25 protein-coding genes (2 of these 25 cut by a window edge) are annotated in these 57,671 nt (G+C 74.5%); 8 read left to right on the top strand and 17 right to left on the bottom strand.

Annotation, left to right across the window (positions count from 1 at the left end):
* Both ACFPM7_RS23095 and ACFPM7_RS23090 read left to right on the top strand, forming a co-directional pair.
* On the top strand, positions 1 to 1,730 hold the 3' portion of the coding sequence (locus ACFPM7_RS23095; protein WP_378249818.1) for an SDR family NAD(P)-dependent oxidoreductase. The gene continues 24,679 nt to the left of window position 1, outside the view; only the last 1,730 of its 26,409 coding nucleotides appear in the window; its start codon lies off the left edge, out of view; it ends in the stop codon at positions 1,728 to 1,730.
* Positions 1,731 to 1,807: 77 nt separating this feature from the next.
* On the top strand, positions 1,808 to 23,434 hold the full coding sequence (locus tag ACFPM7_RS23090; protein WP_378249817.1) for an SDR family NAD(P)-dependent oxidoreductase: 21,627 nt from the start codon (positions 1,808 to 1,810) through the stop codon (positions 23,432 to 23,434).
* Here ACFPM7_RS23090 and ACFPM7_RS23085 read toward each other — a convergent pair.
* A complete protein-coding gene (locus ACFPM7_RS23085; protein ID WP_378249816.1) occupies positions 23,431 to 24,867 on the bottom strand; it encodes a glycosyltransferase family 39 protein in 1,437 nt (478 codons plus the stop codon). The genes ACFPM7_RS23090 and ACFPM7_RS23085 overlap by 4 nt on opposite strands.
* Positions 24,868 to 25,182: 315 nt before the next feature.
* Between ACFPM7_RS23085 and ACFPM7_RS23080 the strand changes: the two genes are divergently transcribed.
* The 3 genes from ACFPM7_RS23080 (at position 25,183) to ACFPM7_RS23070 (ending at position 39,477) form a co-directional block, all read left to right on the top strand.
* Positions 25,183 to 25,716: a hypothetical protein gene (locus ACFPM7_RS23080; protein ID WP_378249815.1), complete on the top strand. Its 534-nt coding sequence runs from the start codon at positions 25,183 to 25,185 to the stop codon at positions 25,714 to 25,716.
* Positions 25,717 to 25,990: 274 nt separating this feature from the next.
* Positions 25,991 to 32,392 carry an amino acid adenylation domain-containing protein gene (locus ACFPM7_RS23075; RefSeq protein WP_378249814.1) on the top strand — a complete coding sequence of 2,134 codons (6,402 nt, stop codon included), beginning with the start codon at positions 25,991 to 25,993 and terminating at the stop codon, positions 32,390 to 32,392.
* On the top strand, positions 32,392 to 39,477 hold the full coding sequence (locus tag ACFPM7_RS23070; protein ID WP_378249813.1) for an amino acid adenylation domain-containing protein: 7,086 nt from the start codon (positions 32,392 to 32,394) through the stop codon (positions 39,475 to 39,477). The genes ACFPM7_RS23075 and ACFPM7_RS23070 overlap by 1 nt, the downstream gene beginning before the upstream one ends.
* Before the next feature lie 60 nt (positions 39,478 to 39,537).
* Here the strand turns inward: ACFPM7_RS23070 and ACFPM7_RS23065 are convergent, their stop codons facing one another.
* The 5 genes from ACFPM7_RS23065 to ACFPM7_RS23045 form a co-directional block, all read right to left on the bottom strand.
* Positions 39,538 to 40,089, bottom strand: coding sequence for a DUF2510 domain-containing protein (locus ACFPM7_RS23065; RefSeq protein ID WP_378249812.1), 552 nt, complete (start codon positions 40,087 to 40,089; stop codon positions 39,538 to 39,540).
* Between the two features lie 5 nt (positions 40,090 to 40,094).
* Entirely contained in the window at positions 40,095 to 41,426 is a 1,332-nt protein-coding gene (locus ACFPM7_RS23060; RefSeq protein ID WP_378249811.1) for an SNIPE associated domain-containing protein, read from the bottom strand.
* A gap of 73 nt (positions 41,427 to 41,499) precedes the next feature.
* Positions 41,500 to 43,026 carry an acyl-CoA synthetase gene (locus ACFPM7_RS23055; protein ID WP_378249810.1) on the bottom strand — a complete coding sequence of 509 codons (1,527 nt, stop codon included), beginning with the start codon at positions 43,024 to 43,026 and terminating at the stop codon, positions 41,500 to 41,502.
* Between the two features lie 67 nt (positions 43,027 to 43,093).
* On the bottom strand, positions 43,094 to 44,221 hold the full coding sequence (locus ACFPM7_RS23050) for a DUF5938 domain-containing protein (protein ID WP_378249809.1): 1,128 nt from the start codon (positions 44,219 to 44,221) through the stop codon (positions 43,094 to 43,096).
* 32 nt (positions 44,222 to 44,253) lie between these two features.
* Complete coding sequence (locus tag ACFPM7_RS23045; RefSeq protein WP_378249808.1) at positions 44,254 to 45,057, bottom strand: SDR family NAD(P)-dependent oxidoreductase; 804 nt, start codon at positions 45,055 to 45,057, stop codon at positions 44,254 to 44,256.
* Positions 45,058 to 45,224: 167 nt separating this feature from the next.
* On the opposite strand from ACFPM7_RS23045, the gene ACFPM7_RS23040 reads away from it, so the two are divergent.
* Complete coding sequence (locus ACFPM7_RS23040) at positions 45,225 to 45,863, top strand: TetR/AcrR family transcriptional regulator (RefSeq protein ID WP_378249807.1); 639 nt, start codon at positions 45,225 to 45,227, stop codon at positions 45,861 to 45,863.
* 13 nt (positions 45,864 to 45,876) lie between these two features.
* Here the strand turns inward: ACFPM7_RS23040 and ACFPM7_RS23035 are convergent, their stop codons facing one another.
* The 8 genes from ACFPM7_RS23035 to ACFPM7_RS23000 all read right to left on the bottom strand — a co-directional run bounded on the left by ACFPM7_RS23035 (position 45,877) and on the right by ACFPM7_RS23000 (position 53,438).
* A complete protein-coding gene (locus tag ACFPM7_RS23035; protein WP_378249806.1) occupies positions 45,877 to 46,569 on the bottom strand; it encodes an alpha/beta fold hydrolase in 693 nt (230 codons plus the stop codon).
* A gap of 128 nt (positions 46,570 to 46,697) precedes the next feature.
* On the bottom strand, positions 46,698 to 48,263 hold the full coding sequence (locus ACFPM7_RS23030; RefSeq protein ID WP_378249805.1) for a SpoIIE family protein phosphatase: 1,566 nt from the start codon (positions 48,261 to 48,263) through the stop codon (positions 46,698 to 46,700).
* Complete coding sequence (locus ACFPM7_RS23025; protein WP_378249804.1) at positions 48,260 to 49,903, bottom strand: sensor histidine kinase; 1,644 nt, start codon at positions 49,901 to 49,903, stop codon at positions 48,260 to 48,262. Before ACFPM7_RS23025 ends, ACFPM7_RS23030 begins: the two co-directional genes overlap by 4 nt.
* Positions 49,900 to 50,931 carry an ATP-binding protein gene (locus ACFPM7_RS23020; protein ID WP_378249803.1) on the bottom strand — a complete coding sequence of 344 codons (1,032 nt, stop codon included), beginning with the start codon at positions 50,929 to 50,931 and terminating at the stop codon, positions 49,900 to 49,902. The genes ACFPM7_RS23025 and ACFPM7_RS23020 overlap by 4 nt, the downstream gene beginning before the upstream one ends.
* Positions 50,916 to 51,326: an ATP-binding protein gene (locus tag ACFPM7_RS23015; RefSeq protein ID WP_378249802.1), complete on the bottom strand. Its 411-nt coding sequence runs from the start codon at positions 51,324 to 51,326 to the stop codon at positions 50,916 to 50,918. Before ACFPM7_RS23015 ends, ACFPM7_RS23020 begins: the two co-directional genes overlap by 16 nt.
* Positions 51,323 to 51,736 carry an STAS domain-containing protein gene (locus tag ACFPM7_RS23010; protein ID WP_378249801.1) on the bottom strand — a complete coding sequence of 138 codons (414 nt, stop codon included), beginning with the start codon at positions 51,734 to 51,736 and terminating at the stop codon, positions 51,323 to 51,325. Before ACFPM7_RS23010 ends, ACFPM7_RS23015 begins: the two co-directional genes overlap by 4 nt.
* On the bottom strand, positions 51,736 to 52,593 hold the full coding sequence (locus tag ACFPM7_RS23005) for an STAS domain-containing protein (RefSeq protein ID WP_378249800.1): 858 nt from the start codon (positions 52,591 to 52,593) through the stop codon (positions 51,736 to 51,738). Before ACFPM7_RS23005 ends, ACFPM7_RS23010 begins: the two co-directional genes overlap by 1 nt.
* A gap of 230 nt (positions 52,594 to 52,823) precedes the next feature.
* Positions 52,824 to 53,438, bottom strand: a complete 615-nt coding sequence (locus ACFPM7_RS23000) for an SGNH/GDSL hydrolase family protein (RefSeq protein ID WP_378249799.1) — start codon at positions 53,436 to 53,438, stop codon at positions 52,824 to 52,826.
* An 88-nt stretch (positions 53,439 to 53,526) separates the two neighbouring features.
* On the opposite strand from ACFPM7_RS23000, the gene ACFPM7_RS22995 reads away from it, so the two are divergent.
* On the top strand, positions 53,527 to 53,889 hold the full coding sequence (locus ACFPM7_RS22995) for a hypothetical protein (protein ID WP_378249798.1): 363 nt from the start codon (positions 53,527 to 53,529) through the stop codon (positions 53,887 to 53,889).
* 10 nt (positions 53,890 to 53,899) lie between these two features.
* Here ACFPM7_RS22995 and ACFPM7_RS22990 read toward each other — a convergent pair whose 3' ends face one another.
* From ACFPM7_RS22990 to ACFPM7_RS22980, 3 genes are all read right to left on the bottom strand, one after another.
* Positions 53,900 to 55,480, bottom strand: coding sequence for a pectate lyase family protein (locus ACFPM7_RS22990; protein WP_378249797.1), 1,581 nt, complete (start codon positions 55,478 to 55,480; stop codon positions 53,900 to 53,902).
* A gap of 259 nt (positions 55,481 to 55,739) precedes the next feature.
* Positions 55,740 to 56,228 carry a DinB family protein gene (locus ACFPM7_RS22985; protein WP_378249848.1) on the bottom strand — a complete coding sequence of 163 codons (489 nt, stop codon included), beginning with the start codon at positions 56,226 to 56,228 and terminating at the stop codon, positions 55,740 to 55,742.
* 11 nt (positions 56,229 to 56,239) lie between these two features.
* Positions 56,240 to 56,722, bottom strand: a complete 483-nt coding sequence (locus ACFPM7_RS22980) for a YkvA family protein (RefSeq protein ID WP_378249796.1) — start codon at positions 56,720 to 56,722, stop codon at positions 56,240 to 56,242.
* Between the two features lie 426 nt (positions 56,723 to 57,148).
* Between ACFPM7_RS22980 and ACFPM7_RS22975 the strand changes: the two genes are divergently transcribed.
* Positions 57,149 to 57,671 carry the 5' portion of an EF-hand domain-containing protein gene (locus ACFPM7_RS22975; RefSeq protein WP_378249795.1) on the top strand. 11 nt of this gene lie beyond the right edge of the window, so only the first 523 of its 534 coding nucleotides appear in the window; it begins with the start codon at positions 57,149 to 57,151; its stop codon lies off the right edge, out of view.

The raw sequence follows: 57,671 nt of genomic DNA, 5'->3' as shown, positions 1-57,671 counted from the left end.
CGGTCCTGACCGCCGACTCCCTGGCCGTGCGCCCGGTCAGCGCGAGCGCGCTGCGCCCCGCCCGCGGGGACGGTCTGTTCCGCGTGGACTGGCTGCCGATCGCCCCGGCGTCAGCGGTGGGCACAGTGGTGGGCGACCCGGTGGACCTGGTGGCGTTCGAGCCGTCCCCGGAGCCGACAGCGGAGGCGACCAGGGCCGCGCTCGGCCGGGCGCTGCGGGCGATCCAGGACGCCGTCACCGGGTCCGGCGCCCCGGTCGTCCTGCTGACCAGGAGCGCCGTCGCGGTGCGGGCGGGCGAGTCGCCCGACCCGGCGCTGGCGGCGGTGTGGGGACTGGCGCGCTCGGCCCAGTCGGAGAACCCCGGCCGGGTCGTGCTGGTGGACGTCGACGCCGAACTGGACTTCCGGCGGCTCGCCGCGCTCGCCGCGTCGGGCGAGCCGCAGCTCGCGGTGCGGGCGGGCCAGGTGCTGGTCCCGAGGCTGGCGCGGGCCGGGGCGGGTCCGGGGCCGGAGTTCCACCCCGACGGCGCGGTGCTGGTCACCGGGGCGTTCGGGACGCTGGGGGCGTTGATCTCCCAGCACCTCGTCGCCGCCCACGGGGTGCGGGACCTGCTGCTGGTGGGCAGGCGCGGCGCGGAGTCCGCCGGCGCGGACGCGCTGCGCGCCGAACTGGCCGGGCTCGGGGCGCGCGTGCGGGTCGCGGCCTGCGACGTGGCCGACCGCACCGCCGTGGCCAAGCTGCTGGCCTCGCTGGACGTGCCGCTGACCGCCGTCGTCCACGCCGCGGGCGCGCTCGACGACGGCGTCGTCACCGCGCTGACGCCACAGCGGATCGACGCGGTGCTGGAGCCCAAGCTCGACGCCGCTCTGCACCTGCACGAGCTGACCGGCGACCTGGCCGCGTTCGTGCTGTTCTCCTCGGCCGCGGGCACTCTCGGCGCGGGCGGTCAGGGCAACTACGCCGCCGCCAACGCCGCGCTCGACGCCCTCGCCCAGCGCCGCCGCGCCGAAGGGCTGCCCGCGACCTCGATCGCCTGGGGCTTCTGGGAGCGGCGCGGCGCGCTCACCGGGCACCTCGGTGACACCGACCTGGCCAGGATGGCGCGCGGCGGGCTCCTCCCGCTCGGCGACCAGCACGGCCTCGCCCTGTTCGATGCCGCGCTCGGCGCGCCGGACGCCGCGGTCGTCGCCGCGTCGGTCGACCGGACCGGGACGGCGGTGGAGGTGCCGCTGCTGCTGCGGGAGGTCGTCCGCCCGGCCCGCCAGGCGGCCCGGCGGCCGGGACCACCCGCCCTGGTGGAGCGGCTGGCCGCCGCGCCCGCCGCCGCCCGGCGGGCGCTGCTGCTGGACGCGGTCGTGGAACAGGCCGCGACCGTCCTCGGCCACCGCGACCCGGAGGCGGTCGGCCCGGACCGGGGTTTCCTGGAACTGGGCCTGGACTCGCTCACCGCGGTCGAGCTGCGCAACCGGCTCGGCGCGGCGACCGGGCTCCGGCTGCCCGCGACCGCCGTCTTCGACCACCCGACGCCGACCGCGCTGGCGGCCTACCTCGACGCACGGCTGGCGCCCGCCGAACCCGAGGCCGGGCAGCCAGGCACGACCGGCACGAGCACCGACACCCGCGAGTCGGACGCGGTCGCCGATCCCGGTGCCGTGCCCGAGTACGCGGACCTGACCGAGGCGACGGCCGACGAGCTGTTCGACCTGATCGACAGCGAGTTCGGCCTGTGACGGCCGGGCGGCACACCGGGAGCGGAACACCAGTGGGCACTGACAGCGTGGGCACTGACAGCGTGGGCACTGACAGAGTGGGCACAGGCACCGAGCGCAAGCTGCTGGACTACCTGAAGAAGGTCACCGCCGAGCTGCGCCACACCAAGGGCCGCCTCGCCGACGCCGAGTCGGGCGCGGGCGAACCCGTCGCCATCGTCGCCATGGCCTGCCGCTACCCCGGCGGCGTCCGCACCCCCGAGGACCTGTGGGAGCTGGTGGACTCCGGCCGCGACGCCGTCGGCGGGTTCCCGGCCAACCGCGGCTGGGACCTCGACGCCCTGTTCGACCCCGACCCGGACAACCCCGGCACCTCCTACGCCCGCGAAGGCGGCTTCCTGCACGACGCCGACCTGTTCGACCCCGCCTTCTTCGGCATGAGCCCGCGCGAGGCGCTGGCCGTCGACCCGCAGCAGCGGCTGCTGCTGGAGGCGTCGTGGGAGGCCTTCGAGCGGGCCGGGATCGACCCGGCGGCGGTGCGCGGCAGCCGCACCGGGGTGTTCGCGGGCGTCATGTACAACGACTACGCCGCCCGGCTGCTCGGCCGCGCCCCCGCGGGCTTCGAGGGCTACCTCGGCAACGGCAGCTCGGGCGCGGTCGCCTCCGGCCGCGTCGCCTACACCCTCGGTCTTGAGGGGCCCGCGGTGACTGTCGACACGGCGTGTTCGTCGTCGCTGGTGGCCGTCCACCTCGCCGCGCAGTCGCTGCGGCGCGGCGAGTGCACCATGGCCCTGGCGGGCGGCGTGACCGTGATGGCGACCCCGAGCGTGTTCGTGGAGTTCAGCCGCCAGCGCGGGATGTCCCCGGACGGGCGCTGCAAGGCGTTCTCCGACAGCACCGACGGCACCGGCTTCGCCGAGGGGCTCGGCCTGCTGCTGCTCGAACGGCTCTCCGACGCCCGCCGCAACGGCCACCCCGTGCTGGCGCTCCTGCGCGGCAGCGCCATCAACCAGGACGGCGCGAGCAGCGCGCTCACCGCCCCCAACGGCCCCGCCCAGAGCCGGGTCCTCGCGCGGGCCCTCGCCGACGCCCGGCTGCGCCCCGACCAGGTGCACGCCGTCGAAGCCCACGGCACCGGCACCACCCTCGGCGACCCGATCGAGGCCCAGGCCCTGCTGGAGACCTACGGCCAGGACCGCGTCGAGCCGCTGCGGCTGGGCTCGGTCAAGTCCAACCTCGGGCACACGCAGGCCGCCGCGGGGGTCGCCGGGATCATCAAGATGGTGCAGGCGATCCGGCACGGCAGGCTGCCGCGCACGCTGCACGTCACCGAGCCCAGCACCAGGGTGGACTGGTCGGCGGGCGCGGTGCGGCTGCTCATCGAGGCCGAGCCGTGGCCCGCGACGGAGGAGCCGCGCCGGGCGGCGGTGTCGTCGTTCGGGGTCAGCGGGACCAACGCGCACGCCATCATCGAGCAGGCGCCCGACGAGGAGCCCCCGGCGCGGGCCGAGGCGGCGGGACCGCCGGTGTGGCTGCTGTCCGCGCGCACCCCGGACGCGCTGCGCGCGCAGGCGGCGCTGCTGCACGAGCACGCCGCCGGCCTCGACCCCGCTGACGTCGCGCGGTCGCTGGCCGTGTCGCGGCACCACTTCGAGCACCGGGCGGCGGCCGTCGGGCCGGACCTGCTCGGCGCGGTGGCCGCCCTCGCCGCGGGCGACCCCGCGCCCGGCCTGGTGACCGGTTGCGCGCGGGCGTCGGCCCAGCCGGTGTTCGTGTTCCCCGGTCAGGGGGCCCAGTGGGTTGGGATGGGTCTGGACCTGCTGGAGAACCCGGTGTTCGCGGCGCGGATGGCCGAGTGCGCCGCCGCTCTCGACCCGCACGCCGAGTGGTCGCTGTTCGAGGTTCTGGGGGACGAGTCCGCCCTGGCTCGGGTGGATGTGGTGCAGCCGGCGCTGTTCGCGGTGATGGTGTCGCTTGCCGCCTTGTGGCGGTCTCGCGGCGTGGAGCCCGCCGCGGTGGTGGGTCACTCGCAGGGGGAGATCGCGGCGGCGTGCGTGGCCGGGGCTCTGTCGCTTGAGGACGCGGCGCGGGTGGTGGCGCTGCGCAGCAGGGCGCTGCTTGAGCTGGCAGGTCAGGGCGGCATGGTTTCGGTGGCACTGAACGAGACCGAGGTCCGGGACCTGATCGCGGCAGAGGCGGCGCTGTCGGTCGCGGCCGTCAACGGGCCGTCGGCGGTGGTGGTGTCCGGGGCGGTCGACGCGCTGGAGACGCTGCTGCGCCGGTGCGAGGACCGAGGGGTGCGCGCGCGCCGCGTCCCGGTGGACTACGCGTCGCACTCGGCCCACGTCGAGCTGATCCGGGAGCGCCTGCTGCGCGACCTCGCCCCGATCACGCCGCGCGCGAGCGCCGTCCCCTTCCACTCGACGGTGACCGGGGACGTGCTGGACACGACCGGGCTGGACGCGCGCTACTGGTTCACCAACCTGCGCGAGACCGTGCGCCTGGACGAGGTGGTCGCGGGCATCGCCCGGCGGCGCGGGCGGGTGCTGGTCGAGGTGAGCCCGCACCCGGTGCTGGTCCCGGCCATGCAGGAGACCGCCGAAGCGGTGGGCGGGCGCGCGGCCGTGCTGGGCACCCTGCGCCGGGGCGAGGACGGGCCCGCCCGGTTCCTGGCGTCCCTCGCCGAGGCGCACACCACGGGACTGCCGGTCGACTGGACGTCCGTGGTGGCGGGCCGGGTCGTGCCGCTGCCGACGTACCCGTTCCAGCGGGAGCGGTTCTGGCTGGACCCGGCCGAGCAGACCGCCGCGTCAGCCGGGCTGGGGGCGGCCGGGCACCCGCTGCTCGGGGCCGCCGTCGGCCTGGCGTCCGGTGATGGGCACCTGTTCACCGGCCGGTTGTCGCTGCGCACGCACCCGTGGCTGGCCGACCACGCCGTGTCCGGTGCGGTGCTGCTGCCCGGCACCGCCTTCCTCGACCTCGCGCTGCACGCCGCCGAGCAGGTCGGAGCCGCGTCGGTCGGTGAGCTGACCCTGGAAGCGCCGCTCGTGCTCCCGGCCGATCGGGCCGTGCAGCTCCAGGTGTCGGTCGACGGGCCCGACGACGCCGGCGCGCGGGGCCTGAGTGTGCACGCCCGCGTCGAAGGCGATGAGGAGTGGACGCGGCACGCCGCGGGCGTCGTGCTCGCCGAGCCGCTGTCCGGGGGCGGGGCGCTGACCGAGTGGCCGCCGCCCGGCGCCCCCGCCGACATCGACGCGCTGCGGGCCGGACTGGTCGCCGCCGGGCTGGAGTACGGCCCGGCCTTCAGTGGGCTGCGGCGCGCGTGGACCAGCGAAGGAGCGGTCTACGCCGAGGTGGAGCTGCCCGGCGGGGGCGCGGAGCAGTTCGGGGTGCACCCGGCGCTGCTCGACGCGACGCTGCACGCGCTGGGGCTCGCCGGGTTCGACGACGGACGGGCGCGGCTGCCGTTCTCCTGGTCGGGGGTGACCGGGCACGCGCGCGGCGCGTCCGCTCTGCGGGTGTGCCTGACACCGGTCGGGGACGCCGCCTTCGCCATGACCGTCGCCGACGGAGCAGGCGCGCCCGTCCTCACCGTCGAGGCGCTGAGCCTGCGTCCGCACTCCGCGCGCCGATCCACACCGGACGGCCTGTTCCGCGTCGACTGGGTGCCCGTCACCGCCGCCGAGGTCCCGGAGTGGGCTCTGGTCGGCGACCTCGCCGCCCTCGACCCGGTTCCGCCCGTCGCCGTCCTCGACTGCCGGGCACCGGGCTCCGCACGGGAGGTGCTGGGCCGTGCGCTGCCGGTGCTCCAGGCCTGGGTCAGCGAGCCCCGGTTCGCGGAGTCGACGCTGGTGGTGGTGACCCGCCACGCCGTGGTCGCCGACGCGGGGGACGCCGCGCCGGACCCGGCGCAGGCCGCGCTGGGCGGCCTGGTGCGCTCCGCGCAGGCCGAGCACCCCGGCCGGATAGCGCTCGCCGACGTCACCGGGGAGATCGACCCCGCCGCGCTGCTGGCCGACGGGGAACCGCAGCTCGCCGTCCGGGCTGGCCCGCTGGCTCCCCGGCTCGTCCGCGACCGCGCCGCCATCGTGCCGCCGGAGGGGCCGTGGCGGCTGGACGTGCCCGCCGGGTCGGGCAGCCTCGACGCGCTGGTCGCGGTGCCCGCCCCCGAGGCCGAACGGGCCCTCGCGGCGACGGAGGTGCGGGTCGCCGTCCGCGCGGCGGGGGTGAACTTCCGGGACGTGGTCATCGCCCTCGGCATGGTGCCCGAGCAGACCGTCCTGGGCAGCGAAGGCGCCGGGGTGGTGCTGGAGGTCGGCCCCGGGGTGAGCGGCTTCGCGCCGGGTGATCGGGTGTTCGGCCCGTTCCCGGCCGCGTTCGGGCCGGTCGCGGTCGCCGACAGCCGCGCGCTCGTGCCCGTCCCGGCGGACTGGTCCTTCGCGGACGCGGCCTCGGTGCCGGTGGCGTTCCTGACCGCCCACTACGGCCTGGTGGACCTGGCGGGCCTGCGCGCCGGCGAGTCGGTGCTGATCCACGCCGCCGCCGGCGGGGTGGGGATGGCGGCGGTGCGGATCGCGCAGCGGCTCGGGGCGACGGTGTACGCGACGGCGAGCCCCGCCAAGTGGGACACCGTCCGGGCGCTGGGGGTGCCCGACGAGCGGATCGCGTCGTCGCGGACGACGGAGTTCGAGGCGACGTTCCTCGCCGAGAGCGGCGGGCGCGGCGTTGACGTGGTCCTGGACTCGCTGGCCGGGGAGTTCGTGGACGCGTCCCTGCGGCTGCTGCCGCGCGGCGGCCGGTTCCTGGAGATGGGCAAGACCGACATCCGGGACGCGGCGGCCGTCGCCGCCGACCATCCCGGTGTCGAGTACCGCGCTTACGACCTGGCCGAGGCCGGGCCCGAGCGGATGGGCGAGACGCTGCGCGAGGTCGTGGCCGCCATCGGCGCGCCGCGCCCGCTGCCGGTCATGCCGTGGGACCTGCGCGCCGCCCGCGCGGCGCTGCGCCACCTCAGCCAGGCCCGGCACGTCGGCAAGCTCGTGCTCACCACCCCGGCCCCGCTCGACCGCGACGGCACCGCGCTGGTGACCGGCGGCGGCGGGACGCTCGGCGGGCTCGTCGCCCGGCACCTGGTCACCGCGCACGGCGTGCGCCACCTCCTGCTGCTCGGCCGAGGTGGGGCGCCCGAGGCGCTGACCGCCGAGCTGAGCGCCCTGGGTGCCACGGTCACGGTCGCCGCGTGCGACGTCGCCGACCGGACCGCCCTGGCCGCAGTCCTCGACCGCGTCCCGGCCGAGCACCCGCTCACCGCGGTGGTCCACGCGGCGGGCGTGCTCGACGACGGGCTCCTCGACACGCTGACCCCCGAGCGGATCGACACCGCGCTGCGCCCGAAGCTCGACGGCGCGCTGGCCCTCGACGCGCTGACCCGGCACCTCGACCTCGCCGCGTTCATCCTGTTCTCCTCGGCCGCGGGCGTCCTCGGCGGCGCGGGCCAGGGCAACTACGCCGCGGCCAACAGCGCCCTGGACGCGCTCGCCGCCCGCCGCCGCGCCGAGGGCCTGCCCGCGACCTCCCTCGCCTGGGGCCTGTGGGCCGAGCGCAGCGGCCTGACCGGCGCCCTCGACGGCGACGACCTGCGCCGCATGCGGCGCTCCGGCGTCGGGGCGCTGCCCACCGCCGACGCGCTCGCGCTGCTCGACGCCGCCGTCGACCGGGGCGGCGCGGTCTATGTCCCGCTGCGCCTGGACGCCGCCGCGCGGGCCGACGCCACCGCCCCCGCACCGCTGCGCGACCTCGCTCCCGCGCGCCGTGCCCGACCCACCCCCGCCCGACCCGCCCCCGCCCGACCCGCCTCCGCCCGACCCGCCCCCGCCGGCACCGCGGAGTCGCTGCTGGAACTGGTGCGCACGCACGCCGCCGCCGTGCTCGGCCACGGCTCGGCCGCCGCCGTCGACCCCGAGCGCGCCTTCGCCGACCTGGGCTTCGACTCGCTGACCTCGGTCGAACTGCGCAACCGCCTCGGCACGGCCACCGGTCTGCGGCTGCCCGCCACCGTCGTCTTCGACCACCCGACTGCCGAGTCCCTGGCCGCCAGGCTGTCCGCCGACCTCGGCGGTGCGCCGAGGCGCGCGCCTGCCGCCGTGAAGCCCGCGCCGAAGGTGACCGACGACCCGGTGGTGATCGTCGCGATGGGCTGCCGGTTCGCGGGCGGCGTGCGGTCCCCGGAAGACCTGTGGGACCTCCTCGCCGAGGGGCGCGACGCCGTCGGCGGGTTCCCCGGCGGGCGCGGCTGGGACCTCGACGCCCTCTACGACGCCGACCCCGACCGCCACGGCACCTCCTACGTCCGCGAGGGCGCCTTCCTGGCCGACCTCGACCGCTTCGACGCCGAGTTCTTCGGAATCAGCCCGCGCGAGGCGCTGGCGATGGACCCGCAGCAGCGGCTGCTGCTGGAGGTCGCGTGGGAGACCCTGGAGCGCGCGGGCATCGACCCGACGTCGGTGCGCGGCAGCGACACCGGGGTCTTCGCGGGCACCAACGGCCAGGATTACGGCACTCTGCTGGTCAGCACCCCGCAGGCCGGTGAGGGCTACCTGTCGACCGGCAACGCCGCGAGCGTCGTCTCCGGCCGCCTCGCCTACACCTTCGGGCTGGAAGGCCCGGCGGTCACCGTGGACACGGCCTGTTCGTCGTCGCTGGTGGCGCTGCACCTGGCGGCGCAGTCGCTGCGGGCGGGGGAGTGCTCGCTGGCGCTGGTCGGCGGGGTGGCCGTGATGGCGACACCGACGGCGTTCGTGGACTTCAGCCGCCAGCGCGGCCTGGCCATCGACGGCCGCTGCAAGCCGTTCGCCGAGGCCGCCGACGGCACCGGCTGGGGCGAGGGCGTCGGCGTGCTGCTGGTCGAGCGGCTCTCCGACGCCCGGCGCAACGGCCACCCGGTGCTGGCGGTGGTGCGCGGCTCGGCGGTCAACTCCGACGGCGCGTCCAACGGGCTGACCGCGCCGAACGGGCCATCCCAGCAGCGGGTCATCCGCAGCGCGCTGGCCGCCGCCGGACTCGATCCGGCCGACGTCGACGCCGTGGAGGCGCACGGGACCGGCACCTCGCTCGGCGACCCCATCGAGGCCCAGGCCCTGCTGGCGGTCTACGGGCAGGACCGGGCGACGCCGCTGCTGCTGGGCTCGGTGAAGTCCAACCTCGGGCACACCCAGGCCGCGGCGGGCATCGCCGGGGTCATCAAGGCCGTGCACGCCATGCGCCACGGCGTGCTGCCCGCGACCCTGCACGTCGACACCCCGACCTCGCACGTCGACTGGTCGGCGGGCGCGGTCCAGTTGGTCACCGAGCCCACCGCGTGGCCGGGGGTGGACCGGCCCCGCCGGATCGGCGTGTCCTCCTTCGGGGTGAGCGGCACCAACGCCCACACCATCCTCGAACAGCCGCCTGCCGAACAGCCCGCCGCCGGTGACTCCGGCGCGGCGCGGGTGCCGCTGTTCCTGTCGGCCAAGACCCCGGCCGCGCTGCGGGAGCTGGCCGAGCGGCTGCGCGGGCACCTCGACGCCCGGCCGCTCGACCTCGGCTGGTCGCTGGCCACCGGCCGGGCCGTCCTGGAGCACCGGGCCGCCGTCCTGCCGGGGCCCGACGGGTACGACCGGGCGCTGGCCGCGCTGGCGCGGGACCTGCCCGACCCCGGCCTGGTGACCGGGACCCGGCTACCGGGGAAGGTCGCGTTCCTGTTCCCCGGGCAGGGCTCCCAGTGGGCGGGCATGGCTCTGGACCTGCTGGACAACCCTGTGTTCGCCGAGCGGATGGCCGAGTGCGCCGCCGCTCTCGACCCGCACGTGGACTGGTCGCTGTCCGACGTCCTGCGGGACGAGTCCGCCCTGGCCAGGGTCGATGTGGTGCAGCCTGCGCTGTTCGCGGTGATGGTGTCGTTGGCGGCTTTGTGGCGGTCCTACGGCGTCGAGCCCGCGGCGGTGGTGGGGCACTCGCAGGGCGAGATCGCGGCGGCGTGCGTGGCCGGCGCGCTGTCGCTGCGGGACGCCGCGCGCGTGGTCGCGCTGCGCAGCAGGGCGCTGCTCGTCCTGGCCGGGCGGGGCGGGATGGTCTCGGTCCCGCTGGCCGAGGCCGAGGTGGTCCCGATGCTGACCGACGGGCTGTCGATCGCCGCCGTCAACGGCCCGGCGTCGGTCGTGGTCGCGGGCGAGCCCGACGCCCTGGAAGCACTGCTCGCCGAGTGCGCGGCGCGCGGGGTCCGGGCGCGGCGCGTTCCGGTGGACTACGCGTCGCACTCCCCGCAGGTCGACGACGTCCGCGACGGGCTGATCGCCGCCATCGACGGCATCCGGCCGCGCCCGGCGGACGTCCCGTTCCACTCGACGGTCGCCGACGAGCCCGCCGCGCTGGACCCCGACTACTGGTTCCGCAACCTGCGCGAGCCCGTCCGGCTGGACCGGGCGGTGGCGCGGCTGGCCGCCGACGGCGTCGGGCTCGTCATCGAGGTCAGCCCGCATCCGGTGCTCGTGCAGGCCGTGGACGCGCCCGCCATCGGCACGCTGCGCCGCGACGAGCCGGGGCGCTTCGCCGCCGCGCTCGCCGAGGCGTTCACCCTGGGCGCCGTCCCGGACGCCGCGGCGGTGTACCCGGGCGGACGCCGGGTGCCGCTGCCGACCTACCCGTTCCAGGGCGAGCGGTTCTGGCTCACCCCGCCGGTGTCCGCCGACGTCTCCACCGCAGGCCTGGACACCGCCGGACACCCCCTGCTGGGCGCGGCCGTCACGGTCGCGGGCGCGGACGAGCTGCTGCTGACCGGTCGGTTGTCCCTGCGGACGCACCCGTGGCTGGCCGACCACGCCGTGCGGGGCGTGGCCCTGCTTCCGGGCACCGCGTTCCTCGACCTGGCCGGGCACGCTGCCGACCGGGTCGGGCTCGGCCGGGTGGCGGAGCTGACCCTGCACGCCCCGCTGCCGGTGCCCGAGCACGGCGGCGTTCAGCTCCAGGTCGCCGTAGGGGCCCCCGCCGAGGACGGCGCTCGCCCGGTGGTCGTCCACTCCCGGCCCGCCGAGGACGCGCCGTGGACCCGGCACGCCGAAGGCGCCCTCGCGCCCGGCACGGCCTCCGGGGAGGACCTGGGCGGGCCGTGGCCGCCGCCGGACGCCTCGGCCGTCGACGTCGCCGACCTGTACGACCGGCTCGACGCCGCGGGCTACGGGTACGGGCCGGTGTTCCGCGGGCTGCGCGCGGCGTGGCGGCGCGGGGGAGAGGTGTACGCCGAGGTCGTCCTGCCGCAGGACGTGGCGGCCGACGGCTTCGGGCTGCACCCCGCCGCGCTCGACGCCGCCCTGCACGCGCTGGCCGCCACATCAGACGACACAGCAGACGACCCAGCCGGGGGACGGCAGGCCGAACTCCCCTTCTCCTGGACCGGTGTCGAGCTGCACGCGACCGGCGCGACGAGGCTGCGGGTGCGGCTGAGCCCGGTGCCCGGCGGTGTCGGGATCGCGGTGGCGGACACGACCGGCGCGCCGGTCGCCTCCGTCGAGTCCTTGGTCACCAGGCCGATCTCCGGCGCGCTGACCAGCAACGATGTGGCCGCTGAGGCCCTGTTCGAGGTCGACTGGGCAGACCTCGATCTCGACTTGAGCCTCAACCTCAACCTGAGCTTTATGGTTCATTCCGCACTGGCCGAGGTGTCCGACCCGGTGCCTGCCGACGTGCTGGTGGGGGTCCGGCCGCGCGGGCTGCGCCAGACGCTGGCGGGCGCGGTGGACCTGGTCCGCGCCTGGTTGGCCGACGACCGCTTCGCCGACTCCCGGCTGGTCGTGGTGACCCACCGCGCCGCCGCCACGGCCCCCGGCGAACTGCCGGACCTCGTCGGCGACCCGGTGCGGGCGCTCGTCAGGGCCGCCGCCACCGAGAACCCCGGCCGCTTCGCCCTGCTCGACCTCGACGGCACCGACGAGTCGGTGCGGGCCGTGCCCGCCGCGCTCGGGTGCGGGGAGCCCGAGGTCGCGATCCGGCGCGGCCGGGTCCGCGCGCCGAGGCTGGTGCGCAGCGCCCCGCCGCTGCCCGTGCCCGACGGGCCGTGGCGGCTCGACGTGACCGGCGGCGGCAGCATCGACGCGCTGACGGCGGTGCCCGCGCCGGAGGCCGCCGCGCCACTGGCCGCGGGCCAGGTGCGGATCGGCCTGCGCGCCGCCGGGGTCAACTTCCGCGACGTCGTCGTCGCGCTGGGCATGGTGCCGGGGCAGACGGTGCTCGGCAGCGAGGGCGCGGGCGTGGTGCTGGAGGTCGCGCCGGACGTGACCGCCCCGCGGCCCGGCGACCGGGTGATGGGCCTCTTCGGCGGCGGGTTCGGCCCGCTGGTCGTGGCCGACGCCCGCATGCTCACCGCCGTCCCGGCGGGCTGGTCCTTCGCGGACGCCGCTTCGGTGCCGGTGGCGTTCCTGACCGCCTACTACGGCCTGGTCGACCTGGGCGGGCTGCGTGCCGGGGAGTCGGTGCTGATCCACGCCGCCGCTGGTGGCGTGGGGATGGCGGCGGTGCAGATCGCGCAGCGGCTCGGCGCGCGGGTGTACGCGACGGCCAGCCCGGCGAAGTGGGCCGCCGTGCGCGGCCTCGGCGTCCCGGCCGAGCGGATCGCGTCGTCGCGCACCACCGAGTTCGAGGCGCGCTTCCGCGCCGAGACCGGCGGGCGCGGCGTGGATGTGGTGCTGGACTCGCTGGCCGGGGAGTTCGTCGACGCCTCGCTGCGGCTGCTGTCGCCGGGCGGGCGGTTCCTGGAGATGGGCAAGACCGACATCCGCGACGCCGCCGACCACCCGGACATCGCCTACTGCGCCTACGACCTCGGCGAGGCCGGACCCGAGCGGATCGGGGAGCTGCTGCGCGAGGTCGTCGCCCTGCTCGACGCGGGGGAGCTGCGGCGGCTGCCGGTCACCACCTGGGACCTGCGGCGCGCGCCCGAGGCGCTGCGCCACCTCAGCCAGGCCCGGCACATCGGCAAGCTCGTCCTCACCCGCCCAGCCGACCCGGCCGGGACCACCCTCGTCACCGGGGCCACCGGCACCCTCGGCGCGCTGGTCGCCCGGCATCTCGTCACCGAGCACGGGGTGCGCGACCTCGTGCTCACCAGTCGCGGCGGACCTGAGGCCCCCGGCGCGGACGAGCTGGTCGCCGACCTCACCGCCCTCGGCGCCCGCGTGCGGCTGACCGCCTGCGACACCGCCGACCGCGCCGCCCTCGCCGCGCTCCTCGGCACCATCCCCGACCTGACCGCCGTCGTGCACACCGCGGGCGCGCTGGCCGACGGCCTCGTCGGCTCGGTCACCGCCGAGGACCTCGACACCGTCCTGCGCCCCAAGGCCGACGCCGCCACCCACCTGCACGAGCTGACCCGCGACCGCGACCTGTCGGCCTTCGTGCTGTTCTCCTCCGCCGCCGGGGTCTTCGGCGGGGCGGGCCAGGCCGGGTACGCCGCCGCCAACACCCACCTGGACGCCCTCGCCCGCCACCGCGCCGCCCTCGGCCTGCCCGCGACCAGCCTCGCCTGGGGCTTCTGGGCCGAGCGCAGCGCGCTGACCAGCGGTCTCGGCGCGGCCGACCTGGGCAGGATGGCCCGCGGCGGCGTCCGCCCGCTGTCCACCTCCGACGGGCTCGCGCTGTTCGACGCGGCGCTGCGCTCCGGCCGGTCCGTGCTCGTCCCCACCCGGCTCGACCTCGCCGGACCGCGCGCCGACCAGGCGCCCGCGCTGCTGCGCGACCTCGTCCGACCGGCCCGCCGCCGCGCCGCGGCCACCGCGCCGCCGGAGGACCTGGCGGGCCGGGTAGCCGCGCTGCCCGCCGCCGACGCCAAACACCTCCTGCTCGACCTGGTGCGCGGGCAGGCCGCCACCGTGCTCGGACACACCGACTCCGCCAGGGTCGGCTCCACCCGGGCCTTCGCCGACCTCGGCTTCGACTCGCTGACCGCCGTCGAACTGCGCAACCGCCTGGCCGCGGCCACCGGCCGCACGCTCTCGGCCACCCTCGTCTTCGACCACCCGACGCCCGCCGCTCTCGCCGGGCACCTGCTCACCGTCCTCGGCGGCGAGCGGACCACGGCACCCGTGGGCGGGGCACCGGTTGTCGTCCAGCCGGTCGCCGACGACGATCCGCCTGTCATCGTGGCGATGGGCTGCCGCTTCCCCGGCGGCGTGCGGTCGCCGGAAGACCTGTGGCGGCTGCTGCTCGACGGCGGCGACGCGGTCGGCCCGTTCCCCGCCGACCGCGGCTGGGACCTCGACACCCTCGTGCACCCCGACCCCGACCACCCCGGCACCACCTACGCCGACCAGGGCGGCTTCCTCGACGGCGCCGCCGAGTTCGACCCCGCCTTCTTCGGCATCGGCCCGCGCGAGGCGCTGGCGATGGACCCGCAGCAGCGGCTGCTGCTGGAGGTCGCCTGGGAGGCGCTGGAGCGCGCGGGCATCGCCCCGGACAGCCTGCGCGGCAGCGACACCGGCGTCTTCGCGGGCACCTACGGGCAGGACTACGGCGCTCGCGGCGACGTGCCCGCCGGGCTCGAAGGCCACCTGCTCACCGGCAACGCCACCAGCGTCGTCTCCGGCCGCGTCGCCTACACCCTCGGCCTGCGCGGACCGGCCGTCACCGTGGACACCGCGTGCTCGTCGTCGCTGGTCGCGCTGCACCTGGCCGGGCAGTCGCTGCGCTCGGGGGAGACCTCGCTCGCCCTCGTCGGCGGCGTCGCGGTCATCGCCACGCCGGGGTCGTTCGTGGCGTTCAGCCGCCAGCGCGGGCTGGCCGCGGACGGGCGCAGCAAGGCGTTCGCCGAGGGCGCGGACGGCATGGGCATCGCCGAAGGCGTCGGCGTCCTGGTGGTCGAGCGGCTCTCCGACGCCCGGCGCAACGGGCACCCGGTGCTCGCGGTGGTGCGCGGCTCGGCTGTCAACCAGGACGGCGCGTCCAACGGCCTGTCCGCGCCCAGCGGGCAGGCGCAGCAGCAGGTCATCCGCCGCGCGCTCAGCGCGGCCGGGCTCGTCGCCGCCGACGTGGACGTGGTCGAGGCGCACGGCACGGGCACCTCGCTCGGCGACCCGATCGAGGCGGGCGCGCTGCTGGCGACCTACGGCCAGGACCGCGCGGAGCCCGCGCTGCTGGGCTCGGTGAAGTCCAACATCGGCCACACCCAGGGCGCGGCGGGCGTCGCCGGGGTCATCAAGAGCGTGCTCGCGCTCGGGCACGCCGTGGTCCCGCCGACCCTGCACGCCGCCGAGCCCTCCAGCCGCGTCGACTGGACCGCGGGGGCCGTCCGGCTGGCCACCGAGGCGACCCCGTGGCCCGAGCACGGCAGGCCGCGCCGCGCCGCGGTGTCCTCCTTCGGGATCAGCGGGACCAACGCCCACGTCATCCTGGAGCAGCCCGAGCACACGCCGGGCGAGGCCGAGGCCGAGCCCGCGGTCCTGCCGTGGCCGCTGTCGGCGCACACCGGGGCCGCGCTGCGGGAGCAGGCCGCCCGCCTGCGCGACCACCTCGCCGAGCACCCGGAGCTGACGGTGGGCGCGGTCGCCCGCACCCTCGCCACCGGCCGCGCGAGGCTGGCGCACCGGGCCGTCGCGGTCGCAGGCGACCGCGCGGGCTTCGCCGCCGCCCTCGACCGGATCGCCGCGGGCACGGCCGATCCTGCCGTCGTGCTCGGCGAGGCCCCCGGCGATCCCGTCCGGCCGGTGTTCCTGTTCCCCGGCCAGGGCTCGCAGTGGGCCGGGATGGCCGTGGACCTGCTGGCCGACCCGGTGTTCGCCGAGCGGATGGCCGAGTGCGCCGCCGCCCTGGACCCGCTCGTGGACTGGTCCCTGTTCGACGTGCTCGCCGACGCGTCCGCGCTGGACCGGGTGGATGTCGTGCAGCCCGCCCTGTTCTCGGTGATGGTGTCGCTGGCCGCGCTGTGGCGCGCGCACGGGGTGGAGCCCGCCGCCGTCATCGGGCACTCGCAGGGCGAGATCGCCGCGGCCTGCGTCGCCGGGGCGCTGTCGCTGTCCGACGCCGCGCTGGTCGTGGTGACCAGGGGCCGGGCGCTGCTGGACATCGCCGGACTGGGCGGCATGGTGTCCCTCGCCCTCCCCGAGGCGGAGGCGCGGACGCGGCTCGGCGACGGGCTGTGGCTGGCGGCGGTGAACGGGCCGTCGGCGGTGGTCGTCTCCGGCGAGCCCGCCGCGCTCGACGCGCTGCTGGCTCGGTGCGACGCCGACGGAGTCCGGGCGCGGCGCGTCCCGGTCGACTACGCGGCCCACTCGCCGCAGGTGGACCAGGTGTGCGCGCGGCTGCTCGTGGACCTCGCCCCGGTCGAACCCCGCGACACGGCCGTGCCGCTGTACTCGACGGTGACCGGCGAGCGGATCGACCCGCTGCTCCTGGACGCCGGGTACTGGGCGGGCAACCTGCGGGAGACCGTCCGGCTGGACACCGCCGTCGACCTCGCCGCCGCCCACGGGCTGGACACCTTCATCGAGGTCGGCCCGCATCCGGTCCTGGCCAACGCGCTGCCCGACCGCACCGTCATCGGCACCCTGCGCCGCGACGACGGCGGCCCCCGCCGCTTGCTGCTGTCCCTCGCCGAGGCGCACACGCGCGGTGTCCAGGTGCGCTGGACGCTGCCCGCCGGGCCGCTCGCCGCGCTGCCCACCTACGCCTTCCAGCACGAGCGGTTCTGGCTGCCCAGCGGGCTGCCCGGCGGCGCGCCGGTCACCGCCGCCGGGCTCGACACCACCGCACACCCGCTGCTGGGCGCGGTCGTGCCGCAGCCCGACGGCGGTGTCGTGCTCGCCGGGCGCGTGTCGGTGCGCGAGCACCCGTGGCTGGCCGACCACGTCGTCGCGGGCGCGGTCCTGCTGCCCGGCGCCGCGTTCGTCGACCTCGCGGTGCACGCGGGCGACCAGGTCAGGTGCCCGCACCTGGCCGAGCTGACCGTGCAGACACCCCTGGCGCTGCCTGCGAACGGTGCCGTGCGGGTGCAGGTCCGGGTCTCCGCCGACCGCGACGGCATCCGCGAGGTCGAGCTGCACGCCGAGACCAGTCCCGGGGTCTGGGACCGGCACGCCCTCGGCGTCCTCAGCGCGCAGTCCCCGGCCGCCGACCCGATCACCGCGTGGCCGCCCGCCGCCGACTCGGTCGACCTGACCGGCTTCTACGCGGACCTCGCCGCGTCCGGCGTCGAGCACGGACCCGCTTTCCAGGGTCTGCGGGCGCTGTGGCGCGACGGCGACGACCTGTACGCCGAGATCGCCGTCGACACCCCGGTCGACGGGTACGTCGTGCACCCCGCCCTGCTCGACGCCGCGCTGCACCCGGCCGCCCAGCCCGGGGTCGTCGGCGCGGAGGTGGCGCTGCCGTTCGCCTGGTCCGGCGTCACCGTGCACGCCCACGGGGCCACCGCCGCCCGCGTCCACCTCCGGCGGACCGCGCCCGGCACCGTCTCCGTCTTGGTCGCCGACGCGAGCGGCGCGCCGGTCGCGGCCGTCGACGGCCTCACCTTCCGCCCCGCGGGCCCCGCGGTCCGCCGCGTGCCCGATTCCCTGTTCACCATCGATTGGGTCGTCCTCGACCCCGCACCCGAGCTGGAACCCGCGACCGACGTCGTGGTGCTCGGCTCCGGCGACGTGCGCACCGTGGTGGGCCAGGCGCTCGACGTCCTGCACACCTGGACCGCCTCCGCCACTGACTCCGACACCGACTCCGCCGCCGCAGACGCGCGCTTCGTCCTCGCCACCACCGGCGCGACCGGCCCCGACCCCGATCCCGCGCAGGCCGCCGCCTGGGCGTTCGCCTGCTCGGCGCAGGCCGAGCACGCGGGCCGGATCATCCTGCTCGACCTCGACCCGGCCGACCCGCGCCCCGACACCGCCCGCCTCGCGGACGCGGCCGTCGCCACCGGGGAACCGCAGGTCGCCGCGCGCGACGGAAAGCTGCGCGCGCCGCGTCTCGCCCGCCCGGCGGCCCCGCCGATCGATCTCCCGGCCACCCCGTGGCGGCTCGACGCGAGCGGCGCGGGCACGCTCGACGGCCTGCGGACGGTGCCCGTCGAGCGGTGGCCGCTCAGCGCCGGTGAGGTCCGGGTCGCCGTGCGCGCGGCCGGGGTCAACTTCCGCGACAGCATGATCGCCCTCGGCATCTACCCCGACCAGGCGGTGCTCGGCAGCGAGGTCGCGGGCGTCGTGCTGGAGACCGGGCCGGACGTGGACGGGTTCGCCGTCGGCGACCGGGTGCTCGGCCTGGTGAGCGGCGGGTTCGCCGCCGAGGTCGTGGCCGACGCGGCCACGCTCGCCCCGGTCCCCGCGGGGTGGACCTTCGCCCAGGCCGCCGCCATCCCGGTGGCCTACTGCACCGCGTACTACGCGCTGGTCGACCTGGCCGGGCTGCGCGCGGGCGAGTCCGTGCTCGTGCACGCCGCCGCGGGCGGGGTGGGCGGGGCGGCCGTGCGGCTGGCCCGGCGCATCGGGGCCGAGGTGTTCGCCACCGCCAGCCCCGGCAAGTGGTCGGCGGTGCCCGCGGATCATCTGGCGTCCTCCCGGACCACCGACTTCGAGAACCGGTTCGCGGGTGCGGCGGGCGCGGGGATCGATGTCGTGCTCAACTCGCTGGCGGGGGAGTTCACCGACGCCTCGCTGCGGCTGCTGCGCCCCGGTGGGCGGTTCGTGGAGATGGGCAAGACCGATCCGCGCGACCCGGCGGGAGTGGACTACCGCGCCTTCGACCTGGCCGAGGCCGGTCCGCCGCGGCTCGGCGAGATCCTGCGGACGGTCGTCGGCCTGGTCGCCGCCGGGGACCTGGAGCCGCCGAAGGTCGCGGTGTCCGACATCCGCCGCGCCCCGGACGCGCTGCGCGCCCTGAGCGGCGGGCACACCGTCGGCAAACTGGTGCTGACCGTGCCCGCCCGGCTGCACCCCGAGGGCACCGTGCTGGTGACCGGCGCGACCGGCGCCCTCGGCGCGCTGGTGGCCCGCCATCTCGTCGCCGAGCACGGTGTGCGCCACCTGCTGCTGGTCAGCCGCTCCGGCGCCGACTCCCCGGCCGCCGCCGACCTCGCCGCGCTCGACGCGGACGTCCGGCTGCTGGCCTGCGACGTCGCCGACCGCGCCGCGCTGACCGCGCTGCTCGACTCCGTCCCCGCCGAGCACCCGCTGACCGCCGTCGTGCACACGGCCGCCGCGCTGGACGACGGCGTGCTCGCCGCGCAGACCCGCGACCGCCTCGACACCGCGCTGCGTCCCAAGGCCGACGCGGCGGTGCTGCTGCACGAGCTGACCCGCGACCGCGACCTGGCGGCGTTCGTGCTGTTCTCCTCGGCCGCCGGGGTCTTCGGCGCCGCCGGGCAGGCGAACTACGCCGCCGCGAACGCCGTCCTCGACGCCCTCGCCCGCCGTCGCCGCGCCACCGGTCTGCCCGCCACCTCGGTGGCGTGGGGGCTGTGGGCCGAGCGCAGCGCCCTGACCGGCGCGCTGGCCGCCGCCGACCGCGCCAGGATGGCCAGGGCCGGAGTGCGGCCGCTGTCCACGGCCGACGGGCTCGCCCTGTTCGACGCGGCCGTGCGCGGCGAGGACCCCGCGCCCGTCGCGGTGCACCTCGACCTGGCCGGGCTGGGCGAGTCGCCGCCGCTGCTGCGCGGTCTGGCCCGGCCCGCCGCCCGGCGCGCGGTCACCGCCGGGACCGCGGAGGCCGATGCCGGGTTCGCCGCCCGGCTGCGCGGCGTGGACCGCCGCGACCAGGACCGGCTCCTGCTCGACCTCGTCCGCGGCCACGCCGCCGCCGCGCTCGGGCACGCCGACGCGGACGCCGTCGCCCCCGAGCGCGCCTTCCGCGAGGTCGGCGTGGACTCGCTGACCGCGGTGGAGCTGCGCAACCGGCTCGCCGCCGCCACCGGCCTGCGCCTGCCCGCCACGCTGGTCTTCGACCACCCGACCCCCGCCGCGCTGGCCGCCCACCTGCGCGCCGGGCTGGTCGGCGCCGAGCGCTCCGGCGGCCCTGTCGCCGTCGCGGCCGAGAGCGGGGAGGCCATCGCCGTCGTGGCGATGGCGTGCAGGCTGCCGGGCGGGGTGCGCAGCCCGGAACAGCTGTGGGAGCTGCTGGCCCGCGGTGGCGACGCCATCGGGCCGCTGCCGGAGGACCGCGGCTGGGACCTGCCCGCCCTCGCCGGCGCCGACCCCGACCGGCCGGGCACGGTCACCACCCGCGCGGGCGGGTTCCTCGACGGCGTGGCCGACTTCGACGCGGGCTTCTTCGGGATCAGCCCGCGCGAGGCGCTGGCGATGGACCCGCAGCAGCGCATCCTGCTGGAGATCGCCTGGGAGGCCTTCGAGCGTGCGGGCATCGACCCGGCCGCGCTGCGCGGCAGCGCCACCGGGGTGTTCGCCGGGTCGACCGGGCAGGACTACGCCGCCCTGGTGTCCCGGGCCGCCGACAGCGAGGGGTACCTCGCCACCGGCAGCTCGGCCAGCGTGCTCTCCGGCCGGGTCGCGTACTCCTTCGGCTTCGAGGGCCCGGCGGTCACCGTGGACACGGCGTGCTCGTCGTCGCTGGTGGCGCTGCACCTGGCCGTGCAGGCGCTGCGGTCGGGGGAGTGCGGGCTGGCGCTGGCGGGCGGCGTGTCGGTGATGGCGACGCCGGGCGCGCTCGCCGCGTTCAGCCGCCAGCGCGGGCTGGCGCCGGACGGGCGCAGCAAGGCGTTCGGCGACGGCGCGGACGGCATGGGCATGGCCGAGGGGGCGGGAATCGTGCTGCTGGAGCGGCTGTCGGACGCCCGCCGCAACGGACACCCCGTGCTCGCGGTGGTGCGGGGCAGCGCGGTCAACTCCGACGGCGCGTCGAACGGGCTGTCCGCGCCGAACGGGCAGGCGCAGCAGCGCGTCATCGCCAGGGCGCTCGGGGCCGCCGGGCTGCGTCCGTCCGATGTGGATGTCGTCGAGGCGCACGGCACCGGGACGCCGCTGGGCGACCCGATCGAGGCGCAGGCGCTGCTGGCGGCCTACGGACAGGACCGGGCGAGGCCGGTGCTGCTCGGGTCGGTGAAGTCGAACATCGGGCACACGCAGGCGGCGGCCGGGGTCGCCGGGGTGATCAAGAGCGTGCTGGCGCTGCGGCACGGGCTGGTGCCCAAGACCCTGCACGCCGAGCGGCCCTCCCCGCACGTGGACTGGTCGGCGGGCGCGGTGGCGCTCGTCGGCGAGCCCACGCCGTGGCCGGAGACCGGACGGCCGCGCCGGGCCGGTGTGTCGTCCTTCGGGATCAGCGGCACCAACGCCCACGTCGTGCTGGAGCAGGCGCCGCAGTCCGAGCCTGCCTCGGTCGAACCGCCGGTCCCGGGATCGGCTCCGGTCCTGGTGGCCCTGTCCGCGCGGACCGATGCCGCGCTGCGCGCGCAGGCGGCCGGGCTGGCGGACTTCGCCGGGGAGCCCGCCGATCTCGCCACCGCGCTGGCCCACGGCCGGGCCCGGCTGGACCGCCGGGCGGTGGTCGTCGCCCGGGACCGGACCGAGCTGGCCGCGGGCCTCTCGGCGGTCGCGTCGGGACAGCAGGCGTCCGGGGTCGCGCTCGGCGTGGCCGAACCCGACGCGCGGGTCGCGTTCCTGTTCGCGGGCCAGGGCACGCGGACCGCGGCGACGGGCGCGGGACTGGGCGGGTACCCGGCGTTCGCCGAGGCGCACGCGGAGGCCGTGGCGGCGCTCGGCGGGCTTCCGTCGGGAGACCCCGGCGACACCGCCGTCGCCCAGCCCGCGCTGTTCGCCTTCGAGGTGGCGCTGCACCGGCTGTTCGAGTCGTGGGGGGTGCGCCCGGACGTGCTGGTCGGGCACTCGGTGGGGGAGATCGCGGTTGCGCACGTGGCCGGCATCCTGTCGCTGGAGGACGCCGCGAGGCTGGTCACCGCCCGGGGACGGCTGATGGGCGCGCTGCCCGCGGGCGGCGCGATGATCTCGGTCCGGGCGGGCGAGGACGAGGTCCGGCCGGTGATCGGCGGGCGTGCGGACGTGGTCGTCGCGGCGGTCAACGGTCCGCGCTCGGTGGTGCTCTCCGGCGCGGAGGGCGCGGTGCTCGCCGTCGCGGCCGAACTCGCCGACCGCGGCCACCGGACGCGGCGGCTCCAGGTCTCGCACGCGTTCCACTCGCCCCTCATGGAGCCGATGCTGGCGGAGTTCGCCGCCGTCGCGGCCACGCTGACCCACCACCCGGCCCGCCTGCCCGCGGTGTCCACGCTGACCGGCGGCCCGCTGAAGCAGCCGGGCCCCGACCACTGGGTCGACCACGTCCGCCGGCCCGTGCGCTTCGCCGACGCGGTGGCGGCGCTGGGCCCGGTCCGCGCCCTGCTGGAGATCGGTCCGGACGCCACTCTCACGACGCTCGCCCGGGACCTGCTCCCGCACGCGGTCGCGATCCCGTCCGTGCGCCGCGACCTGCGGGAAGACACCTCGGTCGCCCTCGCCTTGGCCGCCCTGCACAGCACCGGCGTCCAGGTCGACGCCGACGCGGTGTGGCCAGGCCGGCCCGGCCGCGTCCACATCGATCTGCCGACCTACCCGTTCCAGCGCGACCGCTACTGGATCGGCTCACCCCCGCCGCCCGCGGCGCCCACGGCCGCCGAGCGGGTGTCCGAGACGCTGACGTCGACCGACCCGGGTTCGGTCGAAGCGCTGGTGCTCTCCTGCGCGGCGGCGGCGCTCGGCCACCCCGACAGCAGCGCCCTCGACCCCCGGCGCGGCCTGCTGGAACAGGGCTTCGACTCGCTGACCGGGGTCGACCTGCGCGACCGGCTGGCCAAGGCCACCGACCTCGACCTGCCCACCAGCCTGGTCTTCGACCTCGCCACGCCCGCCGACCTCGCCGGCCACCTGGTCGACCTGCTGGGTGGCGCGCCCGCGACCCGCACGACGCCCGAAGGCATGGCGGGCCTGTACGCCCAGGCCGTGCGCCAAGACCGCGTCGGGGAGTTCATGGCGGTGCTCGCCGCCGCGGCCGCCTTCCGCGAGTCCTTCACCGGCATCGGCGACCTGGCGGAGATCCCCGTCCCCACCCGGCTGGCCCGGGCCGCGACCAGCGGGAACCCCAGCCTGGTCTGCGTGCCCTCCTACGCCGGGATGTCCGGCCCCCACCAGTACGCCCGCTGGTCGGCGGCCCTCGGCGACCAGCACGACGTGCACGTCCTGCACCAGGTCGGCTTCCGCCCCGGCGAACCGCTGCCCGCCTCCGCCGCCGCCGTCGTGGACGTCCACGTCGAGGCGATCACCGCCCTGGGCCTCGACACCCCGCTGGTGCTCGTCGGCTACTCCGGCGGCGGTCTCGTGGCCCGCGCGGTCGCCGACGCCCTGGCTGTCGCGGGCACCCCGGCGGCGGGCCTGGTCCTCATCGACACCTACCCGCCGGACCAGGCCGAGGCCCTCGGCCAGTTCGACGCGGTGCTCCACCAGGGCCTGCTGATGCGCCTGGAGACCCACGCGGGCGCGTGGGGCGACAACTGGCCGACCGCCATGTCGCGCTACGCGTCCTTCGACTGGACGCCCGGCCCGCTCACGGCTCCCACCCTGCTGCTCACCGCGGGAACCCCGCTGGCCACCCCCGTCGGGCCCTGGCAGCCCACCTGCGAGGGCGCCGACGAGGTGGCCGTCGCGGGCACCCACTTCACCGTGATGGAGGACGACGCCCAGACCACCGCCGCCGCTGTGCGCGCCTGGCTGGCCTAGTCCAGGTGGCGCCAGTGCTCCCACACCGCGGAGAACGGCACCTGCGGCTGGCGGCAGACGAGGATCGGCCTGCCCTGCTCCTCGTTGTCGATGCCGAGGCCGTGGTCGAGCTGGCCCGCCAGGTCGCACTGGACGAACAGCGAGCGGATCTCGGGGGCGTCCATGCCGATGATGATCACGGTGGTGGCCGTGTCCGGCGGCGGGCCGTAGGAGTGCAGCTCGTTGTGGCCGCTGTGGACGGCGGGCAGGTCCGCGCCGTACTTGTCCAGGGCGCCCGCCTCGGCGTAGTTCGCGGTGAGCAGCACGGTGTTCGCGCGCTCCGCCTCCGGGAGCGAGCGGTGGACCTCCCGGATCTGCTCGACGTAGGCGGGCCAGCCGACCTGGTCGCGCAGGGACTGGCTGACCGCCGGGACCGGCGTGTCCCGCAGGACGTCGATGGGAAGAACCGGTAGCCCAACCACCACCCCGAACGCGGCGTGCGCCACCGCGAGCACGCCCACCAGCACCCGCCGCGCCCGGCTGCCCGCCCACGCCACCACCGGCGCGCACCCGGCCGCGAACAGCACGATCAGCAGCGGCGCGGTGTACACCGCGAACCCGCCGGTGGCCAGCACGATCGCCAGCACCACGAGGTAGCTCACCGCGAACGGCCGCAGCCGGGGCGCGCGCACCAGCGCGGCGAACCCGGCGACGACCACCGGCAGGGCGAGCGGACTCAGGAAGACCGCTTGCAGCGGCAGGAGCAGCAGCCGCTGCTGGGGTCCCTTCTCCTCGGCGATACCGCCGGCCATCTCCAGCTGCGGCCATCCGTTGGCCAGCTGGTACACCAGGTTCGGCGCGGCGATCACCACCGCCAGCCCCACTCCCGCCCACAGCCACCCCGACCGCAACGGCCCCCTCGGCCCGGTCACGAGCATCGCCACCGCGATCCCGACCAGCAGCAGGACGACCAAGTACTTGTTGTAGAACCCGATCCCCACCGCGACACCCACGGCCAACCACCACCGCGGCTGCTCCCGCACCACCGCCTTGACCGCGAACAGCACCACCACCAACCACACGACCACGTCGACCGACGCGGTCAGCAGCACATGCCCAGAGCTGAGCGGCGCCATCGCGAACCCGACACCCCAGGCCCCCATCGCCTGCGCGCCCGCCCGCCCCCCGAACTCGCGCACCAGCAGCGCCACCACGACCACCACCGCCGCCGCGGCCAGGATCGCGGGCACCCGAACGGCTGTCAGCGTGTCCCCGAACAGCGCAACGCTCACCCGTGCCAGCAGCGGCGTCAGCGGCGGCTGGTCGACGTAGCCCCACGCGGGCTCCAGGATGCGGAAGTACAGCTCGTCCCGGTGGTAGTCGTACCGCCCGACCACTGCGACCAGCAGCCCGACAACCGCGGCCACGGCCCCGAACACCGGTAGCCACGCCACCGCAGGCACCGCCCGAGACCCACCCGACCGCCGCAGGGAATCCCGCACCCACGTGTCCACGACCATCCTGACCCGACACCCTCTCCGCAACCGCGCCGGCTCGATGGCGCAGACCTCCTGCGGACACGGTCAGCCGGCTCACCCGCCATTCCACGCTCGATTCTTGGCACCCGCCCACACCCAGACCACCCCTGATCTGGCAAACAGGGGTGACAGCGCGGGCCCCGCAATGTCAGGGGTTGCCGTCGACCGACGGGCATGGCCACCGGTGAAGATCACCGTAACGGGGGATCGCGCTAGGCCGACTGTTCGGACATGAAGGTGGTTCGTGTGGTGGTAGGCGGCGTGGTGGCACTTCTTGTGGCCGCTTGTGGGCCGGGGGAGACGATCCCCGGCACCGCCGCCGGGGTGGGGGAGACCACGACGGTGGCGGAGACCTCGACGGCGGAGCGGACGACGGAGGCTGAGGCCACGACGACCCGGGTGAAGATCACGTTGCCGAACAAGACGGCGGAGACCACCAGGGACCAGCCGAGCGAGCCCGGTGGGCTGCCGCCCTCGACCGTGGACGAGAGCCTGCCCTCCCAGTACTGCGAGCGCACCTTCACAGGCGCGCTCGGCAAGCCCATGCACGCCGTGGTGGTGGAAACCCCGGGCGGCATCCTCAACTGCGAGGAAGCGGCGGCCATCCTCTTCGACTACTACGTGGAGCGTCCCGAGCCCGAGTTCGGGCTGGCGCCGTACTTCATCGGGCCGCTCGCCTGCAACCAGGCGGAGGAAGGCCAGTTCCCGCAGGTCATCTGCGCGGACGAGGACAACCTCATCTACTCGATGTGGCCCCAGACCTGACCTGACCGTCCACCACCGACGCCAGTCGCCGTTCATTCGGCGGCTGGCGTTTCTCGTGTGACCAGCCTGCCCGCCGCCGACCGCCGGGCGCAGAGAAGAAGACGCAGCAATGGCCGCCGGGGAGGTGTGCTGGTTGTTCTCTCGTGCAGGCCGCGACCGCTGAGCAGGCTGGGGCCATGCCGATGATCACCGCGCCACCGGGCTGAGACGCCCCGTCGCAGAACCTCTGACCACCGCAGGCCCCGCGCACCAGTGAGACACGGAGGCACACTCGATGGACACCAGCGACGGTCACTTCCCGCTGTCGTTCGAGCAGGAACAGATGTGGTTTCTCGACCAGCTCCGCTCCGGTGCCGACGAGTACCTGCTGCACTGGGCGTTCCGGCTGCGGGGACCGCTGGACCTGGCCGCGCTGGGCGGTGCGCTGTCGGATGTCGCCGAGCGGCACGAGGTGCTGCGCACCCGCTACGACGTCGCCGACGGCAGGCCCGTCCAGCTCATCGCCGAGCCCGCGCCTGTCGAGGTCGCCGTCGTGGACCTGACCGCGTTCCCGGACGCCGAGGCCCGTGCCGCCGAGATCTCCGCGAGCGAGGCCGCGACCGCCATCGACCTGACCGCGTCCCCGTGGCGGACCACGCTCGTGCGCCTCGCCGAGGACGACGCCCTGCTGGTGCTCGTCGTGCACCACATCGCCTTCGACAACCCCTCGATGGGCATCCTCGCCCGCGAGCTGCGCGCCTTCTACACCGCCCGGACCGAGGGCGTCGCCGCCGACCTCGACGCGCTGCCCCTGCAGTTCGCCGACTTCGCCGACTGGCAGCGCGAGTGCTGGGACACCCCCACCCCGGCGGGCGTCCGCAGCACGCAGCACTGGCGCGAGCTGCTGGCGGGCATGCCGGCGCTGGAGCTGCCCGCCGACCGGCCCCGGCCCGCGCGGTGGAACCCCGAGGGCGGCATCGCCCGGTTCGTCGTGCCCGCCGAGCTGGCGACCGATGTCCTCGCCGTCGGGCGGGCCGCGGGCGCCACCCCGTTCATGACCTTCCTCGCCGCGTTCAACCTGCTGCTGGGCCGCTACTCCGGCGGCGCGGACTTCGGCGTCGGCGTGTCCCTCGGCGGGCGCGACCAGGTCGAGCTGGAGCAGCTGATCGGCCCGCTGCTCACCACCGTCGTCCTGCGCGCCGACCTCGCGGGCGACCCCACCTTAGCCATCCTGCTCGACCGCACCAGGGAGACCACCCTGGACGCCTTCGAGCACCGCCAGGTGCCCTTCCAGCAGCTCGTCGCCGCGCTCGCGCCCGACCCCGACCTCTCCCGCAACCCGCTGTTCCAGGCGGCTTTCGTCGTGCACAACGCGCGCGGGGAAAGCCTGACGCTGCCCGGTGTGGACGTCGAGCAGGTGCCCGGGACCTCGATGGCCGCGCCGTTCGATCTGACCCTGCACATGGCCGAGAGCGCCGACGGCTCCTGGGCGGGCCGCCTGCTGTTCCCGACGGCCCTCTTCGACGCCGACCGCGTCGAGCGGATGGCCGCGAACTACCTGGCGCTGCTCGCCCGCCTGGCCGCCGACCCCGCCGCGCCGCTGAGCACCGTCACCCTGCTCGCCGACGCCGAACGCGACCAGCTGCTCGACTGGGCGCGAGGCGACGACGAGACAGTGGGCGCGCCGCTGCCCGACCTCGTCCGCGCGCGTGCCGCCGAAACCCCCGACGCCGTCGCCGTGGTCTCCGGCGACCAGCGGCTCACCTACGCCGACCTGCTCGACCGCTCCGACCGCCTCGCCGCCTACCTGCGGGCCCACGGCGTCACCGCGGACACGCCGGTCGGCGTCGCCATGCACCGCGGAACCGACCTGGTCGTCGCCTTGCTGGGCACTCTCGCCGCGGGCGGGGTGTACGTGCCGCTGCCGCCGGACCTGCCCGCCGAGCGGCTCGCCTTCGTGCTCGCGGACGCCCAGGTCCGCCTCGTCCTGACCCAGGCCGAACTGCTCGACGCGCTGCCCGTCCCCGCCATCGCCGTCCCCGCCATCGCCGTCGACACCCACCGCGACGAGATCGCCGCCCACGCCCCCGCCGCGCCTGTCGCGCTGGAGCCGGAGAACGCCGCGTACGTCATGTACACCTCGGGCTCGACCGGCAAGCCCAAGGGTGTGGTGGTCCCGCACCGCGGCATCCGCAACCGCGTCCTGTGGGCCGTCACCACCCACGGCCTGACCGCCGGGGACCGCGTCCTGCAGAAGACCACGGCAGGCTTCGACGCCTCCGTCTGGGAGTTCCTCGCCCCGCTGGTCTCCGGCGGCGCGGTCGTCATGGCCCCGCGCGGGGCCCACCGCGACCCGGCCGCGATGGTCCGCGCGGTCGCCGAGCACGGCGTCACCGTGCTCCAGCTCGTGCCGTCGGTGCTGCGGCTGGTGGTCGAGGAGCCGGGCCTGGCCGACTGCGCCGCGCTGCGCCTGGTGTGCTCGGCGGGCGAACCGCTGCCCGCCGAGCTGTGCCTGCGGCTGCGCGCGGTCGTGGACGTCGAGGTCTACAACACCTACGGCCCCACCGAGTGCTCCATCGACGCCACGGCGTGGCGCTACCGCGGTGACGAGGACGGGACAGTGCCGATCGGCGCACCGCTGACCGGCATCGGCGCCTATCTGGTCGACGCCGACGACCAGCTGGTCCCCATCGGCGTGCCCGGCGAGCTGTGCCTGGCGGGCGTCGGCCTCGCCCGCGGCTACGCGGGGCGCGGCGACCTGACCGCCGAGCGGTTCACCCCGCACGCCTACCCCCGGACCCCGGGCGAGCGCTGGTACCGCACCGGCGACGTGGCCCGCCTGCGCGCCGACGGCGCGCTGGAGTTCCTCGGCCGCGTCGACGCCCAGGTGAAGGTGCGCGGCGTGCGCGCCGAGCCCGGCGAGGTTGAGGCCGTGCTGGCCGCCCACCCCGCGGTGGCCGCCGCGGCGGTCACCAGCGCCCGCCGCGACTCCGGCGATGTCGAGCTGGTCGGCTACTTCGTGCCCGCCGCCGCCACCACCCAGGACGAGCTGACCGGGTTCCTGGCCGAGCGCCTGCCCGCCGCCCTCGTCCCGTCCGCGCTCATCCCGCTCGACGCGCTTCCCCAGCTGCCCAACGGCAAGGTCGACCGCGCCGCCCTCCCGGACCCCTGGCAGGAGCCGCGCGATACCGACCCGGGCGACCCCCATGCCTACGTCGCTCCGCGCACCGACACCGAGCGCGTCGTGGTCACGGCCATGGCCGAGCTGCTCGGCCGCGACCGGCTCGGCGTGGACGATGACTTCTTCGCCGCGGGCGGCCACTCGCTGCTCGCCATCCGGCTCGTGCACCGGCTGCGCCGCGACTTCGCCGTCGAGCTGAGCGTGGAGTCCGTGTTCGACGCCCGCACCGCGGCCAAGCTCGCCGTCGTCGTGGCGGTCGCGACCACCCCCGCCGAGGCGGGCATCGTGCCCGTGCCGCGCGGCGACGCGCTGCCGACCTCCTTCGGCCAGCAGCGGCTGTGGTTCCTCGACCAGCTCGAACCCGGCAGCACCGAGTACCTGATCCCGCTGGCCTTCCGCCTCGACGGGCCGCTGGACCCGGCCGTGCTGCGTCGCGCCGTCGACCGGGTCGCCGCCCGGCACGAGGTGCTGCGCACCCGCTACACCGAGCGGGGCGGGCTGCCGGTGCAGGTGGTCGACCCGCCCGGCCCGGTCGCCTTCCACCACGTCGACCTGGCGGGCGAGGCCGACACCGAGGACCGCGCCACCGCCATCGTCGAAGCGGCCAACACCCGCCCGTTCGACCTCGCCCGCGAGCACCCGCTGCGCGTCACCGTGGTGCGCACCGCGCCCGAGCGGCACCTGGTCGCGGTCACCCTGCACCACATCGCCTTCGACGCCTGGTCGATGGGCGTGTTCCTGCGCGAGGTGAACGAGGCCTGCGCGCACGACGCCGTGCCCGCCCCGCTGCCGGTCCAGTACGCCGACTACTCGGTCTGGCAGCGCGAGCAGCAGTCCGCCGAGCAGCTGGACTACTGGCGCGACAAGCTCGCGGGCCTCAGCCCGGTCGAGCTGATCACCGACCGGCCCCGGCCCGCCGACCGCGACCCGCGCGGCGACAACGTCGTGGTCGAGGTGCCCGGCCCGGCCGCCGCCGGGGTGCGGGAGCTGGCCAACCGCACCGGGTCGACGGTGTTCACCGTCCTGCTGGCCGCCTTCGACGTGCTGCTGGCCCGGCACACCGGCCGCACCGACATCGCCGTCGGCACGCTGGTCGCGGGCCGCACCAGGGAGGAGACCGAGGACCTGGTCGGGTTCTTCGTCAACACCCTGGTCCTGCGCACCGACCTCGGCGGCGACCCGTCCTTCACCGACCTGGTCGACCGGGTGCGCGGCACCGCGCTCGGCGCGTTCGCCAACCAGGACGTCCCCTTCGAGCACCTGGTCGACGCGCTGCGCCCCGGCCGCGACCCCTCGCGCAACCCGCTGGTGCAGGTCGTGTTCGAGGTCCAGCACCTCGGCGGGCTGCTGCCCCGGGAGCTGGCGGGCTGCGCGGCCACCGGCCTGGCCAGCGGCGACCCGGTCGCGAAGTTCGACCTGACCCTGACGGTCAAGGACCTGCCCGACGGCCGCCTGCGCTGCTGGTTCGAGTACGCCACCTCCCTGTTCGAGCGCTCCACCGTGGAGCGCCTGGCAGGCCACTACGTCCGCCTGCTGGAGAGCGCCACGCGCGACCCGGCCGCCCCCATCGGGCAGCTCGACGCCCTCACCCCCGGCGAGCACCGCGAGATCCTCACCGACTGGCCCGCGCCCGACGCGCACCTGGTGGACGTGCTGGACCCGGCCGCCGAGCGCCACCTGTCGGTCACCGAGCTGTTCGAGCGGCAGGCCGCCGCCACCCCGGCGGCGGTGGCGCTGGTCTTCGGCGACGAGGAAGTCACCTTCGCCGACCTCAACGCCCGCGCCAACCGCATGGCCCACCTGCTCCGCGCGGGCGGCGTCCGGCCCGAGACCACCGTCGTGACGTGCATGGAGCGCGGCATCGACGCGATCGTGGTGCTCTTCGGGATCATGAAGGCGGGCGGGGTGTACGTGCCGCTGGACCCCTCGCACCCGGCCGACCGGCTGAACTTCATGATCGCCGACGCGGGCGCGCGCACCGTCGTCACGGCGGCCAAGTTCGCCGACCGGCTGCGCGGCGAGGACCGCCGCGTGATCGTCGTGGACGAGGACGACTGGTCGGCCGGGCAGCCCGGCACCGACCTGGTTCCCGTGGCCGCGCCGGAGAACCTGGCCTACATCATCTACACCTCGGGCTCGACCGGCCGCCCCAAGGGCGTGATGATCTCCCGCCGCTCCTACGCCCACCACTGCCGGGTCAACGCCGACTACTACGACGTCGGCCCCGGCGAGCGGGTCATCCTGCTCTCCGCTCTGACCTTCGACCTGTCGATGGACCAGATCGCCACGACCCTCATCGCCGGGGCCACGCTCGTGGTCAGCGACCCGGTGTTCTGGACCCCGGGCGAGCTGCCCGGCAAGCTCGCCCGGCACCGCGTGACGATCGTGGAGATGACCTCGGCGTACTACCGCGAGATGCTTGAGTCCGATGTGGACAAGCTGGTCGACGTGAAGCTGATGAGCGTCGGCTCCGAGGTCGTCACCGTCGCCGACGCCCAGCGGTGGGCCGCGACCGGCCTGCCCGCCCGGTTCATGTGCAACTACGGGCCGACCGAGACCACGATCACCTGCATGGTCAACGCCGTCGTCGGCGACCTGGCCGACGAGCGCGGCACCGCTTCGCTGCACATCGGGTACCCGATCGCGGGCACCCGGGCCCACGTGCTCGACGCCGACCTGCGCCCGCTGCCCGTCGGCGCGCCGGGCGAGCTGTGCCTCGGCGGCGTGCGCCTGGCCCGCGGCTACCTCGACCGGCCCGCCCTGACCGCCGCCCAGTTCGTGCCCGACCCGTTCGGCGACGAGCCCGGCGCCCGGCTGTACCGCACCGGCGACCTCGTCCGCTACCGCCCCGACGGCGCCGTGGAGTTCCTCGGCCGCATCGACCAGCAGGTCAAGATCCGCGGCCTGCGCATCGAGTTGGGCGAGATCGAGGCCGCCCTGGCCGAGCACCCCGACATCAGCGCCGCCGCCGTGCTGGCCAAGGAGATCACCCCCGGCGACAAGCGCCTGGTCGCCTACCTGGAGTGGGACCGCGCCGACGAGCCGGACATCGGCGCGCTGCGCGAGCACCTGCGCGGGCTGGTGCCGGAGTACATGGTCCCGGCCGCCTGGATCACCCTGCCCGCGCTGCCGCTGACCTCCAGCAAGAAGGTCGACCGCGCCGCGCTGCCCGACCCGACGCCCGACCAGCTCGGCGGCCGCGAGCACGTGCCGCCGCGCGACCCGGCCGAGGAGGTCGTCGCCGAGGTGTGGGCCGAGGTGCTCGGCGTCGCCAGGGTCGGCGCGTTCGACGACTTCTTCGAGCTGGGCGGGCACTCGCTGATGGCCACCAGGGTGCTGGCCCGGCTGCGCGCGGCCCTGGCCGTCGACCTGCCGCTGCGCAGCCTGTTCGACGCCACCACGGTCGCCGAGCTGGCGGCCGTCGTCACCGACCTCATCACCGCAGAGGTGGACGACGAGATCGACGCGATGACAGACCACGAGATGAGCGAACTCCTGTCCGGAAAAGGTGTGTGATGACCGAAATCCTCGACCGCTCCGCCCTGCGCGCCGAGCTGGTGCGGCGCAGGCTGCGCGGCACCGCCGCGGCACCGACGGACAACCGCATCCAGCCGGTCCGCCGGGACGTCCCGCTCGTGCTCTCCTCGGCCCAGCGCAGGCTCTGGATTCTGGAGCAGCTGCGCTCCGGCGGCGCCGAGTACCTGATCTCCACCGTCCTGCGGCTGCGCGGCGGCCTCGACACCGCCGCGCTGCGCACCGCGCTGGACGCGCTCGTCGCCCGGCACGAGGTGCTGCGCACCCGCTACGTCGTGCACGACGGCGAGCCCGTCCAGGTGGTCGACGCGCCCGCCGCCGTCGCGCTCATCGAGACCGACCTGTCCGGTGTGGACGAAGCAGCGGCCCGCGAGCGGCTGGACGCGTGGATGACCCACGACCGCGCCCCGGTCGACCTCGCCACCGACCCCGTCCTCTCCGCCCGCCTGGTGAAGCTCGCCGACGACGACCACGCGCTGCTGCTCACTGTGCACCACATCGCCTTCGACGAGTGGTCCGAGCAGCTGCTGTGGCGTGAACTCGACCAGCACTACACCGCCGCGCTCGACGGCCGCGCCGCCGACCTCGCGCCGCTGCCAGTGCAGTACGCCGACTACGCCGCCTGGCAGCGCGAAGCGACCTCCGGCGCCGCGCTGGAGCGCCAGCTCGCCTTCTGGCGCGGGCAGCTCGCCGGGGCCGCCCCGCTGCAACTGCCGACCGACCGGCCCCGGCCCCCGGTGCGCGACGGCCGCGGCGACCAGGTGTCCTTCGCGGTGCCCGCCGAGCACGCCCGCGCCATCGTCGCGCTGGGCCGCGAGATCGGCGCGACGCCGTTCATGTCGCTGCTGGCCGTCTACGCGGTCATGCTGGCCCGCACCAGCGGCAAGCGCGACATCACCGTCGGCACGCCGGTGGCCAACCGGGACCGCGCCGAGGCCCAGGACCTGATCGGCCTGTTCCTCAACACGCTGGTCCTGCGGCTGGACCTCGACGGCGAGCCGACCTTCCGCGAGGTGCTGGCCCGGGTCAAGGAGACCGCGCTGGAGGCCTACGGCCACCAGGACGTCCCGTTCGAGAAGCTGGTGGAGGAGCTGGGCGTCGAGCGCGACCCGGCCAAGACCCCGCTGTTCTCCACCATGTTCCTGCTGGAGTCGACCGGCGCGGGCCGCCGCCGCTTCGCCGACCTGGCCACCGCGCCGCTGTCGGTGGGGGAGAGCGCGGCCAAGTTCGACCTGACCGTCGCCGTCGCCGAGCACCCCGACGGCAGCCTGGCAGGCGCGGTCAACTACGCCACCGCCCTGTTCGACCGCGACACCGCCGAACGTGTGGCCGCCCGGTTCACCACTCTGGCCGCGGGCATCGCCGCCGCGCCGGACACCCCGATCGGCGACCTGCCCGTCCTGCCCGCCGCCGAGCGCGCGCAGGTCCTCGGTGCGTGGATGGACACCGCGAAGGAGTACCCGACCGGCACGCTGGTCTCTTTCTTCGAGCAGCAGGTCGCGCGGACCCCGGACGCGCTCGCGGTCGCCTCGGAGCACGAGCGGCTGACCTACGCGGAGCTGAACGCGCGCGTCAACCGGCTCGCGCACCGGCTCATCGGCGAGGGCGTCGGGCCGGAGTCCATCGTGGGCGTGTGCCGCCGGCGCGGCGCCGGCCTGGTCGAGGCGCTGCTGGCGGTGCAGAAGGCGGGTGCGGCGTACCTGCCGCTCGACCCGGACTACCCGGCCGAGCGAGTCGAGTTCATGCGCGCCGACGCGGGCGCGGCCACCGTCCTCACCGATGAGGACCCGCCCGCCGACGGCCCCGACCACGATCCGGGCGTCGCCATCCACCCCGACCACCCCGCCTATGTCATCTACACCTCCGGCTCGACCGGCAGGCCCAAGGGCGTCGTGGTCTCCCACCGCGCCATCGTCAACCGCCTGCACTGGATGCAGGACGCCTACGGCATCGGCGGCGACGACCGGGTCCTGCAGAAGACCCCGTACAGCTTCGACGTCTCGGTGTGGGAGTTCTTCTGGCCGCTGATCACCGGCGCCACCCTCGTCATGGCCCGCCCCGGCGGCCACCGCGACCCGCACTACCTGGCCGAGCTGATCACCGCGGAGCGGATCACCACGCTGCACTTCGTGCCATCGATGCTGCGCGCGTTCCTCACCGACGGGTTCGCCGCGCTGCCGTCGCTGCGCCGGATGATCTGCAGCGGCGAGGCCCTGCCCGCCGACCTGGTCGACGCCGTGCACGAGCGCATCGGCTGCGAGCTGCACAACCTCTACGGGCCGACCGAGGCCGCCGTCGACGTCACCGCCGACCGCTGCGCCCCCGGCTCGCCGGTCACCATCGGCAGGCCGATCGCCAACACCCGCACCTACATCGTGGACGACGCGCTGCGCCCGGTCCCGGTCGGCGTGCCCGGCGAACTGCTGCTCGGCGGTGTCCAGCTGGCCCGCGGCTACCTCGGCAGGCCCGGCCTGACCGCCGACCGCTTCGTCCCCGACCCGTTCACCGGCGGCGGCACGCGGCTCTACCGCACCGGCGACCTGGCCCGGTACCTGCCCGACGGCCGCATCGAGTACCTGGGCAGGCTCGACCACCAGGTCAAGATCCGCGGCCACCGCGTCGAACTCGGCGAGGTCGAGGCTGTGCTCCTGCAGGCCCCGGGTGTCGCCGACGCCGCCGCGGCCGTGCGCTCGGACGCGCTCGTCGGCTACCTCGTCGCGGATCGGGGGACCGAGCCGGACATCCCGGCGGTGACCGCGTTCCTCGGCGGGCGGCTGCCCTCGGCGATGGTCCCGTCCGCGTGGGTGGTGCTCGACGCGCTGCCGCTCACCGCCAGCGGCAAGACCGACCGCGGCGCGCTCCCCGAGCCCGACCGCAGCCGCGCCGCGGGCGAGTACACCGCGCCCCGCACCGCCACCGAGCGCGCCGTGGTCGACGCGCTGGCCGCCGCGCTGGGGGTCGAGCGGGTCGGCGTGCACGACCGGTTCTTCGACCTCGGCGGCGACTCCATCCGCGCCATCCGGGCCATCGGCGCGCTGCGCGCCGACGGGTTCGCCCTGTCCGTGCAGGACGTCTTCACCCACCAGTCCGCCGCCGAGCTGGCCGCGCTCGCCGGCAACGCCGCCGCGGCGGCGCAGGACGTGCTGGTGGAGCCGTTCACGCAGATCAGCGAGGCCGACCGGGCGAAGCTGCCTGCGGGCCTGGCCGACGCCTACCCGCTCGGGCAGATCCAGGCGGGCATGCTCTACGAGATGCAGGCGGGCGGCGAGCACACCGTCTACCAGAACGTCACCAGTTTCCAGATCGCCGACGACGGCCCGTTCTCCCTCGACGCCCTGCGCGAGGCCGCCGCGATGGTGATCGACCGCCACGACGTGCTGCGCACCGCCTTCGACGTCACCACCTTCTCCACTCCCATGCAGCTGGTGCTGGAGCACGCCCCGCTGGAGGTCGGCTATGACGACCTGCGCGGTATGCCGGAGTCCGAGCAGCAGGCGGTGATCTCGGCCTACCGCGACGCGATGCACGCCTCCCCGGTCGAGGTGAGCAAGGCGCCCCAGCTGCGCTGGCACGCCCACCAGACCGGCGAGCGCGACTGGGTGCTCACCCACACCGAGTGCCACGCCATCCTCGACGGCTGGAGCCACCACTCGCTCATCGCCCAGCTGCGCGAGACCTACCGCGCCGTCCGCGACGGCGACACCGACTCCCTGCCCACCCCGCCGCCCGCCCGCTACGCCGACTTCGTCGCCCTGGAACAGCGCTCGCTGGCCTCCCCTGTCGACCGCGAGTACTGGCGCGCCCGCGTCCACGACCACGACCGCCTCGCGCTGCCCGCCGACACCGCCCCGCCCGGCTACGGCAGGGTGGAGGAGCTGCGGGTGCGCTGGCGCCACCTCGAACCCGCCCTGCGCGCCCTGGCCGCGAGCACTCGCACCTCGCTCAAGACCGTCATGCACACCGCGCACCTGGCGATGCTCGGCGCGATCAGCGGCCAGCGCCGCTTCTACACCGGGCTGGTGTGCAACGGCCGCGCCGAGCTGGAGCGCGGCGACGAGGTGATCGGCATGCACCTCAACACGCTGCCGTTCGCCGTCGACCTCGCCGCCCCCAGCTGGCGGGACCTGCTGCGCGCGGTCTTCGCCGAGGAGCTGGCGCTGTGGCCGCACCGGCGCTACCCGCTCTCGGACATCCAGCGCGAGTGGGGGCGGGAGACCCCGCTGATCTCCTCGATCTTCTCCTACCTCGACTTCCACGTGCTCGACGAGCAGCAGAGTGTCTTCGGCGAGATCACCGACGACAGCCCCAACGAGTTCACCCTGACCGTGGTGACCTTCCCCGGCGAGCTGCGCATCGAGGCGCGCACGGGGTGGGCGACGAAGGAGCGCGTGGACGCCCTCGGCGCGACCTTCCTGCACGCGCTGGAGTCGATGATCGCCAACGACGGCGCGAACCCCGTCGACCTGCGCTCCACCCCGGCCGCGCTGCCCACCACCCCGCCGCGCACCTGGCCCGCGCTGCCGGAGCTGTGCGTGACCGATCTGGTGGCCGCCCAGGTCGCGGCCCGACCGGACGCTGTCGCCGTCGAGTGCGGCGAGACCGGCGTGACCTACCGGGAGCTGGACGAGCGGGCCAACCAGCTCGCCCACCTGCTCATCGAGCGCGGCGTCGGGCCGGACACCCCGGTCGGGGTGTGCATGGAGCACGGCGTCGACGTCGTCACCGCGCTGCTCGGCGTCCTGAAGGCGGGCGGCTGCTACCTGCCGCTGGAGCCCAAGCACCCGGACGCCCGACTCGCCGACATCGTCGCCGACGCGGGCGCCACCCTGGTCCTGACCCGGCCGGAGTCCGCCGACCGCTTCCCCGGCGCGCTCCTGGTCGATCCTGAGTGGACCCTGGTGGACGGCAGGCCCGCCACCGCGCCGGAGGTGGCGCTCGCACCGGACAACCTGGCCTACATCGTCTACACCTCCGGCTCGACCGGTCGCCCCAAGGGCGTGCTGACCACCCACCGCAACGTGGTGAGGCTGGTGCTCGACGCCGACTACACCCAGCTCGACGCCGACCAGGTGCTGCTGCTGTTCAGCACGCTGGCCTTCGACGCGGCCACCTTCGAGATCTGGGGCGCGCTCGGCAACGGCGCCCGGATCGCGGTCGCGCCGTCGGACGCCCGCACCGCCGCGCAGCTGGAGGAGGTGCTGGACAGGCACGCGGTCACCACGCTGTTCCTCACCACCGGCCTGTTCAACGCGCTGGTGGACGTGCGCCCCGACGCGCTCGCCCGCGTCCGGCACGTGGTGACCGGCGGAGAAGCCCTGTCGCCCGAGCACATCCGCAAGGCCATCGAGCACGGCATCCCCGTCGGCAACATCTACGGCCCCACCGAGACCACCACGTTCGCCGTCTGCCGCCCGCGCGTCGACCTCGCCGACACGGCGGGCCCGGTCCCGATCGGCCTGCCCATCACCCACACCTGGGTGGAGGTCGTGGACGAAGACCTCAACCCGGTCCCGTTCGGCGTGCCCGGCGAACTGCTCATCGGCGGCCCCGGCCTCGCCCGCGGCTACCACGGCAGGCCCGACCTGACCGCCGAGCGGTTCGTGCCCGACCCGACCCGGCCGGGCCAGCGCCTCTACCGCACCGGCGACATCGTCCGGCGCGACCCGGACCTCACCCTGCACTACGTCGGCAGGCGCGACCACCAGGTCAAGGTCCGCGGCCACCGCGTCGAACTCGGCGAGGTCGAAGCCGCGATCGGGTCGCTGGCCCCGGTCCGGGCCGCCGCGGCGGCCACCGTCCGCGGGGCGGACGGCGTCACCCAGCTCGTGGGCTACGCCGTCGTGGAGGAGACCTGGCAGGGCTCGCTGGCCGACCTGATGCGCGCCTCGTTCCCCGACTTCCTCGTCCCGACCCTGTGGGTGGACCTGCCCGCACTCCCGCTCACCCACGCGGGCAAGGTCGACCGCGCCGCCCTGCCCACCCCCGGGGCCGCCGCGGCGCGGGAGTACAAGCCGCCGCGCACCCAGGCCGAACGCGCCGTGGCCGACATCTGGGCCGAGGTGTTCGACCTGCCCAGGGTCGCCCGCGACGACGACTTCTTCGCCCTCGGCGGCCACTCCCTGCTCACCCTGCGCGTCATCGCCCTGCTCCGCGAACGCCGCGGCGTGGAGATGACGGTCCGCTCGTTCCTGGAGCACCGGACCGTGGAAGCCCTCGCGGCGGCCATCGACACCGGAATGCCCAGCCGCGCGGTGTTCTGGCTCAACCGCAAGGGCGAGCAGACCCCGCTGGTCTGCGTGCACCCCGGCGGCGGCAGCGCCCACTGGTACGAACTGCTCGCCGCGCACCTGGACCCGGACCTGCCGGTGCTGGCCATCGAGTGGCCGAACCTGCACCGCCACAACGGGAAGGTGCCCACCACCGAGGAGATGGCCGCCCGCTACGTCGCCGAACTGCGGGAGGAGCAGCCCCACGGGCCCTACCGCGTCTTCAGCTGGTGCGGCGGCAGCGGCGTGGGCACCGAGATGGCCCGCCTGCTCCAGGACGCGGGCGAGGAGGTCACCCTCATCCTCATGGACCCGGCGGTGGACGCCTCGGAGAAGAAGCACCTGCGCAACGAGTTCAGCCTGATCCAGCGCTGCGTGTCCAACCTGGAGGCCCTGGACGCCGCCCCCGCCGACCTCGACACCACCGCCCTGCGGCAGGACACCCTGGCCCTGCTGGAGCACCTGGTAGACGACATCGACGACGGCATCACCCTGCCCGAGCGCGGCTCCGGCATCTGGCTGCCCGCCGTGCGCATGTGGGACGAGTGCATGGAGATGATGCTGACCTACGACCACCGCCCCTACCCGGGCCGCCTGCACCTGATCATCGGCGACGAACTCGCCCAGGGAGAGCACGAGGTAACCGACAACACCCAGACCTACACCGACTACCTCACCCGCTGGCGCGACCTCAGCGACACCCTCGTCGTGCACCGCACCCCCGGCGACCACTTCTCCATCATCAAGGACCACGTCACCGACCTGGCCGCGACCATCACCGCGGTCCTGGCCGAGGACTGAGCCGGCGAACACCCGCCGGTCGCCAGATCCACCTGGCGACCGGCGGGTGTTCGCCTGGCGTCAAACGACGTCCAGCCGGGGCGCGCTGGAGGCGGATTGCGCTGCCTGGACGACGGTCTCGGCGTCGGTCAGGCTGTGGACCCGGACCAGGAGCGCGGGCACTGCCCGTTTCGTGGGTCGGGTGGTGTAGACGGCGAACATGCGGGTCGCTTGGTTGTAGACGACCGCCTTGGCCTCGTTCCAGCCGACGTGCAGGAACTGGCGGCGCACCAAGCCCACGAAGAGGAAGAGCAGCCTGCGATCGGTGCACGCCAGCACCCCGTGGCCCTCGCCGAACCCGGCGGTCAGGGCGAGAACGCGCTCCTCCGGCTCCAGGTAGTCGACGAGGAGGCTGATCTCCTTCCGGGCGCCGAGGAGTCCACCGTGGACGCGGGCGAGCGCGTCGGCGATGTCCTTCCGCAGTCCCGGCCCGACCGGGTCAGGCGTCCGCTCGGCTTGGGGTTGGGGCTGAGCGGGCGGGTAGCGGGTGTGGAACGTCCAACGGCCTCCGTCCCAGTACCGGAGCAGGGCGTCGTCCATGGGGTCGCGCAGCCAGGCGGCGGGTCGGGTCATGGCGTTCACTCGCCGTCGTCGGAGAGAGCGCCGTCGCCACCCGCGTCCGCGTGGGCACCAACCATCGCGAGGTGGTGGCCGGGGGCCGAGGCGCGCCACTCCAGGGCCTCGGCGGTCTCGGTGTACTCCAGAACGTGGTCGTCACCGAGTTCGACCAACATCTCCCGCACTTGCGCGGGTGTGGCGTAGAAGAACTCGCGCCGGTGGTTGACCGCGTTGACCCGCTTGCCCGCCAGCCGCTGGTGCAGGGCGCTCTCCAACTCGACGGCGTCCTCGGAGAAGAACAGCGCGTGCGTGTCGAACCGGAACGGCACCGATGCGTCGCCCAACTCGCGGACCCGGTCCATCGGCTCCAACCGCCGAGTCATGCCGATCTTGACGACCTCCGGCCCGAACGCGCCGATGTTGGAGATCACGTAGACGTAGCCCGCCCGGACGTTCGCCGCGCGGTTCTCCACCCCGGCGATGGCGGACTCGACTCCGGCGAGCTGCTCGCGCGCCCGCGCCAGCGCGTCGACATCACCATTGGCCTCCAGCCGGGTGACCACGGTGAGGAAGTGCGCGTGCTCCTTCGCCAGCTTCGCGCGTTCCCGCTCGATCTCCTTGAGGAGCTTGGCTTCTTCACGAAGACGCTCGCGGTCCGCGCGCGCCTGCTCACGTTCAGCCTCGACCTTGGTGAGGTAGTCGGCGGTGAGGTCGATCTCCATCAGCCGAAGCCGGTGGTAGGAAGCCGAAACGGCGATGTGCATGAGCGCGCCCAGCTTCCCGATGGTCTCCCTGGTCTTGGTGAGCCTGGCCCGGACGGCTTCCCGCGTGTGCGGCTTGACCACCCGGACCGCGTTGTCGGCCTCTGCGTTGTACGCGCGCAGCATCAGCTTCGCCATGTCGCGACCCAGCCGCTGTCCCTCCTTGAGGGAACCATTCACCGCCCAGTCGACCTGGCAGCTCACCGCGTCCTGCTTGGCGGCCTCCTTGATTCGGGTGCGGAGCGCGGCCAGCGCGTCCTTGTAGGCCATCGCGTCCTGGAGGGGGTGCGCGTACTCGTACACCCCGACCTCCTGCAGGAGCGCGAGGTCCCGCGTCTCGACCAGGGTGCTTTCCAGGGCGGTCAGTTCGGCGGCGACCTGCTGCCTGCGCTCGTGCACCCGGGCGTACTCGTGCTTGGCGTTGTCCACGGTCGCACGCAGGTCCCGCAGCTCCGCTTCGCGCGCGCCCGCCTCAGCGCCGCGCAGGTGCCCGACCCAGCCGCGCAGCTCCGCGATCGTCGCGTTCGCCGCATCCAGCTGCTGCCGCAGCGCGGTCACCTCGGAGTTCTCCCGACTGCCGAACAGTGCCATCCGCACCCTCCCTGATCACGCTGACCATCGTGGACGGCTGGACACCGTTACACAGCCCCGGTCAGCGCGTTCCTCAGGCGAGCAGGCGGGCCTTGATCTCCGGCTTCACGATCTTCCCCACCTTCGACCGGGGCAGCTCCGGCCAGATCTCCACCTGCTTCGGTGCCTTCACACCGCCCACCCGCTCCCGGATGAACGCCATCAGCTCCTCGGGAGTGCTCTCGGCGCCCGCCCGCAGCTGGACGACGGCGGTGACGCGTTCACCCCACTTGGGGTCCGGGAGGCCGAGCACGGCGCTGTCCTGGACGGCGGGGTGGGCGGACAGGGCGCGCTCCACTTCGGCGGAGTAGACGTTGAAGCCGCCGGTGATGATCATGTCCTTGGCGCGGTCCACGATGTACAGGTAGTTCTCGTCGTCCAGGTAGCCGATGTCGCCGGTGTGGTGCCAGCCGTGCGTACTCGCGGCGGCGGTGGCTTCCGGGTTGTCGTGGTAGCCGTCCATGACCAGTGGTCCCCGGACGACGATCTCGCCGCGTTCCCCGCGCGCCACCAGGGCTCCTGCCGGGTCCATGATGGCGACCTGGGTGAGCGGCGTCGGACGGCCCGCGGAGGTGAAGCGCTCCACCGCGGGGGTGCCGTCGGGGCGGAAGTGGTCGGCGGGGGAGAGGGTGCAGATCATGTTCGGGGCCTCGGTCTGGCCGAACAGCTGGCCGAGGACCGGGCCGATGCGGGTCAGGGCCTCGTGCAGGCGGGTGGGGGACATCGGGGCGGCGCCGTACCAGAGGCAGCGCAGCGAACCCAGGTCGCGGGCGTCGAGGTCGGGGTGGTCGAGCAGGCCGTAGATGACCGTGGGCGGGAGGAACGCGTGGGTGATGCCGCGCTCGTCGACCAGGCGCAGGAACTCGCCGAGGTCGGGGCGGGGCATGATGACGACCTCGCCGCCCAGGGTGAGGATCGGGAACGTCAGCACCCCCGCCGAGTGGGTCAGCGGCGCGAGCGCCAGGTACCGGGGCCTGTCACCGAAGGGGTAGCTCATCAGGGTCAGGGCGGTTGCCGTGGCCATGTTGCCCGCGGTCAGGCGCACGCCCTTCGGCAGGCCGGTCGTGCCGCCGGTTCCGGCGAGCATGCACAGATCCCCACCGGTAGCCGGGACCTCGACCAGGTCGTCCTCGACCAGCCAGTCCGCGAAGGGGACCGCGCCCTCGCTCTCATCGTCCAGGCACACCAGCGTCGTCAGGGCGGGCAGGCGATCGCGGATGCGCTCCACCAGCGGCGCGAACCCGGACTGGAAGATCAGCGCCCGGCACCCGTAGAGGTCGAGCAGCTGCCGGTTCTCCTCGGCCTCGTTGCGCGGGTTGATCGGGCACCACACGGCCCCGGCGCGCGAGATGCCGAAGACGCAGACCAGCGCGTCGGGGTCGTTGGCCGAGAGCACCGCCACCGGATCGCCCGGCTGGATGCCGCTCGCCCGCAGCGCCGCGGCGACCCGCCGGGACCGGTGCACGACCTCGGCGTAGCTCAGGGTCGCCCCCTCCATGGTCAGGCAGGGGGCGTCGCCGCCCAGGGACGCGCCCTTGTCCAGGTAGTCGGCCAGCCGCATTGCTCACCTCGGGTGTGTTCGACGGGGACGGGCCCGCCGCCCGGACCGCGGGCGGCGGGCCCGTCGGTCAGCGGTGGACGTGCAGGATCGGGTCGAGCACCAGGCCGAAGGCGCGCAGCGTGCCCAGCAGCTCGCGGTGCCCGAACGCCTGGCAGCTGGAGGCGAACCCGAGGCGGTTCGGCGCGGCCCGCAGCAGGTGTGCGGCGGCGTGCGCGTTGAGCAGCGCCGTCTGCTTGTAGTTGCAGTTGCCGTGGATGACGCAGTGCGCGCGCCCCAGCGGGCCGGAGGCGTGCACCGAGTCCAGCGACGTGTTGATCCGCGGGTTCTCGCGAGGGGGCATCTCGCTGCGGATGAGCGCGGACTGCTCGTCGATGATGCGGTACTTCTCCTCGGTGGACTTGCCTTCCATCTGCTCCAGCGCCGCCGCCACGATCAGCGGCACGCCCTGCATCAGCGGTCGGTTGAACACCCCGCCGAGCGCGCGGACGTTGGCCACCCGCGGGTCGTTCTTGAACCACAGCGGGTGCGAGGTGCCGCCCCACGGCAGCGCCAGGCCCAGCTCGTGCTGCCCCGGCACGACGACGTCGTAGAGGCCCGCGTCCGGCGGCCACTCGACGTACTCGTTCTGCTCCAGGTAGTACGCCTTGGCGAAGGCGGCGTTGGTGAGGATCGTGTTGGTGGAGGCGACCGTCGGGTGGCCCTTCCAGAACACCTGGATGTCCAGGGTGTCCAGGCCCGGTGTCTCCAGGCAGATGTTCGCCGCGATCTCGCCGATCGAGTACATCTGCGCCAGGCCCGGCGTGATCACCAGGCCGCGCGCGGCGAACTCGGCGCCGTAGCGGGAGTCCGCGTCGATCATCCAGTCCTGCTCGCCGTTGGTGTCGGTGTAGTGCGCCCCGATCTCCAGGCACGCCTGCGCGACCTCGTGGCCGTAGCGGGAGAACGGGCCCACGGTGTTCAGCACGACCTTCGCGCCGCGGAAGGCCCCGGTGAGCGCGGCGACGTCGTGCTCGACCTCGACCACCTCGTGCGCCACGGTGTCGATGCCCGGCACGGCGGCGACGGCCTCCTGCACGCGCTTGAGGTCGCGGCCCGCCGCCAGGAACGGGATGTTGTACTCGCGCAGGTACTCGCAGATGAGCCTGCCGGTGTAGCCGGATGCGCCGTAGACGACGACGGGCTTGTCGGTAGCCACAGTTCTCGGTCCTCTCCTCGGGGTTCGGCCGGTCACATGCCCATGCCGCCATCGACCGGGAGGCCCGCCCCGGTGATGAACTTCGCGGCGTCGGAGGCGAGGAAGACCACGGCGTCGGCCATGTCGTCCACCTGCCCGAGGCGTCCGCCGGGCGTCAGCCCGACCACGGCTTCGACGGCTTCCTCCGGAGACCCGAACAGCCCCAGCTCGGCGGTGTCGACGGCCAGCTTCATGCCCATCGCGGTCGGGGTGAGCCCGGGGTAGACGCAGTTGACCCGCACGCCGTAGCCGAGCTTCCCCGACTCCGCCGCCGCGACCCTGGTCAGCCGGTCGATGGCGGACTTGGTCGCGGAGTAGCCGGCGATGCCGGGAAAGGCGATCGTCGCCGCGACCGAGGCGATGTTGACCACCGCGCCGCCCGCGCCCGCCGCGCCGCCGGGGCGCATGGCCCGGAACGCGTGCTTGATGCCCAGCGCGGTGCCGACCACGTTGACGTCGAGCATGGCGCGCAGGGGCGTCGGGTCCAGGTCGACGAGCAGGTTGGTGACCTCGATGCCCGCGTTGTTCACCAGGATGTCCAGGCCGCCGAGGGTGTTGACCGCGTTCGGGACGGCCTCGGCCCAGTTGTCGTCGTCGGCGACGTCGAGGGGGACGAAGTCGGCGGTGGCCCCCGCGTCGCGCAGCGCCTGCGCGGTCTGCTTGCCCTCGTCCTCCAGCACGTCGGCGATGACCACTGACGCGCCCGCCTTGGCCAGCGCCTCCGCCATCCCCGCGCCCAGGCCGCGAGCGCCTCCGGTCACCAGGGCCTTGCGCCCGCTCAGGTCGTAGCTCGTCATCGCATCTCCTCGTTGAGATCAACAAACCCGCAGGTCAGCGCCGTGGTTGGGGGAGTCATGGCTCACAGTAGGCAAGGGTTTGGACAGTCGTCAAGAATTTCTTGGACAGCTGTCAAGATTTCCTTGGACGGGCGTCAAGATCGCGTCCCGGCCGCTACGATGGGCGGGTGACCGAGGTAGTCGAGAGCAAGCAGGGCCGGATAGCCCGCCGCCAGGTCGACAAGTTCGAGACCCGGCGCTCGGAGCTGGCCGTCGCCACGCTGCACACGCTCGCCGAACTCGGCTACGCGCGGACCAGCCTGCGCGAGATCGCCCAGAAGACCGAGTTCTCCCACGGTGTCCTGCACTACTACTTCGAGGACAAGCGCGACCTGGTCACCGAGGCCGTCCGCCAGTACGAGGCCGTCTGCGTGACCCGCTACGACGAGGTCGTCGCCCGCGCGGAAACCGCCGAGCAACTGCGCGAGGACTTCGCCGCCAAGGTCTTCACCACCCTGTGCGAGGACGCGCCCCTGCACCGCCTCTGGTACGACCTGCGCAACCAGAGCCTGTTCGACGCGACCTTCCGCAAGGACGTCCTCGACATCGACGCCCGCCGCGAAGCCATGATCTGGCGCGTGATCACCCGCTACGCGCACCTGTGCGACAGCCGCCCCACCACCTCGCCGGCCACCGCCTACGCGATGCTCGACGGCATCTTCCAGCGCGCCCTGCTCAACGCCCTCTCCGGAGCCGACACCACCGCCTTGCGCGGAGAACTCGCGGTCGCCTTGGACCTGATGGTGGTTGGCGCGCGGGAGAGCTGAGGCCCCCGCGGTGTCATGGTGAGCTGGGGGCGTTGTCGCGCAACCACCGCAGCACCTGTGGCCAGTGGTCGCCGATGTCGTGCCCCGCGCCCTCGATCTCGGTGAGTTCGGCGCCGGGCAAGCGGTCGAGCATCCAGCGGACGGACTCGACGCGGATGTTGTCGTCGTCCGCGCCGTGCCAGGCGCGGACGGGAGCGGCCACCCGGGAGAGCAGGGGCGACCAGTCCGTGGCGTTCAGCAGGTGGTCCTCGACGTAGCCGTTCGGGCCTTGGCGGAAGGCCTCGACCAGCATCGCCGTCCACCAGGGGTTCGGCGTGATGCCGGTGGCGGCGCGGAACGCCTCGGGGTCCTCGCGCACCAGGGCGGCCACCTGCTCCCCGCGCGCCGTCAGCCGCCCGCGCTCGATGCGGGCCAGCTCGTCGGCGTTCAGGGCCGGACCGGGCACCCCCGAGGCCACCAGGGCGAGCGCGCTGACCCGGTGCGGCAGCAGCGCGGCCACCGCCACCGCGAACGGGCCTCCGCCCGAGCCGCCGACGACGGCCACCCCGGGAACCCCCAGATGGTCCAGGAGCTGCTCGGCGTCGTCGGCCCAACCCGCGACCGTGTGGCCGGGGAAGGGGTCGGAGAGGCCGAACCCGGGCCGTTCGGGGGCGATCACGCGCAGGCCCACCGCCGAGGCGGCGGCGTCGTCATCGACGTGCGGCACCCGGGAGTGCGGTGTCCCAGGCAGGAGAGCACGACCGGGCCGGCGGGCTCGCCCACCTCCGACCACGCCAGCACCCGACCGTCCCGCAGCGTCATCCGCTCGGTTTCGATCATCATCGGTTGTGCAGCCTAGTCCTCGGTCTCCTCGCCGAGGACGGTGAAGGCCAAGAGGGCGATGTCGTCGTCCTTGTCCTGGCCGTAGTCGCGCAGGAGGCGGTCGCAGAGGGCGTCCAGGGATTCGGTGGGGGAGACCGACGCGCGCAGGTGTTCCAGGTCGTCGGCGATGTCGCGGTCCCGGCGCTCGATGAGGCCGTCGGTCATCAGCAGGACCGTGGTGCCGGGGGTGAGCGCGACGGTGGTGGCCGGTGGGCGGGGGAAGGTGACGCCGAGGATGTGGCCCTTGATCCACAGGTAGTCCGCGCGGCCGTCCGGTTCGATCAGCAGCGGCGGGATGTGGCCCGCGTTGGCGATCGACATCGTGCGTGCCGCCGGGTCGACCCGCATCAGCGTCATGGTGGTGAGGCTGTCGCGGTGGAAGCGCTGCAGGAGGGTGTCCAGGCGGTCGATGATGGCGGCCGGGTCCAAGCCCTCCAGGGCGTAGGCGCGCAGGGCGTGGCGGACCTCGCCCATGACGGTGGCCGCGCCGATGGAGTGGCCGGTCACGTCGCCGATCGCCACGAAGAAGCTGCCGCCGACCTCGGTGACCTCGTAGAAGTCGCCGCCGATGTCGATGTCGGCGGTGGCCGGGACGTAGCGGGCGGTCATCGGCAGCAGCGGGTGCCGGGGCAGCTTGCTGGGCAGCATGCTGCGCTGCAGGGTCAGCGCCACCGACCGCTCGGCGAGGTAGGCGTGCAGCGCGTCCACGCCGACCGCGACCGCTTGGCCGAGCTGCATGAGCAGGTCGTGGTGCTCGGCCGCCGTGGTCAGCGCGGTCGGCACGGCCACCGCGACGGGCGGGCGGTGCGGCTTGGTCCTGGCGACCACGACCGTCGTGTCCTGCCCGGCCAACAGACGCGCGCCCACCTGGGCGGACGGGGCCAGCGCGGCCAACTCGCCGTCGGGGTCGTCGTCGACGGCCGACTGCTCGCCCGAGGCATCGGCCCTGGCCCGGCACGGCGCGCCGTCCGGCAAGGTGATCAGGGCGGTCGCCGGGCCGCCGACGAGGGCGGCGGCGCCGGATGCGGCGGCGTCGGCGAGGTCGGCCACGGTGTGCGCGGCCATGATGCGCAGGCTGGTCGCGGTCAGCGAGTTCAGCCTGCGCGCCAGGTCTTCGGCGGTGCGGCGGGCCCGGTAGTAGCGCAGCGCCGCGGTGACCGTGGCGACCAGGACGCCCGGGTCGACCGGCTCGACCAGGTAGGCGTCGGCGCCGCGGCTGAGCCCCTGGGCGCGGTCGTCGGGCTCGATCAGGTTGGCCGAGACGTGCACCACCGGGATCGCCGAGGTGGCCGGATCGGCCTTGATCTGCTCGCAGACCTCGAACCCGCTCATGTCCGGCAGCCGCACGTCCAGCACGACCAAGTCCACCGGCAGGGTCCGCGCCATCTCCAGGCCCGCCGCCCCGGTCTCGGCCTCGACCACCTCGTGCCCGCGCCTGCGCAGCCAGCTCGACGTCACGAGCCTGCTGCTCTCGGAGTCGTCCACCACCAGGATCAGGCCGGGCGGACCCGACTGCGCGGCCACGGACCGGTTGCTCATCGCGGTTCCCCGAGCGCGCGCACCGCGGCCACGACCGCGGCGGGGGACAGGTCCGACCTGGACAGTTCGGGCCGCGCGGGGTCGGCGGGTCCCGAGGTGAGGACCACGCGCCGCGCCGCGGCGAACTCGGCGGGGACGGCGGTGCCCTCGGCGACGACCAGCAGCACCTCAGCCGAGCCCGGCCCCGCGGCGGCGAAGTCGGTGGCCTGCACGACCTCGGCGGCGAACGGGGCCAGCGCGTTGGCCAGCCGGGCGCGGGAGTCCGCGTCGGGGTCGACCACCAGGGCCCGCCGCGCCACCGGGGCGGGCAGCCGCACGGTCACCGTCGTGCCCGCGCCGACCTCGCTGGCCAGGGTCAGCTCCCCGCCCAGCAGCGACGTCAGCGTCTTGGCGTAGGGCAGGCCGAGGCCGATGCCGCCACGCTGGAGCTGGTGCGGCACCTGGTGGAACTCCTCGAAGACGCGGTCGAGGTGCTCGGCGGGGATGCCGATGCCGGTGTCGGCCACGGTGAACTCCCACTCCGCGCCGATCCGCCGCGCGGACAGGCGCACCGAGCCGCGCTCGGTGAACTTCAGCGCGTTCGTCACCGCGTTGCGCAGAACTCGGTCCAGCAGCATCTCGTCGGTGTGCAGGTCCGCGGCGGCCTGCTCCGCGCCGGGCAGCTCCCCGCTGGGCGGGTCCTCGACGACCAGGACCACGTCCGCGTTGTCGTGCGCGGCCTGCAACGCCCCGCGCAGCTGGGTGAACAGCACCCGCAGGTCCACCGGCGCCAGGTGCGCCTCCACCCGCCCGGCCTCGGCCTTGGCGACGTCGAGCAGGTCGTTGGTCATGACCAGCACCGCGGCGCCCGAGGAGTTGATCAGCTCGACCTGCCTGCGCTGGACGTCGGTGAGCGGGTCGGCCTCGGGGTCGAGCAGCACGCCCGCCAGGCCGATGATCGAGTTCAGCGGCGAGCGCAGCTCGTGGCTGACATTGGCCCAGTAGCGGGTCTTCGCCTCGCTGGCGGCCGCGAGCTGCTCGGTCTTGTCCTCCAGCTCGGCGTAGAGCGCGACCACACCCTGGTTGGTGCTGTCCAGCTCCTCGGACAGCTCGGTGTAGAGGGCCATCACGCCCTTGTTGGTCTCGTCCAGCTCGGCGTTGAGCCGCAGCAGTTCCTGTTTGCCGCGCTCCAGCTCGTCCAGCAGCGTCAGCAGGTGCTCGTTCTGGGCGCGCAGGTCGTCCAACGCGGTCGCCTTGTCGTGCTCGGCCAGTCGGGCGCGCAGGGCGGCGGCACGGGCCTGGTCGAGCACCATCGGGCCGGGCAGCTGCTTGACGAGCGTGACGGTGTGCCGCTGGCCGGCGCTGCTCAGGGCGACGCCGTCCATGAGCTTGCGCACGGTGTTCCAGCTGAGGTTGCCGAGTGCGGCGGCTCCCGTCCAGGTCAGCGTGATGTCCAGGCGGGAGGCGTCCGGGCCGATGGCGAAGACGGCCCGGACGTCCGAGCCCGCCGCCGCGACGCGGCCGAGGTCGCTCAGCGCGGTCGCCACCCGGATCTGGTCCTGGCTGGAGAGCCCGGCGAGTTCGGCGACCTCGCGGCTGCTCTGGCGCAGCCGGAAGACGTCCTCGTCGTCGGCCAGCGTCAGGCGCAGCAGCTCGGTCACGGCGCGGGCCGCCGTCCCACCAGGACCCCGGCGTCGTCGCGGTGCCCGGCCGCGTCGCGCAGCAGGGTCGCGGCGATCAACAGCGCGTCGCGGGAGAGCAGGCCGCGCCTGCCGGAGAGGTCCCACTTGGCGCTGATGCCATCGGTGTGCAGGACGACCACGCCGTCGGGGGGCAGCTCGTAGTCGAAGGTCCTGACCTTCGGCAGGTGGTAGCCGACGATGCCCGGCACCGACACCATCATCCGCTTGGTGGATTCGGTGCTGACCGAGCCCGCCACGTTGCCCACCCCGCAGAAGCGCACCACGCCCTGGTCGTAGTGCAGGTCCGCGATGGACACCGCGCCGCCGCGGGAGCCGCTGAGCGCGGTGTGCACCCGCCGCACCACCACCTCCGGCGGGTCGGTGGGGCCGTCGTTGAACGCGCGGACCGCCGCGTAGGCGGCGTCCGCGGCCAGCGGGCCGTGCCCGGAGCCGTCACACAGCATGAGCGTGACGCGGTCGCCCTCCTGGCGCGCGGCGAACTGGTCGCCGCAGGTCGGCTCACTGCCCAGCGCCCGGACCAGCCCGGCGACCGAGCGGCCCGGCGGGGCCTGGCGGTCGCCGTGGAACGTCGCCGCCAGGACGGTGCCGACGCCGGGCTCGGAGACCGCGCGCAGCCGGTCGGCCTGGCGCTCGACGGTGCCCAGCCCGACGCCGAGCGTGCCCGCGGTGGAATGCCCGTCGCGCAGGGCCGCGTCGAGGTCGGCCATGCCGGGGCCGCGGTCGACGGCCACCACCTCAATGGTGACCTCGTCGTCCACCCGGACGCGCCGCATCAGCAGCAGCCCGCGCTGGGCGTGCTTGACCAGGTTCGTGCCCAGCTCGGTGACCGCCAAGCCCACCCCGGCGACCCGCTCGTCGGAGAACCCGGCCGAGTGGGCCAGCGACTGCGCCTGGCGGCGGGCGGCGCCGACCGCCGAGCGCTCCTCCATCACCAGCCACTGGCCCTCGTCGGCGGTGATGACCCGGTCCGTCACCGGCGCCGCCACTTGACGACGGTGACGGTGGTCCCGGTGCCGACGCCGGTGTCCAGGTCGAACTCGTCCACGAGCCTGCGCGCCCCGCTGAGGCCGAGGCCAAGGCCGTTGCCGCTGGTCCAGCCATCGGTCATGGCGAGGCCGATGTCGGGGATGCCGGGGCCCGTGTCCACGAACAGGGCGCGCACGCCCTGCCTGCCGTCCTGCTCCACGATCTGCACCTCGGCGTGCCCGCCGCCGCCGTAGATGAGGGTGTTGCGCGCCAGTTCGCTGGTCGCGGTGACCAGCTTGGTCTGGTCCACCAGTGACAGCTTGGCCCGCTGGGCTGCCGCGCGGACGGACTGCCGCACGCGCACGACGTCGTCGTCGCCCGCGATCGGCAGTCTGCCGCCCTCGGCGGCGGTCATCCCTGTTCCTGGACCGGCTCGTCGCCGTCGGCGAAGTCGTCCACGACGCGGCGGCGGGCGGACGAGCGGGCCAGCAGCGCCAGCCCCTTCTCCAGGTTCAGCGCGGTGCGCACGTCGGGCAGGAACAGCCCCAGCTCGACCAGGGTGATCGCCACGGCGGGCTGCATCCCGACCACCACGGTGTCGGCGTCGAACAGGCTCGACGTCGAGGCGATGGAGGCGAACATGCGCCCGATGAAGGAGTCCACGATGTCGACGGAGGAGATATCGATGACGACGCCGTGCGCGCCGGTGTCGTGGATCTGCGTCGCGAGGTCCTCCTGCAGCCGCATCACGTCCTGGTCGTGCAGGTCCACCTGGATGGAGACCAGCAGGACGTCGCCGATGCGCAGGATCGGGACGGTCTGCATCAGCGCCCCCGCGACGCCGGGCGTCGCACCACGTCGACGCCCGAGCTCCGCAGCGCCATCAGCAGCGCGTCGGCCAGTGACGCCTTGGTGGTGATGTCGCCGAAGTCGATGCCAAGGGCGACGATGGTCTGCGCGATCTGCGGCCGGATGCCGGAGATGATCACCTGCGCGCCCATCAGCCGGGCGGCCATCACGGTCTTGAGCAGGTGCTGGGCGACCTGGGTGTCGACGGCCAGCACGCCGGTGATGTCGATGATCGCGTGCTCGGCCCCGGTGTCCACCAGGGTCTGCAGCAGCGACTCGGTGACGACCTGGGTGCGCTCGGAGTCCAGGGTGCCCACCAGCGGCACCGCCAGCACGCCCTCCCACAGCTTCACCACCGGCGTGGTCAGCTCGAGCAGCTGCTCGGACTGCTGGGAGATGACCTGCTCGCGGGTCTTGGCGTAGGCCTCGAAGGTCCACAGGCCGAGGTCGTCGAGCAGCTGGGAGAACATGACCACCTTGCGCACGATGGTGGTGTCGTCCTGGTCCAGCACCTCGAACAGCGCCCGCTTCAGGCCGAACACGGCCACCGCCGTCTCCGAGGGGGTGAACCCCACCCGCGCGCGGGCCTGCGACATCTGCTCCAGGTTGCCCCGGACCTCGGCGAAGGCGTCGCTGCGCACATCTGTGGCGCCGGCGTCCATCGCCTGCAGGATGCTGTCGAACAGCTCCCGGAACTCCTGCTCCAACTCGGCCGTGGTCAGCCTGCCCCGCAGGGTCTCGGCCGCGCGCGCGACCCACTGCCCGAGCAGGTCGCTCTTGCGCTCCCGAAGAACCGCCGCCAACCCGCCGATGGCCGTCTCATTGCTCGTCACTGACGCTCCCGTCCTTTCAGTGCTGCGAGCCTACGCTTCCGGCGGCACGGACCCGAGGCGCGGACGACCCCGCGGGCATCGTGCAGAGCCCGCGGGGCCTGACCCCGGTGGGATCGCGCGCGATATCCCAGGGCTGGGGCGTAGGTAGCCGGTTCCCGGATGCTTCAAACCCGGACTTCGCCACATTCGGGTCGGGGGTGGTGGCCGCACGCGGCTGGCCCGGTGCTCGGCTAAGGGTTCTTTCCGCCCGGTACCGGGGCGGTGCGGAGCAGGTGGGGCGCGAGCGCGCCCGCGATGAGGGCGTAGCCCAAGGGGGAGGGGTGGAATCGGTCGGCGGAGAACAGGCCGGGATCGCGGCGGAAGTCGTCGAAGAGGGCTGGGGGGATGGCGGCGACGGTGCCGCCCGCCGCGAGCACCGCGGCGGCCTGGGCCTGGGAGTAGCCCTCGCTGACGATGCGCACCAGGTCGCGGTAGGGGCCGGGGACGGCGGAGACGATGCTCAGGTCGGGGGCGGTGGCCACCAGCACGGCCGCGCCCAGGGCGGTGAGGTCGGCGACGGCGGCGCCGAGCAGCCGGGCCCCGGCCTCCGGCGGGGTGAACGAGATCAGGTCGTTGGCGCCGATGACCACCAGCGCCAGGTCGACCGGGACGGCCGAGGCCGCGCGGACCTGCGGGGCGAGGTCGGTCGAGCGCGCGCCGGAGACGGCGTGGACGCGCAGGTCGACGTCGTGGCCCGCGTCGCGCAGGGCAACGGCGAGCCGGTGGCTGAGCGTCTGGTCCGCCGACGCGCACCCGACGCCCGCGGCGAGCGAGTCGCCCAGGACGTGGAAGTGGAGTGTGCTCATCACCCCGTACAACGCCCCAGCGCCCGCCCGCGCTCCCGAACCGCGGGATGGGACGCGCCACTGCCGAGCGGTTGCTGGTGTCCCGCGCATGACGAGCGCCGTGCTGCACCCCGGCGCGATGGGCTCCGCCGTCGCCGCCCAGCTGGTGGCCGCAGGCCACCGGTGCGCCTGGCTGCCCACCGGTCGCGGCGGGCTGCGGGTGTGCGAGGTGGTGCTGAGCGTCTGCCCGCCCGCCGCCGCGCTGGACATCGCCGCCATCCTCGCGCCGCGCGAGCCGGGCACGACCCGGATCTACCTGTCTCCTGGCCGCGGCGGAGTCCTTCCTCGACCACGGGCGGGACCTACAAGGACGACCCCGACGCCCACACTGGACGACCTGCCGGCCGCCCTGACCCGGCCAGCGAACGGCGCCGCCGGGGTGGACCATGTGGTCGACCCCGGCGGCGAATGACCGTTACGGACTACCCCGCGTAGGTCTCGAACTCGGCGACCCGCGGCGTGCCGCTGGAGCCGGTGATCTCGAAGTTGAGCTTCTTGAGCGAGGTCGCCGGGAACTGGGCGACGCCCGCGGTGCTGCCGGTGGCCAGCACCGCGCCGGTGTCGTTGTTGACCAGCCGCCACGAGCGGATGTTGCCGACCGCGCCCGATGCCTCCCGGATGTTGACCGAGGACACGGTGGTGGCCGAGCTCCACTTGATGGAGACGCGTCCGGTGGAGCCCGACGGCGACCAGTAGGTGGACAGGTTGCCGTCCAGCACGTTGCCGTAGCTGGTGCCGCTCGCCTTGCTGGAGCCGTCGGAGCCCGCCCCGAGGCTGAGGTTGTTCCCGCTCGGCGGCCGCGTGGTCGTAGTGGTGGTCGTGGTCGTGGTCGTAGTCGTGGTGGTGCTCGTGGTGGGCCGGGTCGTCGTGGTGGTTGTCGGGTTCTGCGGCGTGCAGCGGCCGTCGGAGACCCGCATGCCCGTGTTGGCCCCGGCCGTCTGGCTGACCACCTGCGGCACGCAGCTGGCGGCGTCGAGCGGGAAGGAGTACGGGATGCTGACCGAGGTGTTCGACGTCGGGTTGGGGCCCGCCGGGTTGTTGTCGCCGCTGCGGCTGGACCAGGTCACGTTGTCGAAGATGTTGCCCGACACCTGCCAGTAGCCCGCCTGGTCGGTGTAGAACGTGCCGAGCACGTCCTTGGAGTCCTGGAAGTAGTTGTTGTCGACCTTGGCCTTGGCTCCCGCGCGGGAGTTGATGCCGGACTCCACCAGACCCACGTAGTGGTTGTTGTACATGTGCGCCACCCCGCCGCGCAGCAGCGGCGTGCGGGAGTTCAGGTTCTGGTACAGGTTGTGGTGGAACGTCACGAACCCGTTGGAGACATCGCTCTCGCTGGAGCCGATGAGCCCACCGCGCTCGGAGTTGCGCAGAATGCTGTACGACAGCGTGACGTACTTGGTGTCGTCCTTCATGTCGAACAGGCCGTCGAAGCCCTCCGCCTCGCCGCCGGACGCCAGCAGCGTGAGGTGGTCGCCCCAGACGTTGCGGACGCCGCTCTCCATCCCGATCGCGTCCCCGCCGTTGGAGGTGGGCGACCCGGACTTCTTGACGTTGCGGACGGTGACGTTGCGGATGATGATGTTGCTGGCCTCGCGGATGTGGATGCCGATCTGGTCGAAGACGGCACCGCTGCCGACCCCGATGATCGTGACGTTGCTGATCTGCTTGAGCTCGATCACCCCGGCGGCCGTCGAGCAGCTGGAGCCGGAGACCTTGGTGGTGTTGCCGTGGTTGATGGTGCCCTCGACCTGGATGGTGATCGGGGTGCTGCTGCTGGCCCGGCTGCACAGGGCCTGGTGGATCTGGGTGCCGGTGGTGGCCCGCACCGTCGCGCCACCTTGCCCGCCCGTCGTCCCACCGTTCTGGGAGGCGAACCCGGTCGCCGTGTCACTGGCCGCCGACGCCGACGGCGTCGCGGACGTCGCCAGCACCACGCTGGCCGACACCACGACGGCGAAGGCGGACGCCATGGCGGGGACACGCCATGCCGCTGATCTTGTCACGTCATCTCCTGCGTCATTGAAGGCTGAGTGGTCAGCCGCTTCTCTGGAGCGGGCAGGATCGGCCGACGGGTCGACACCGCGCCACGCGGTGCCGCGACCACTGCCCGAGCGTCGCCTCCCCTCGCCGGTCACGTGCAGGCATCGGTGCCGCACTGGGGGAAAGCGCTTTCTGCAAGCGCTTTCTCGGGACCGTAGTGCGCGGTGTCCCACTGGTCAATAGCGTGACGCGCGACGCGGCCCGTCCGAAGTGCCGCGGGCCCTAGACGCCCGTGGCTCCGTCGAGCCGTTCACGGAGGAGGTCGGCGTGGCCGCAGTGGCGGGCGTACTCGGCGATCATGTGCGAGTAGACCCACCGCACCGTGACCCGGCCCTCCCCGAACGCCGCCGAGTCGCCGAGGTCGCGCGCCGCGCACGCGGACCGCGCGTGTGCGACCTCGTCCTCCCAGAGCCGCCTCGCCGAGGAGAATGGGCCGTCGTCGGGGGTGAAGCCGCCGTCGTGGCCCGCCGAACCCGGGCTTGACGGGTAGACCGGCGGCGCCGCCTCGCCCGCGAGCACCCGCCGGAACCAAGTGCGCTCGACCTCGGTCACATGCTGGACCAAGCCGCGCAGCGTCAGCGGCGACGGCGGCGCCGAAGCGGTCCGCAACTGCTCCTCGGTCAGCCCGTCGCACTTGGCGATCAGCGTCGCCCGGTAGAAGTCGAGCCAGCCCGCCAGCGTGGCGCGCTCGTCGGCGTCCATGGGCGGCATCGGGCGGTCGGTCACGACGCCAGGTCCTTGCGGGCGTCGCCGCGGCCCGCGGTCTCGGGCGAGCGCCCCCGTTCCCAGCGCAGGTACCTGCCCGAGGCGTCGGAGGTGTTTGTCAGCAGCCAGAGGAGGACGCCCGCGTCGTCGGTCACGCCGATCAGGGGAAGCAGCTCGGGCAGGAGATCGATCGGCGACACCAGGTAGACCACGGCCAGCAGCCACTGCGCGGGCTGGGTAAGCGACAACCCTGTGTACCCGTGCTTGCGAGCGCGCAGCAGCCTGGGGAAGGCGCGCATCCGCTGGACCGGGTTGCCGACCGGTCCGGTGCCCTTGGCCCGTTCGCGGGCCCGCTTGCGCAGTCCCAGTGCGCCCAGCACGAGGCCGACGGCCAGCAGCGCCAGTCCGAGCACCAGCGGGTTCATTCCCCACGGCGCCGACGGCTGCGCGATCGCCACGATCAGGCCGACGACCGCCAGCACGACTCCGGCGACAACCACGTCGACCTCCCCGCCGCTCTGTCTCGGGACCGCCGCCCGGTTCCCCCCAGCCTAGGCGCAAGATCGGCACCGCCGCCGGACGAGGGCGTCGGGCCGCACGCGGCCGCGCGGCCGACAGGTGCCTGTCACCGTTCGTTCACGGCGATCCGCCCGGTTGTTGCCGGAAAGTGCGAGTTGACAGCGTCCGTTTACCAGGCGACTGCGACTGAGAGTGGGTGGGCCGCTGAATAGGCGGACGATATTTGGCCCCGGGCGGCCGATCGTGCGACTCATTCGCCGCAGTGCGGGCAGTTTCGCTGAAGTTCATTCTTTCCGGTGATCCACAAGTCGTCCAAGTCGGCGCGGCCTGACGTCTGGCATAGTCGATCTCAGTCGCCGCCGGTTCGGCGACGGACAATTCCCCGTTGCAATCAGGAAAGGGCAACAATGCGCACGGAAGCGCTAGACCGGGTCGGGCTCGTCTTCACCCTTCTCGACGCCAACGGCTCCGGCTACCTCAGCTCCGAGGACTTCCAGCTCATGTCCGACCGCGTGGTGGCCGCCGCCAAGGGCTCGGATGAATCCGCCAAGCGCGCGATGTCGGCCGCCTTTGCCCAGTACTGGTCGACCCTGGCCGCCGAGTTGGACACCGATAGGGACAACCGGGTCACCTTCGAGGAGTACACCGCCTGCGTGCTGTCCCCGGAACGGTTCGACAGGACGGTCGAACAGTTCGCGGACTCGCTGGCCGCACTCGGCGACCCGGACGGGGACGGCCTCATCGAACGGCCCGTGTTCACCGCGCTCATGACGGCCATCGGTTTTGGGCAGGCGAATGTCGACGCGCTTTTCGACGCCTTCGGACCCGACGCCCACGACCGCGTCACCGTCGCCACCTGGGTGCGGGGAATCAAGGACTACTACGGGCCCGACAAGGCCGGAATCGCCGGCGACCACCTCGTGGAGCGGG

The sequence above is a fragment of the Actinokineospora guangxiensis genome, assembly GCF_042657845.1.
Taxonomy (GTDB): domain Bacteria; phylum Actinomycetota; class Actinomycetes; order Mycobacteriales; family Pseudonocardiaceae; genus Actinokineospora; species Actinokineospora guangxiensis.
This window is presented reverse-complemented; position numbering and strand designations above follow the sequence as displayed.

Coding starts and splice junctions, on each gene's coding strand:
- ACFPM7_RS23080 (WP_378249815.1), top strand. CDS start 25,183: ATGAAGGTGGTTCGTGTGGTGGTAGGCGGCGTGGTGGCACTTCTTGTG.
- ACFPM7_RS23075 (WP_378249814.1), top strand. CDS start 25,991: ATGGACACCAGCGACGGTCACTTCCCGCTGTCGTTCGAGCAGGAACAG.
- ACFPM7_RS23070 (WP_378249813.1), top strand. CDS start 32,392: ATGACCGAAATCCTCGACCGCTCCGCCCTGCGCGCCGAGCTGGTGCGG.
- ACFPM7_RS23065 (WP_378249812.1), bottom strand. CDS start 40,089: ATGACCCGACCCGCCGCCTGGCTGCGCGACCCCATGGACGACGCCCTG.
- ACFPM7_RS23060 (WP_378249811.1), bottom strand. CDS start 41,426: ATGGCACTGTTCGGCAGTCGGGAGAACTCCGAGGTGACCGCGCTGCGG.
- ACFPM7_RS23055 (WP_378249810.1), bottom strand. CDS start 43,026: ATGCGGCTGGCCGACTACCTGGACAAGGGCGCGTCCCTGGGCGGCGAC.
- ACFPM7_RS23045 (WP_378249808.1), bottom strand. CDS start 45,057: ATGACGAGCTACGACCTGAGCGGGCGCAAGGCCCTGGTGACCGGAGGC.
- ACFPM7_RS23030 (WP_378249805.1), bottom strand. CDS start 48,263: ATGAGCAACCGGTCCGTGGCCGCGCAGTCGGGTCCGCCCGGCCTGATC.
- ACFPM7_RS23015 (WP_378249802.1), bottom strand. CDS start 51,326: ATGACCGCCGCCGAGGGCGGCAGACTGCCGATCGCGGGCGACGACGAC.
- ACFPM7_RS23010 (WP_378249801.1), bottom strand. CDS start 51,736: ATGCAGACCGTCCCGATCCTGCGCATCGGCGACGTCCTGCTGGTCTCC.
- ACFPM7_RS23000 (WP_378249799.1), bottom strand. CDS start 53,438: ATGAGCACACTCCACTTCCACGTCCTGGGCGACTCGCTCGCCGCGGGC.
- ACFPM7_RS22995 (WP_378249798.1), top strand. CDS start 53,527: ATGACGAGCGCCGTGCTGCACCCCGGCGCGATGGGCTCCGCCGTCGCC.
- ACFPM7_RS22985 (WP_378249848.1), bottom strand. CDS start 56,228: ATGCCGCCCATGGACGCCGACGAGCGCGCCACGCTGGCGGGCTGGCTC.